Origin of the sequence: Roseateles sp. DAIF2, from assembly GCF_015624425.1 — a bacterium.
Taxonomy (GTDB): domain Bacteria; phylum Pseudomonadota; class Gammaproteobacteria; order Burkholderiales; family Burkholderiaceae_C; genus Kinneretia.
Genome location: NZ_CP049919.1, coordinates 5,642,612 through 5,697,509, shown reverse-complemented (window position 1 = coordinate 5,697,509; position 54,898 = coordinate 5,642,612). Strand labels below are relative to the sequence as shown.

General features: G+C 70.5%; 54 protein-coding genes (2 of these 54 cut by a window edge). 35 read left to right on the top strand and 19 right to left on the bottom strand.

Going from position 1 to position 54,898, the window contains the following annotated elements; all coding sequences use genetic code 11:
• From G8A07_RS26245 to G8A07_RS26215, 7 genes are all read left to right on the top strand, one after another.
• Positions 1 to 671, top strand: the 3' portion of a protein-coding gene (locus tag G8A07_RS26245; RefSeq protein WP_195794844.1) for a serine/threonine-protein kinase. 382 nt of this gene lie to the left of the window's left edge; the window shows 671 of its 1,053 coding nt (coding positions 383–1,053); the start codon falls outside the window, past its left edge; its stop codon occupies positions 669 to 671.
• Between the two features lie 35 nt (positions 672 to 706).
• The gene (locus G8A07_RS26240) at positions 707 to 1,498 is read left to right on the top strand and encodes a Stp1/IreP family PP2C-type Ser/Thr phosphatase (RefSeq protein WP_195794843.1); all 792 of its coding nucleotides are present in this window, start codon (positions 707 to 709) and stop codon (positions 1,496 to 1,498) included.
• Positions 1,499 to 1,590: 92 nt separating this feature from the next.
• Positions 1,591 to 2,247 carry an FHA domain-containing protein gene (locus tag G8A07_RS26235; RefSeq protein ID WP_195794842.1) on the top strand — a complete coding sequence of 219 codons (657 nt, stop codon included), beginning with the start codon at positions 1,591 to 1,593 and terminating at the stop codon, positions 2,245 to 2,247.
• Between the two features lie 174 nt (positions 2,248 to 2,421).
• Positions 2,422 to 3,201, top strand: a complete 780-nt coding sequence (locus G8A07_RS26230) for an MBL fold metallo-hydrolase (RefSeq protein WP_195794841.1) — start codon at positions 2,422 to 2,424, stop codon at positions 3,199 to 3,201.
• Positions 3,202 to 3,421: 220 nt separating this feature from the next.
• Entirely contained in the window at positions 3,422 to 3,883 is a 462-nt protein-coding gene (locus tag G8A07_RS26225) for a prepilin-type N-terminal cleavage/methylation domain-containing protein (protein ID WP_305798632.1), read from the top strand.
• A gap of 54 nt (positions 3,884 to 3,937) precedes the next feature.
• Positions 3,938 to 5,392, top strand: coding sequence for an O-antigen ligase (locus G8A07_RS26220; RefSeq protein WP_195794840.1), 1,455 nt, complete (start codon positions 3,938 to 3,940; stop codon positions 5,390 to 5,392).
• A 353-nt stretch (positions 5,393 to 5,745) separates the two neighbouring features.
• The gene (locus G8A07_RS26215) at positions 5,746 to 7,170 is read left to right on the top strand and encodes a PglL family O-oligosaccharyltransferase (RefSeq protein WP_249937150.1); all 1,425 of its coding nucleotides are present in this window, start codon (positions 5,746 to 5,748) and stop codon (positions 7,168 to 7,170) included.
• 13 nt (positions 7,171 to 7,183) lie between these two features.
• Here G8A07_RS26215 and moaC read toward each other — a convergent pair whose 3' ends face one another.
• A complete protein-coding gene (gene moaC / locus G8A07_RS26210; protein ID WP_195794838.1) occupies positions 7,184 to 7,666 on the bottom strand; it encodes a cyclic pyranopterin monophosphate synthase MoaC in 483 nt (160 codons plus the stop codon).
• 87 nt (positions 7,667 to 7,753) lie between these two features.
• On the opposite strand from moaC, the gene G8A07_RS26205 reads away from it, so the two are divergent.
• Complete coding sequence (locus G8A07_RS26205; protein ID WP_249937149.1) at positions 7,754 to 9,382, top strand: M48 family metalloprotease; 1,629 nt, start codon at positions 7,754 to 7,756, stop codon at positions 9,380 to 9,382.
• Here the strand turns inward: G8A07_RS26205 and G8A07_RS26200 are convergent.
• The 9 genes from G8A07_RS26200 to G8A07_RS26160 all read right to left on the bottom strand — a co-directional run bounded on the left by G8A07_RS26200 (position 9,351) and on the right by G8A07_RS26160 (position 19,298).
• A complete protein-coding gene (locus G8A07_RS26200) occupies positions 9,351 to 9,707 on the bottom strand; it encodes a phage holin family protein (protein ID WP_195797969.1) in 357 nt (118 codons plus the stop codon). The genes G8A07_RS26205 and G8A07_RS26200 overlap by 32 nt on opposite strands.
• A gap of 105 nt (positions 9,708 to 9,812) precedes the next feature.
• Positions 9,813 to 11,216, bottom strand: a complete 1,404-nt coding sequence (locus G8A07_RS26195; RefSeq protein WP_195794837.1) for a PLP-dependent aminotransferase family protein — start codon at positions 11,214 to 11,216, stop codon at positions 9,813 to 9,815.
• A complete protein-coding gene (locus G8A07_RS26190; RefSeq protein WP_195794836.1) occupies positions 11,197 to 12,879 on the bottom strand; it encodes an alkaline phosphatase in 1,683 nt (560 codons plus the stop codon). Before G8A07_RS26190 ends, G8A07_RS26195 begins: the two co-directional genes overlap by 20 nt.
• Positions 12,876 to 13,958 (bottom strand): ABC transporter ATP-binding protein, encoded by a 1,083-nt coding sequence (locus G8A07_RS26185; protein ID WP_195794835.1) that lies wholly within the window; start codon positions 13,956 to 13,958, stop codon positions 12,876 to 12,878. Before G8A07_RS26185 ends, G8A07_RS26190 begins: the two co-directional genes overlap by 4 nt.
• Positions 13,946 to 15,682: an iron ABC transporter permease gene (locus G8A07_RS26180; RefSeq protein ID WP_195794834.1), complete on the bottom strand. Its 1,737-nt coding sequence runs from the start codon at positions 15,680 to 15,682 to the stop codon at positions 13,946 to 13,948. The genes G8A07_RS26185 and G8A07_RS26180 overlap by 13 nt, the downstream gene beginning before the upstream one ends.
• Positions 15,683 to 15,692: 10 nt before the next feature.
• Complete coding sequence (locus G8A07_RS26175) at positions 15,693 to 16,700, bottom strand: ABC transporter substrate-binding protein (RefSeq protein WP_195794833.1); 1,008 nt, start codon at positions 16,698 to 16,700, stop codon at positions 15,693 to 15,695.
• Between the two features lie 35 nt (positions 16,701 to 16,735).
• The gene (locus G8A07_RS26170; protein WP_195794832.1) at positions 16,736 to 17,428 is read right to left on the bottom strand and encodes an HAD family hydrolase; all 693 of its coding nucleotides are present in this window, start codon (positions 17,426 to 17,428) and stop codon (positions 16,736 to 16,738) included.
• Positions 17,425 to 18,186 (bottom strand): 5'/3'-nucleotidase SurE, encoded by a 762-nt coding sequence (gene surE / locus G8A07_RS26165; protein WP_195794831.1) that lies wholly within the window; start codon positions 18,184 to 18,186, stop codon positions 17,425 to 17,427. Before surE ends, G8A07_RS26170 begins: the two co-directional genes overlap by 4 nt.
• An 8-nt stretch (positions 18,187 to 18,194) precedes the next feature.
• Positions 18,195 to 19,298, bottom strand: coding sequence for a porin (locus G8A07_RS26160; protein ID WP_195794830.1), 1,104 nt, complete (start codon positions 19,296 to 19,298; stop codon positions 18,195 to 18,197).
• A gap of 373 nt (positions 19,299 to 19,671) precedes the next feature.
• Between G8A07_RS26160 and G8A07_RS28220 the strand changes: the two genes are divergently transcribed.
• The 7 genes from G8A07_RS28220 (at position 19,672) to G8A07_RS26125 (ending at position 26,519) form a co-directional block, all read left to right on the top strand.
• Positions 19,672 to 20,355, top strand: coding sequence for an energy transducer TonB (locus tag G8A07_RS28220; protein WP_195794829.1), 684 nt, complete (start codon positions 19,672 to 19,674; stop codon positions 20,353 to 20,355).
• Positions 20,356 to 20,401: 46 nt separating this feature from the next.
• Positions 20,402 to 21,160, top strand: a complete 759-nt coding sequence (locus G8A07_RS26150) for a MotA/TolQ/ExbB proton channel family protein (RefSeq protein WP_195794828.1) — start codon at positions 20,402 to 20,404, stop codon at positions 21,158 to 21,160.
• 25 nt (positions 21,161 to 21,185) lie between these two features.
• A complete protein-coding gene (locus G8A07_RS26145) occupies positions 21,186 to 21,605 on the top strand; it encodes a biopolymer transporter ExbD (RefSeq protein WP_195794827.1) in 420 nt (139 codons plus the stop codon).
• Between the two features lie 125 nt (positions 21,606 to 21,730).
• Entirely contained in the window at positions 21,731 to 23,986 is a 2,256-nt protein-coding gene (locus G8A07_RS26140; protein ID WP_195794826.1) for a TonB-dependent siderophore receptor, read from the top strand.
• Between the two features lie 108 nt (positions 23,987 to 24,094).
• Complete coding sequence (locus tag G8A07_RS26135) at positions 24,095 to 24,778, top strand: Fe2+-dependent dioxygenase (protein ID WP_195794825.1); 684 nt, start codon at positions 24,095 to 24,097, stop codon at positions 24,776 to 24,778.
• A complete protein-coding gene (locus tag G8A07_RS26130; RefSeq protein ID WP_195794824.1) occupies positions 24,775 to 25,902 on the top strand; it encodes an alpha-hydroxy acid oxidase in 1,128 nt (375 codons plus the stop codon). Before G8A07_RS26135 ends, G8A07_RS26130 begins: the two co-directional genes overlap by 4 nt.
• A 197-nt stretch (positions 25,903 to 26,099) precedes the next feature.
• The gene (locus G8A07_RS26125) at positions 26,100 to 26,519 is read left to right on the top strand and encodes an SWIB/MDM2 domain-containing protein (protein WP_195794823.1); all 420 of its coding nucleotides are present in this window, start codon (positions 26,100 to 26,102) and stop codon (positions 26,517 to 26,519) included.
• Positions 26,520 to 26,591: 72 nt separating this feature from the next.
• Here the strand turns inward: G8A07_RS26125 and G8A07_RS26120 are convergent, their stop codons facing one another.
• Both G8A07_RS26120 and G8A07_RS26115 read right to left on the bottom strand, forming a co-directional pair.
• Positions 26,592 to 26,987, bottom strand: a complete 396-nt coding sequence (locus G8A07_RS26120; RefSeq protein ID WP_195794822.1) for a response regulator — start codon at positions 26,985 to 26,987, stop codon at positions 26,592 to 26,594.
• A gap of 22 nt (positions 26,988 to 27,009) precedes the next feature.
• On the bottom strand, positions 27,010 to 27,612 hold the full coding sequence (locus G8A07_RS26115; RefSeq protein WP_195794821.1) for a 2-hydroxychromene-2-carboxylate isomerase: 603 nt from the start codon (positions 27,610 to 27,612) through the stop codon (positions 27,010 to 27,012).
• A 194-nt stretch (positions 27,613 to 27,806) separates the two neighbouring features.
• On the opposite strand from G8A07_RS26115, the gene G8A07_RS26110 reads away from it, so the two are divergent.
• On the top strand, positions 27,807 to 28,619 hold the full coding sequence (locus G8A07_RS26110; protein WP_195794820.1) for an MHFG family PEP-CTERM protein: 813 nt from the start codon (positions 27,807 to 27,809) through the stop codon (positions 28,617 to 28,619).
• Here G8A07_RS26110 and uvrA read toward each other — a convergent pair.
• Positions 28,612 to 31,527: an excinuclease ABC subunit UvrA gene (gene uvrA / locus G8A07_RS26105; protein WP_195794819.1), complete on the bottom strand. Its 2,916-nt coding sequence runs from the start codon at positions 31,525 to 31,527 to the stop codon at positions 28,612 to 28,614. The two genes, G8A07_RS26110 and uvrA, sit on opposite strands and share 8 nt — an antisense overlap.
• Positions 31,528 to 31,678: 151 nt before the next feature.
• On the opposite strand from uvrA, the gene G8A07_RS26100 reads away from it, so the two are divergent.
• The 5 genes from G8A07_RS26100 to G8A07_RS26080 all read left to right on the top strand — a co-directional run bounded on the left by G8A07_RS26100 (position 31,679) and on the right by G8A07_RS26080 (position 35,517).
• Positions 31,679 to 31,846: a hypothetical protein gene (locus tag G8A07_RS26100; RefSeq protein WP_195794818.1), complete on the top strand. Its 168-nt coding sequence runs from the start codon at positions 31,679 to 31,681 to the stop codon at positions 31,844 to 31,846.
• A 103-nt stretch (positions 31,847 to 31,949) separates the two neighbouring features.
• Positions 31,950 to 33,890, top strand: a complete 1,941-nt coding sequence (locus G8A07_RS26095) for a PAS domain-containing sensor histidine kinase (RefSeq protein ID WP_195794817.1) — start codon at positions 31,950 to 31,952, stop codon at positions 33,888 to 33,890.
• Between the two features lie 307 nt (positions 33,891 to 34,197).
• Positions 34,198 to 34,434, top strand: coding sequence for a hypothetical protein (locus G8A07_RS26090; protein WP_195794816.1), 237 nt, complete (start codon positions 34,198 to 34,200; stop codon positions 34,432 to 34,434).
• A gap of 262 nt (positions 34,435 to 34,696) precedes the next feature.
• Positions 34,697 to 34,936: a hypothetical protein gene (locus tag G8A07_RS26085; RefSeq protein WP_195794815.1), complete on the top strand. Its 240-nt coding sequence runs from the start codon at positions 34,697 to 34,699 to the stop codon at positions 34,934 to 34,936.
• 269 nt (positions 34,937 to 35,205) lie between these two features.
• Positions 35,206 to 35,517, top strand: a complete 312-nt coding sequence (locus tag G8A07_RS26080; RefSeq protein ID WP_195794814.1) for a hypothetical protein — start codon at positions 35,206 to 35,208, stop codon at positions 35,515 to 35,517.
• A 1-nt stretch (position 35,518) separates the two neighbouring features.
• Here G8A07_RS26080 and G8A07_RS26075 read toward each other — a convergent pair whose 3' ends face one another.
• Both G8A07_RS26075 and recQ read right to left on the bottom strand, forming a co-directional pair.
• Positions 35,519 to 38,245 (bottom strand): TonB-dependent receptor, encoded by a 2,727-nt coding sequence (locus G8A07_RS26075; protein WP_195794813.1) that lies wholly within the window; start codon positions 38,243 to 38,245, stop codon positions 35,519 to 35,521.
• Between the two features lie 127 nt (positions 38,246 to 38,372).
• Positions 38,373 to 40,244: a DNA helicase RecQ gene (recQ, locus tag G8A07_RS26070; RefSeq protein ID WP_195794812.1), complete on the bottom strand. Its 1,872-nt coding sequence runs from the start codon at positions 40,242 to 40,244 to the stop codon at positions 38,373 to 38,375.
• A gap of 28 nt (positions 40,245 to 40,272) precedes the next feature.
• On the opposite strand from recQ, the gene G8A07_RS26065 reads away from it, so the two are divergent.
• Positions 40,273 to 40,770, top strand: a complete 498-nt coding sequence (locus G8A07_RS26065) for a cupin domain-containing protein (RefSeq protein WP_249937148.1) — start codon at positions 40,273 to 40,275, stop codon at positions 40,768 to 40,770.
• Here G8A07_RS26065 and G8A07_RS26060 read toward each other — a convergent pair.
• The 3 genes from G8A07_RS26060 to G8A07_RS28215 are packed head-to-tail and all read right to left on the bottom strand — an operon-like array spanning position 40,767 to position 43,377.
• On the bottom strand, positions 40,767 to 41,504 hold the full coding sequence (locus tag G8A07_RS26060) for a head GIN domain-containing protein (protein ID WP_195794810.1): 738 nt from the start codon (positions 41,502 to 41,504) through the stop codon (positions 40,767 to 40,769). The genes G8A07_RS26065 and G8A07_RS26060 overlap by 4 nt on opposite strands.
• A complete protein-coding gene (locus G8A07_RS26055) occupies positions 41,501 to 42,259 on the bottom strand; it encodes a LytTR family DNA-binding domain-containing protein (RefSeq protein WP_195794809.1) in 759 nt (252 codons plus the stop codon). Before G8A07_RS26055 ends, G8A07_RS26060 begins: the two co-directional genes overlap by 4 nt.
• A gap of 11 nt (positions 42,260 to 42,270) precedes the next feature.
• Positions 42,271 to 43,377, bottom strand: coding sequence for a sensor histidine kinase (locus G8A07_RS28215; protein WP_195794808.1), 1,107 nt, complete (start codon positions 43,375 to 43,377; stop codon positions 42,271 to 42,273).
• Positions 43,378 to 43,531: 154 nt separating this feature from the next.
• On the opposite strand from G8A07_RS28215, the gene ssb reads away from it, so the two are divergent.
• The 13 genes from ssb to G8A07_RS25985 all read left to right on the top strand — a co-directional run bounded on the left by ssb (position 43,532) and on the right by G8A07_RS25985 (position 54,594).
• Positions 43,532 to 44,080, top strand: coding sequence for a single-stranded DNA-binding protein (ssb, locus tag G8A07_RS26045; RefSeq protein ID WP_195794807.1), 549 nt, complete (start codon positions 43,532 to 43,534; stop codon positions 44,078 to 44,080).
• A 229-nt stretch (positions 44,081 to 44,309) separates the two neighbouring features.
• Positions 44,310 to 44,768 carry a type II secretion system major pseudopilin GspG gene (gene gspG / locus G8A07_RS26040; protein ID WP_195794806.1) on the top strand — a complete coding sequence of 153 codons (459 nt, stop codon included), beginning with the start codon at positions 44,310 to 44,312 and terminating at the stop codon, positions 44,766 to 44,768.
• A 37-nt stretch (positions 44,769 to 44,805) separates the two neighbouring features.
• A complete protein-coding gene (locus tag G8A07_RS26035) occupies positions 44,806 to 46,017 on the top strand; it encodes a type II secretion system F family protein (RefSeq protein ID WP_195794805.1) in 1,212 nt (403 codons plus the stop codon).
• Positions 46,014 to 46,190, top strand: coding sequence for a hypothetical protein (locus G8A07_RS26030; RefSeq protein WP_195794804.1), 177 nt, complete (start codon positions 46,014 to 46,016; stop codon positions 46,188 to 46,190). Before G8A07_RS26035 ends, G8A07_RS26030 begins: the two co-directional genes overlap by 4 nt.
• Entirely contained in the window at positions 46,187 to 47,728 is a 1,542-nt protein-coding gene (locus tag G8A07_RS26025; RefSeq protein ID WP_249937147.1) for a GspE/PulE family protein, read from the top strand. The genes G8A07_RS26030 and G8A07_RS26025 overlap by 4 nt, the downstream gene beginning before the upstream one ends.
• Positions 47,709 to 49,073, top strand: coding sequence for a hypothetical protein (locus G8A07_RS26020; protein WP_195794803.1), 1,365 nt, complete (start codon positions 47,709 to 47,711; stop codon positions 49,071 to 49,073). The genes G8A07_RS26025 and G8A07_RS26020 overlap by 20 nt, the downstream gene beginning before the upstream one ends.
• A complete protein-coding gene (locus G8A07_RS26015; RefSeq protein WP_195794802.1) occupies positions 49,070 to 49,675 on the top strand; it encodes a GspMb/PilO family protein in 606 nt (201 codons plus the stop codon). The genes G8A07_RS26020 and G8A07_RS26015 overlap by 4 nt, the downstream gene beginning before the upstream one ends.
• The gene (locus G8A07_RS26010) at positions 49,672 to 50,223 is read left to right on the top strand and encodes a hypothetical protein (RefSeq protein WP_195794801.1); all 552 of its coding nucleotides are present in this window, start codon (positions 49,672 to 49,674) and stop codon (positions 50,221 to 50,223) included. Before G8A07_RS26015 ends, G8A07_RS26010 begins: the two co-directional genes overlap by 4 nt.
• Positions 50,220 to 52,427, top strand: a complete 2,208-nt coding sequence (locus G8A07_RS26005) for a secretin N-terminal domain-containing protein (RefSeq protein WP_195794800.1) — start codon at positions 50,220 to 50,222, stop codon at positions 52,425 to 52,427. The genes G8A07_RS26010 and G8A07_RS26005 overlap by 4 nt, the downstream gene beginning before the upstream one ends.
• A gap of 71 nt (positions 52,428 to 52,498) precedes the next feature.
• Positions 52,499 to 52,990: a type II secretion system protein gene (locus G8A07_RS26000; RefSeq protein ID WP_305798631.1), complete on the top strand. Its 492-nt coding sequence runs from the start codon at positions 52,499 to 52,501 to the stop codon at positions 52,988 to 52,990.
• A complete protein-coding gene (locus G8A07_RS25995) occupies positions 52,990 to 53,385 on the top strand; it encodes a type IV pilin protein (RefSeq protein ID WP_195794799.1) in 396 nt (131 codons plus the stop codon). The genes G8A07_RS26000 and G8A07_RS25995 overlap by 1 nt, the downstream gene beginning before the upstream one ends.
• 162 nt (positions 53,386 to 53,547) lie before the next feature.
• Positions 53,548 to 54,084: a type II secretion system protein gene (locus tag G8A07_RS25990; protein ID WP_195794798.1), complete on the top strand. Its 537-nt coding sequence runs from the start codon at positions 53,548 to 53,550 to the stop codon at positions 54,082 to 54,084.
• Between the two features lie 60 nt (positions 54,085 to 54,144).
• The gene (locus G8A07_RS25985) at positions 54,145 to 54,594 is read left to right on the top strand and encodes a hypothetical protein (RefSeq protein WP_195794797.1); all 450 of its coding nucleotides are present in this window, start codon (positions 54,145 to 54,147) and stop codon (positions 54,592 to 54,594) included.
• Positions 54,595 to 54,660: 66 nt separating this feature from the next.
• On the opposite strand, the gene G8A07_RS25980 is transcribed toward G8A07_RS25985, so the two are convergent.
• Positions 54,661 to 54,898: the 3' end of a PEP-CTERM sorting domain-containing protein gene (locus tag G8A07_RS25980; protein ID WP_195794796.1), read on the bottom strand. Its footprint extends 317 nt past the window's final position; the window shows 238 of its 555 coding nt (coding positions 318–555); its start codon lies off the right edge, out of view; it ends in the stop codon at positions 54,661 to 54,663.

Here is a 54,898-nt window from a genome sequence, read left to right as displayed (position 1 = left end):
CGATGGAGTACGCACCGGGCCAGGACCTGAGCCATTACACCCGGCCCGGCACCCTGCTGCCGGTGCGCGAGGTGCTGGCCCTGGTGCTGCGGCTGGCGCGGGCGCTGGCCTATGCGCACCAGCAGGGCGTGGTGCATCGCGACATCAAGCCCAGCAATGTGATGCTGGACCGCGCCAGCGGCGCGCTGAAGATCATGGACTTCGGCATCGCGCGCATCGCCGACGGCAGCCGCACCCGCACGGGCCTGGTGCTGGGCACCCCGTCCTTCATGTCGCCCGAGCAGCTGGCCGGGCTGAAGGTCGACGGCCGCAGCGATCTCTATTCGCTGGGCGCGATGCTGTACCAGCTGCTGACGGGGCAGCTGCCGCACCAGTCCGATTCGATGGCGACCCTGATGTACCAGATCGCCAACCAGGCGCCGCCCGATGTGCGCCACCACCGTCCCGACCTGCCGGAGTCGCTGGCCCTGGTGCTGGCCCTGGCGCTGGAGAAGCGGCCGGAGCTGCGCTATGCCGACGGCGAGGCGCTGGCCCAGGACCTGGAGGCGGTGCTGGCCCAGCTCGGGCCGGCGGGGCAAGACCCGGCCCCGCCCGGTCAGGATTTCACGGCCGCCGACCCGTTCGCGCGCACCGAGCGCCTGGAGCGCGGTGAGCCGGGGCACAATCCCTGAGATATTTCCTTCCCTTTACTTCAACCCGCCCGCCCATGACCGTGGAGATCTTCAGCGCAACCGATGTTGGCCGCGCGCGCGACAACAACGAAGACTCGGTGGCGGTGGACGAGGCGGTGGGCCTGGCGGTGCTGGCCGACGGCATGGGCGGTTACAACGCCGGCGAGGTGGCCAGCCAGATGCTGACCAGCTTCATCAAGGCCGAGCTGGGCCGCTGGCTGAAGGAGGCCGGCGGCAAGGCGGCGCCGGCCGATGTGCGGCGCGCGATGGACATCTGCGTCGACAACGCCAACCGCGCGATCTTCAATGCCGCGAACACCAACCCGCGCTATGCCGGCATGGGCACGACCCTGGTGCTGGCGGTGTTCCTGGAGGGCGGGCTGCTGCTGGGCCATGTCGGCGACTCGCGCGCCTACCGTTTGCGCAACGGCCAGTTCACCCAGCTGACCCGCGACCATTCGCTGCTGCAGGAGCAGCTCGACGCCGGCCTGCTGACGCCCGAGGAGGCCGCCTTCTCGAACAACCGCAACCTGGTGACCCGCGCGGTCGGCGTCGAGGACACGGTGATGCTGGAGCTGCATCAGCACGAGGTGCAGCCGGGTGATCTGTTCCTGCTCTGCTCCGACGGGCTGTCCGATATGCTGGACGACGACGCCCTGGCGCAGTTGCTGATAAACCACCCTTCGCTGTCCGAAGCGGCCCAAGCCTTGATAAGCGGCGCCAATGACATGGGTGGCAAGGATAATATTGCGATTGTGCTGGCTCGCGCGGAGGGTCGCGCCAAGCCTGTCAGCCGGACCTGGTGGCCCTTCGGTAGACGATCGTAGGTAACGGCAACGCCGTCCTCTATCTTCTTCATCTACTTCCTTCGCGTCGCCGGGCCCGGCACGCCAACGAGACAATAGGACTGAGGTCAAGCATGGGCAAACTGGTGGTTTCGCTCGACGGAGTGGTGATCAAGGAGGTGCAGATCACCAAGGACAAGACCACGCTCGGGCGGCGGCCTTACAACGACATCGTGATCGACAACCTGGCGGTCAGCGGCGAGCACGCCGTGCTGCAGATGGTCGGCGCCGATGTGTTCATCGAGGACCTGAACTCCACCAACGGTACCTACATCAACGGCAAGGCCATCAAGAAGCAGCTGCTGGCCAACAACGATGTCGTCGAGGTGGGCAAGTACAAGATCAAGTTCCTGCTGGAAGACAGCATGGACTACGAGAAGACCATGATCCTGAAGCCGGGCGGCACGCCCAGCGGCTTCGGCCTGCCCTCGTCCTTCGGCGCCCTCGGTTCGCCGGCCAGCGCGGCGACCCCGGCCACGATCAAGGTGCTGACCGGTGCCGCCGCCGGCCGCGAGGTCAGCCTGACCAAGGTGGTCACGACGGTCGGCAAGCCCGGCGTGCAGGTGGCCTCGATCACCAAGCGGCCCAGCGGCTATGTGTTCGCCCATGTCGAGGGCGGCGCCCGGCCCAGCGTCAACGGCGTGCCGCTGACCGGCGAATCGATCGCGCTCAAGAGCGGCGATGTGATCGAGCTGGCCGGCACCCAGATGCAGTTCGTGCAGCAGCAGTAGTAGCCGGACGGGCCGGCGGGCGAGGGCGCTGCCGTGCAGCAAGTCACGCGCCGCGCGGCTTCTCCCTCGAACGGCTGAGAAACGCGAAAAAGGCGGCTTGCGCGCGCCGCTGGCATGCGTAAATTGGAGCCCCCCGTTCACCGAGCCCCGGGCTCGCCTGCTTCAACGCCGCGCATGAAAATAAGAGTCCTGGGCTGTTCCGGCGCGATCGCCGCCGGATACAAGACCACCGCTTTCCTGCTGGACGACGATGTGCTCATCGACGCCGGCACCGGCGTGGGCGACCTGGGCCTGGAGGCGCTGGCGCGTGTCGACCATATCCTGCTCAGCCATTCCCATCTGGACCATGTGCTGGGCATCCCGCTGCTGGCCGACTCGGTGCTGCGCCTGCGTGCCCAGGCCCAGCGCCCGCCGATCCAGGTCTTCGGCCTGGCGCCGACCCTGGAAGCGCTGCGCCAGCATGTGTTCAACGGCGTGATCTGGCCCGACTTCACCCGCCTGCCCAGCGCCGAACATCCGGTGCTGGCGCTGCGCCCCTTCGAGATCGGCCAGCGCCTGCAGCTGCCGGGCGGACGCGCGGTCGAGGTGCTGAGCGCCGAGCACACGGTGCCGGCCTGTGGCTTCGCGGTCGACGGCGGTGCGGCGGGCCACTGGGTCTACACCGGCGACACCGGCCCCAATCCGGCCCTGTGGCAGCGCCTGGCCCAGATCAAGGTGGCCCATCTGGTGATCGAAACCGCCTTCAGCGACGAGGAGCGCCAGCTGGCGCGCATCAGCCGCCACCTCTGCCCGGCCGCGCTCGGCAAGGAGCTGGCCCAGCTGGGCGGCAGCATCGACGTGCACATCACCCATATCAAGCCCGGCGAGGTCGATGCGGTGATGCAGGAAGTCGGCGCCCTGGCCACCCCGCACCGCATCGCCGCCCTGCAGGCGGGCCAGATCCTGTCGCTCTGAGCTTCTGCGCGGCTGACAAAAAAGGTCAGCCCCATGCCAGGCGACAAATCGCGCCGCTGGAGCCGACAAAAAACGTCACCTTCGATGGCCGCCTGCCGGGAAATCCGTGAACTGGGTCACATTTGGTGGGGTTGAAGAGGCTGGCACGGCCCCTGCATTCAGGGGGGATGTCTCTGTCCCACTCAACCCCTTTCTTCTTCTTTCGCAGGAGTTTTTCATCATGAGCATGAAGCGCAAAGTCCAACAAGGTTTCACCCTGATCGAACTGATGATCGTCGTGGCGATCATCGGCATCTTGGCTGCCGTGGCGATTCCGCAGTATCGCGACTACACCTCCAAGACAAAGGCGGCTTCGGCGCTGTCCAGCATTGATGCCTACAAGAAGGGCGTCGCTATCTGCGTCCAGGAGAAGGGCTATGCCGCTGGTGCTACGCCAGCCGACTGCGACCTCGGCATTAACGGCGTTCCTGCGAGCATGGCGACAGCCCTGGTTTCTTCCGTCGGCGTGGCTGATGGCAAGATCACCGCGAACATTGACGCGAACATCATGGGCAACACCAGCGCCGGTACCATCACGCTGACTCCGACGCTGACTGATTCCGCGATCACCTGGAAAATCGAATCGACGAACATGGCGAAGGCCGTTGAGGACGCGCTGAAGAAGAACAACTCGGGCACTTGAACGAGCGCCTGATCTGTAGAGCTCGTCTAGGTTAGGCGGGCGACTAAGGGGCCTTTGAGGCCCCTTTTCTTTATTCATCTTTTGTTTCTTTCTGCCTCCGCTGTGCGATATCTCCCGCCCGCCCTGCTGCTCTGCGCCGTTTGCTTGCTGGTTGGCTATGCGCCAGTGCTGCCCTGGGTGGACGGGCTGGCACATGATGCGGTGCGCCTCATGCAGCTGGCGTGCATGCCGCTGATGATTGGCGTCGCTTGGACCCAACGGGGTGTGGGGCGAGCGGGTGCCCTGATTGTGGTTCTAGTCCTCTTGGGGGGGGCATCGGCGCTCGGCAGCGAGCGACCGCCGGTGGCGGTTCGTGAGTGGTGCTTAACCCTGTCGTTGGCCATTGGGGCCTACAGCCTGGGCCACCTCCGGAGCTGGGGTACACCAAGTCGCGCCCAGGTGCTTGTGGGGCTGCTGCTAAGCGGCGTGGCTCTTTATGCGGGTCTGGAGCTGCTGTTGCTGGTGCTGGGTATCGTACTTGAGCACACGCTCGACTACTGGCGGGTGTTTGCCGGTTACGTGAATCCCCGCTTCCTCAACCATGTGCAGACACTCCTGATCCCGCTGCTGATCGGATTGCTGGGTTTGCCAGAGGTTCGCGGCTGGTGGCGGCGCTTGGCTTGGTTTTCCTTGGTCGCCAACGCATTTTTCCTGCTGCTGCTGCTGGGGCGCGCCACGGTATTGGCCTTGATCGTCAGCGCCTCGATAACCTTGCTGTTTTTCGGCCCATCGGGGCTCGCCTACGCCAGGCGTTTGGTGATCGCTTTCATCGCCGGAGCTGTGCTGTACCTGCTGCTGATCAAGCTGCTGCCCTGGGGTCTGGGTATGGATGAACTGCCGGTGTTCCGGGAGTTGGGCGAACGAGGCAGCGTCGAAGCTCGGCTCTACCTCTGGCGCATTGCCCTGGACATGGTGGCGGCGCATCCCTGGCTGGGGGTTGGGCCGATGCATTACGCGCACCAGTTCAACGGTGAGGCGGCGCATCCCCACAACATCTATCTGCAGATTGCCGCGGAATATGGCTTGCCGTTCCTGCTCGTACTTTCGGTGGTTTGTGTGCGTTGGCTTTGGCAAGTCACCCGGCAGCTTCGGCTCAACGAGCGCCGGAAACCCGATCCGCTGGCGCTGGCCTGCTATGTCGGGGTGGTCGGTGCCCTGGTGGACGGCGGTTTCTCGGGCAATTTCGTCATGCCCTTGCCGCAGCTGTGGATCGTGCTGACGGTCGCGCTGCTGCAGCAGCGCCTGCATGGCATGCAGGTCGAGGCCCCTGTTGAAGAAGAAAGAGTGAGTTCGGGCAAGCGCAGCAAGGTGATGTCGATCGGGTTGCTGCTGCTCCTGGCAATTCAGATCTATGTGATCACGGTTTCCTGGCGGGAGTTCTGGCAGCCGCCCGCGCGCATCACAGGCGCCATTGAGCCTGAAGAAGCCACGCACTACAGCCCCCGGTTCTGGCGCGACGGTTGGTTCTGAGTATCGGGCGGTGATGCCGCCCGGCCGCCATGCCATCATGCGGCCCCATGCACTGTTCTTCCTCTGCTCAACCGGGCCCGGCATGGCTGGGGGTGTTTCTCGCGACGGCATTGCCGCCGCTCCTGGCCTACAACCTCACCCCGTCCGCCACGCTGTTCAACCAGCTGCTCGCGATGGCCGCTTGGGGTACCTTGCTGCTGTTCCTGGCTCGACGCGTGCCGCTAGGTGTCGGCCGGGCGATGTCGATCGCCTTGTTGCTGCTTTTGCTTGCGGTCCTGGCCTCGCCTTCGTTCAATGCCTTGCCCTTACCCCTTGCCTTGCAAGGGATGGCATTGCTGAGCGCAAGCTGGGCGATGGTCCGATTTGGTCGCGGCGCGGGCGATGGCCACTCGCCGCTCTGGACGGGTTTCTGCTTCGGCCTCTTGCTGGCCGGCCTCGCCGGCCTGCTGATCGGATGCATCCAGGTCTTCGCCCCTCAATTTTCCGACGGCACCCTGATCGCCCGCTCCGGCATCCCCGGCCGCGCGGTCGGCAATCTGCGCCAGCCGAACCATCTGGCCAGCCTGCTGATGTGGTCCTGCGTCGCCGCGGTGTGGTTGTCGGCGGCGGGCAAGCTGCGTCGGCCCTGGATGCTGCCGGCGCTGTTGTTCGCGCTGGTGTTCGGTGTCGTGCTGAGCGCCTCGCGCACCGGCATGATCGGCGTGTTGCTGCTGGCGCTGTGGGGGCTGCTGGATCGCAAGCTGGCGCGGGCGCAGCGCTTCGCGTTGCTGGCCACGCCGCTGATGCTGGCCGCGAGCTGGGCGCTGCTGGCGGGTTGGGCGCACCTGGGCGAGCACACCTTCGGCGCGGAATCGCGGCTGGCCGAGGGGGCGGGCTCGCCATCGCGGCTGGCCATCCTGGCCAATGCCTGGACCCTGCTGAAGATGCATCCCTGGACCGGCGTCGGCTGGGGCGAGTTCAACCTGGCCTGGACGATGACGCCATTTCCGGACCGGCCGACGGCCTTCTTCGATCACACGCACAACATCGTGATGCAGCTGCTGGTCGAGCTGGGCTGGCCGCTCGGGCTGACGGTGCTAGGGCTGCTGCTGTGGTCGGTCTGGTCGGCCTTCCGGGCCAGTCAGCGCGCCAGCGGCGAGACCGCGCTGATGAAGCGCTGTGCCTTCATGATCGTGCTGATGATCGGCCTGCACAGCCTGCTGGAGTACCCGCTCTGGTATGCCTATTTCCTGCTGCCGACGGCCTTCGCGCTGGGCATCTGCCTGGGCGGTGACGCGAGCGCCGCGGCCGCCGCGCCGCGCCGCGGCTTCTTCACGCTGCCGGCCTGGCTGCTGCGTGGCGTTGGCGCGTTGCTGGTGGCGGGCAGCCTGTTCGCGGTCTGGGACTATCTGCATGTGGTCGACATCTATGTGCCGCCGGCCGATGCCGGGCCGCTGGAGCAGCGCATCGCGCGCGGCCAGCGCAGCGTGTTCTTCTCGACCCAGGCCGACTATGCGGCGGCCACCAGCCTGCCGCCCGGGCCGGCGGCGCTGGCCGCGGCCAAGCGCACGGCGCACAACCTGATCGATGTGCGCCTGATGATGGCCTGGGCCAAGTCGCTGGCCGCCACCGGCGATGTGGACCGCGCGCGCTATGTGGTGGCGCGGCTGCGCGAGTTTCGCAGCAAGCAGGCCGAGGACTGGCTGGCCGAATGCGAGGAGACGCGCGCGGCCGGCATGGCCGAGCCCTTCCAGTGCCAGCCGCCGTCGCGCGACTATTCCTATCGCGAGATGCGCTGACCGAGTGAGTCGGTCAGACGGCGGCGACCCAGTCGCCGCTCTTGCCGCCCTGCTTCTCCAGCACGCGGATGCGCTCCATCACCATGCCGCGGTCGGCGGCCTTGCACATGTCGTAGATGGTCAGCAGGCCGATCTGCACCGCGGTCAGCGCCTCCATCTCGACGCCGGTGCGGCCCAGGGTCTCGACCTGGGCGATGCAGTCGACGGCGGCGGCTGCGGCGTCGATCTCGAACTCGACGCTGACGCGCGTGATCGGCAGCGGGTGGCACAGCGGGATCAGCTCGGCGGTGCGCTTGGCCGCCTGGATCGCGGCGATGCGGGCCACGCCCAGCACATCACCCTTCTTGGCCGTGCCGGCGGTGATCAGCGCCAGGGTGGCGGCCTGCATGCGGATGCGGCCGGCCGCGCGCGCGACACGATGCGTCACATCTTTGCCCGCCACATCCACCATATGGGCCTGGCCCTGGGCGTCAAAATGAGTCAGCGGAGAGGTCATGGTCTTGGCAGCGGCAATAATCGGGCAACGAAAGCCCTGTCATCATAAGAGCCCTGACTTTGCGCCGCGTGATTCTGGAGATCGCCCTTGACTAGCCTGATGAACCGGCCGCGCCGCCTGGCGGTGGCCCTCGCGGCCGCCCTGTCGCTCGTGACCCCGCTGCATGCGCAGGTCAATCTGCCCGCGCTGGGCGATGCGGTCTCGCAGGATCTGGACGTCAATGACGAGCGCCGCTTCGGCGATCAGATCATGCGCCAGATCCGCATCGATCCGGACTATCTGGACGACCCGCTGCTGCTGGAATATGTGCAGGCGCTGTGGGCGCCGCTGGTGGCCTCGGGCAAGGCGCTGGGCCAGATCGGCGACGACACCGACGGGCGCTTCGCCTGGGAGACCTTCCTGGTGCGCGACCGCAGCGTCAACGCCTTCGCGCTGCCGGGCGGCTTCGTCGGCGTGCACCTGGGCCTGATCGCGATGACCGGCGCGCCGGACGAACTGGCCTCGGTGCTGGCGCATGAACTCTCGCATGTGACCCAGCGCCATATCGCGCGCCGCCTGGCCGGCGATTCGCGCAACAGCCTGCTGGCCACGGCCGGCCTGATCGCCGGCCTGCTGGCGGCCTCGCGCGCCGGCAACGGCAATGCGGTGCAGGCCGTCATCGTCGGCAGCCAGGCGGCCGCCGCCGCGGCCTCGCTGAGCTTCTCGCGCGACATGGAGCGCGAGGCCGACCGCGTCGGCTTCAATGTGATGACCCATGCCGGCTATGCGCCCTCGGGCATGGTCAGCATGTTCGAGCGCATGGAGCAGGCCTACCACCTGATGGACTCCGGCGCCTACCCGTATCTGCGCTCGCACCCGCTGACCAGCGAGCGCATCGGCGAGGCGCGCTCGCGCCTGGGCACCGCGGCCCTGGTGCGGCCCAGCGGCCTGGCCGAGCATGCGCTGATGGCGGCGCGCGCCCGCGTGTTGATGGACCAGCGCGCCGAGATCCTGGCCCAGCAGCAGGCGCAGGACGCCGGCACGCGCGGCAATGCCTACGAGCAGATCGGCGCGCGCTACGCCAGCGCGCTGGCCTCGATCAAGCTGCGCAACTGGCCGCGCGCCGAGACCGCGCTGCGCAGCGCCGAACAGCTGCTGGAACTGATCGGCAACGACGCGCGCGCGCGCCGTGCCCTGGTGCTGCTGCGAGCCGAGCTGGCGCTGGCGCAGGAGCAATCCGGCGCCGGCTTCGCGGCGCTGGCGCCGCTGGAGCAGGACCGCTCACGTCCGCTGCAGCTGTTGCGCGCCCAGCTGGCCCTGTACGACGCGCAGCCCGAGGTGGCGCGCCAGATGGCCGAGACCTTGCAGACCCGTGTCAGCCTGGTGCCCAGCGATGCGACGGCCTGGGGCCTGTTGGCGCAGCTGTGGCAAAAGCTGGGCCAGCCGCTGCGTGCGGTGCGGGCGCTGGGCGAGACGCGTGCCGCGGTCGGCGACCTGAACGGCGCGATCGACCGGCTGCGCTCCGGCCTGAACCAGTCGCGCGGTCGCGATGCCGACCAGATCGAGGCGGCGGTGATCGACGCGCGCCTGCGCAGCCTGGTCTACGAGCGCCGCCAGCTGCTGGCCGAGCTCTATCCGCGCGGCGCGCCGCCGGGGGCCGAACTGCCGCAGCTGCAGGGCCAGCCGCTGACGCCGCGCCTGTCGGTCAGTCCGCGTTCGGGAACAGACGCTCGATGACCACGTCGATCAGCATGCCGCACAGGCTGTAGATCAGCGAGCCGATCAGCGCCGCGCCAAAGCCGGTGACGGTCAGCCCGTCCAGGATCGAGGCCGCGGCCCAGAACATCAGCGCATTGATCACGAACAGGAACAGGCCCAGGCTCAGCACCGTGACCGGCAGGGTCAGCAGCACCAGCACCGGTCGCAGCAGGGTGTTCAGCAGGCCGAGGATCAGCGCCGCGATCAGCGCCGCGCCATAGCTCTTCACCACCACGCCCGGATAGAGCGCCGCCACCAGCAGCAGGGCGCCCGCCAACAAGAGCCAACGCGTCAGGATTTTCATCATGCGGGCAAGCATACAGGGCGCCGCCGTACCGACGAGGGGCCTTGGATCTCGGGTCTTTCCCTGGGGCGCCGTGGCTTGACCGGGCGCAAGGCCCGGCCGGGTTCAGGGGCCGTGGGCCAGCCAGTCCTGCCAGGCCGGCTGCTCGGTCTGGGCCACGTTGAGGCGGAACCAGGGCGTGTCGCCGCGCTCGGGCCGGAACACCCGGCCCGGCGCCAGCAGCAGGCCGGCCGCGCGCGCCCGCTCCGCCAGGGTCTCGGCCGAGGCATGGGCCGGGTGGCGCGCCCACAGGTACTTGCCGCAGCGCGGCTCGCTGTGCAGCACGAAGCCATGCGCCTCTAGCTGGCGGATCGCGGCCGCGGTGCAGTCCTGCAGGCGCTCGGTGATCAGGTCCAGATGCCGGCGGCAGGCCTTGTCGGTCAGCACCTGGTAGGCCAGGCGTTCGTTGAGCTGGGCGCTGGTGACGCTGGACAGCAGCTTGACATTGGCCAGCTCGGTGGCCAGCGCCGCATCGCAGGCCAGATAGCCCAGGCGCACCGGGCCCAGCATGGTCTTGGACAGCGCGCCGATGTAGATCACCCGCTCCAGATGGTCCAGCGTCGCCAGCCGGGTCTGCAGCGGGCTGGCCAGGTCGGCATAGAAGTCCATCTCCACCAGCCGGAACCCATGCTGGGCGGCCAACTGCAGCAGGCGGTGGGCGCTGGCCGGCAGCAGGCTGGAGCCGGTCGGGTTGTGCATCAGGCTCTGCACGAAGAAGAGCTTGGGGCGATGCTCGGCGGCCAGCCGGTCCAGCGCCTGCAGATCCGGCCCGTCGGCCAGGCGCGGCACGCCCAGCATCGTGATGCCCTGCAGCTGCAGATTGCCGAACAGGCTGCAGTAGCCCGGGTCCTCGACCAGCACCTGATCGCCGGGGCGCAGCAGCCGGCGTATCACCAGCTCCAGCGCATGGGTGGCGCCATGGGTCAGCACGATCTGCGGCGGCGGCACGCGCAGGCCCATCGCCGAGAGCCGCAGCTGCACCATCTCGCGCAGCGGCAGGTAGCCGAAGGGGTCGCCATAGTCGCCCAGCGCGGCGCGCGCATGGCTGGCCACCTGGCGCAGCGCCCGCCGCATCAGCGACTGGTCGTCCCAGTCGCGCGGCAGGCTGCCGCCGCCGAGGTTCAGCAGGCCGGCCTCGCTGCCGAGCTGCTGGCGGCTCAGCCACAGATGGTCGAAATGGGAGGTGGTGCGGCCCGGCGCACCGGTGCCGCGCGGCTCCAGCCGCGTCAGCAGCCGGCTGACATAGAAGCCCGAACCGGCCTGGGGCTGCAGATAGCCGAGCGCCGCCAGGCGCTCATAGGCCTCGGTGACGGTGAACTTGCTGACCGCCAGCTGCTGGGCCAGCGCCCGCACCGAGGGCAGCTTGGCGCCCGGGCGCAGCAGGCGCTGCTCGATCAGCGCGGCCAGGCCCTGGCGGATCTGCTCGACCAGGCTCAGCGCGCTGTGCGGGTCAAGCTGCAGCGTCAGCATCGTCGCGCCGCGGCAGCAGCTCTTGGCGGAACAGCGGCTGGGCGTCGCCGTCCAGCAGGGTCACGACCATCCGGCCCTGCGTGTCGATCTCGACCTCGCCGAAGAATTGATAGCCGGCCGCCGGGCTGGCGCCGCGCAGCGGGCTGGCGCGCGAGAACAGGGTCTGCAGCCCGAAGGTGCCGTCGGCGCTCAGCGGCCCGTAGCTGCCCGCATGCAGCGGGCCGGAGACGAACTCCCAGAAGGGCAGGAAGTCCTTGAACGCGGCCTGCTCGGGATCGTAGAAATGCGCGGCGGTGTAATGCACGTCGCCGCACAGCCAGACGATGTTGTGGATGCGCTCGCGTTTGATGAAGGACAGCAGCGCGGCCAGCTCGCGCTCGCGCCCCAGCGGCGCGCCGTCGTCACCGTTGGCCACGCCCTGCCAGCGGATGCGGCCCTGGGCATCCAGGCCGTCGGGCACGTTCAGGCCCAGCGGCATGCCCGCCACCACCACCTTCCACAGCGCGTCGGAGCCGGCCAGCGCCCGCTGCAGCCAGGCCAGCTGGGCCGGCCCCAGGAAATCGGCACCCTCGGTCTGCAGATTGTGGTCGTTGGGCCCGCGATGGCTGTGCATGTCCAGCATGAACAGCTCCAGCTGCGGGCCGTAGCGCAGGCTGCGGTACAGCGGTGCATCCGGCGCGGCGCGCTCCGGCGTCAGCGGCATGTGTTCGCCGAAGGCGCGGCGCGCGGTGGCGGCCAGCGTGCCCAGCCCGACCGTGTAGCGCGGGTCGGCCGCCAGGGCCAGGCCCGGCGACCAGTTGTTGACCACCTCGTGGTCGTCCCAGGTGACCAGCTGCGGCACCTCGGCGCAGAACGCCGCGTAGCCGGCATCCAGCCAGTTGTAGCGGTAATTGCCGCGGAAATCCTCCAGGCTCTGCGCCACGCGCGACTTGGCGCGGGTCACCAGGTTGCGCCAGGGCCGGCCGGCCTCGTCGACCAGCTCGGGCGCCAGCGGATGGTCGGCATAGATGCTGTCGCCGCAATGCACGAAGAAGTCGAGCCCGCGCCGGCGCAGGGTCTGGAACACCGGCAGGCCGCCGCGCTCCGGATTGATGCCCCAGCCCTGGCCACAGACATCGGCCGACCAGGCGAAGCGCAGCGCCGCGCTGTCGGCCGGGGCGGTCCGGAAGCGGCCCTCGTGCCGCCAGTCGCCGGCGCCGCCGTCGCTGCGCCGGGCCTGCAGCCGCAGGTGGATGAGCCGGCCCGGGGGCAGGTCTTGCAGCAGCAGCCGGCTGATGCAGTCGCCCGCGGCCAGGCTGTCCGGCATCGCCAGTTCCTGCGCCGCATCGAAGTCGGCGCCGCCGCTCCATTGCAGCGTCAGCCGCGCCGGCCAGGGGCTGCGCACCCAGATCAGGGCCTGGTGCTGGCCGACCTCGCCGATCTGCAGGCCGCAGACCCGGCTGTCGTCGACCCAGGTCGGCTCGGCCGTGCCGGCCGGCTGCGGCGCCCGGGCCGGCGTGCTGCGTTCCTCCAGCCAGCGCAGGCGCTGCTGCAGCTTGCCGCAGACCGTCTCCAGCCCGTGCAGCAGCTGGATCGGCAGCTGCAGCGGGCGCTGCGGCAGCTGGGCCTGCAGCCGCGAGGGCAGGCGTTCGGCGAGATGGCGGGGCAGGTCGAAGGGATTCATCGCGGGGTCTCGGGCAGGATCCAGGCGTCGCGGAGATGCAGGGGCAGGGCGTCGCCGACGCGCGCCCCATGGCCGGCGGGCAGGCGCAGCTGCAGGCTGGCGCCATCGGCCAGCTCGACCTCGGCCAGCGAGTCGTGGCCCTGGTAGAACAGGTATTGCAGGCGCGCCGGCAAGACCTGACCCTCGGCGCAGGGGCCGAGCCCGATCGCGGTCTGGGCGACGCTGATCATCACCTCGGCGCCGGCCGGCGGGCGGGCGCAGCGCGCCAGCAGCGCATGCCCGCCCACCTCGACGCGCAGCAGCCGCTCGCCGACGCGCTCGCGCACCCGTGCCGGCAGCAGATTGCCGCCGCCGACGAAGCGGGCCACCATCGCCGTGGCCGGTTCGCGCACCAGCTGCTCGGGCCGGGCCAGCTGCTGCAGCCGGCCCTGGGCCAGCACCGCGACGCGGTCGGCCAGGGCCAGCGCCTCCTCCTGGTTGTGGGTCACATAGACCATCGTGATGCCGCGCTCGCGCAGCCGCGCGATCTGGCGCAGCATGTCCCAGCGCAGCTCCAGGTCCAGGCTGGCCAGCGGCTCGTCGAACAGGATCACGCGCGGCGCGCCCACCATCGCGCGGGCCAGCGCGACGCGCTGCTTCTGCCCGCCCGACAGCTCGCCCGGATGGCGCTGCCCCAGCGACTGCAGCCCGACCTCGGCCAGCGCCCGCTCGACCCGCTCGCGCAGCTCGGTGGCGGCCGGCCGGCCCTGCTCGCGCAGCGGGAAGGCGACGTTGTCGAACACGCTCAGATGCGGCCACAGCGCATGGTTCTGGAACACCACCGAGATGCCGCGCCGCTCCGGCGGCCGGGTGAAGCCGGCGGTGCTCTGCGGCTCGCCGGCGATCTCGATGCGGCCGGCATCGATGTCCTCCAGCCCCGCGATCGCGCGCAGCAGGCTGGTCTTGCCCGAGCCCGAGGGGCCCAGCAGCGCGATGAACTCGCCATGCGCGACCGCCAGGCTGACGCCCTGCAGCGCCGCATGGGCCTGCGGCCCCTGGCCGTAACGCTTGTGGACATCGGTGATCGTCAGGCTCGCCATGGCAGCACTCCAGCGGGAAGGCGGCGGCCGCAGAGGCTGGCGAGCAGCATCAGGGCCAGGGTCAGGGCGATGCCGATCACGCCCAGGGCGGCAGCGGCGGCCGATTCGCCGCCCTGCTCCAGCCCGAACACCAGCACGCCCAGGGTTTCGGAACCGCTGGCCCACAGCAGGGCCGAAACGGTCAGCTCGTTCATCGCCAGCAGCAGGGTCAGCAGCGCGCCGGCGCTGACGGCGGGCGCCAGCAGCGGCAGCAGCACGCGCCAGAGACGGCGCAGGAAGCCGGCGCCGAACACCTCGGCCGCCTCCAGCAGTTCGCGCGGGATCTGCTGCAGGCCGCTGAGCACCGGGCGCAGCTGCAGGGTGAAGAAACGCGCCAGATAGGCCAGGAAGATGATCCAGACCGTGTTGTAGAGCGAGACGCCCAGCAGCGGCAGCGGCTTCAGGTAGAGCAGGATCATCGCCATCGCCAGCACCACGCCGGGAATCACGTAGGCGAACTCCAGCAGCCGCGTCAGCCCGGCGAGCAGGCGGTGGCGGCGGTACTCCAACTGGTAGGCCAGCAGCACCGAGGCCAGGGCCAGCACCAGCGCCGCGCCCAGCGACAGGCCCAGGCTGTTGCGCAGCGCGCGCAGGGTGGCCTCGTTGTCCCACAGCACGTAGCGGTAATGCTGCAGGCTCAGGCCGTCCCAGCTCAGCGGCACGCCCGGCGCCGGGCTCAGCGACTTGGCCAGCAGGGCCAGCAGCGGTGCTCCCAGCAGCAGCAGCGCCAGGCCCAGCAGCGGCAGCATGAGCCAAGGCTCGGCGCGGCCCAAGTTGTAGGGCGGGTGCGGCATGCGCCGGGACAGCACGCGGTAATGGCCGCGGCGCGCGTAGCGCTGCTGCAGCAACATGCCCGCCGCCGCCAGCGCCGCCACCAGCGCGGCCAGCGCCGTGGCGCGCGGGATCGCGGCGCTGCCGAAGCCCGCCAGCTCCTGATAGATCAGGGTCGGCAGCACCAGGTAGTCGCCCGGGATGCCCAGGAAGGCCGGGATGCCGAAATTGCCGATGCAGGAGACGAAGGCCAGCGCCGCGCCGGCCGCCAGCGCCGGGGTGATCAGCGGCCACAGCACCCGCGTGACCACGCGCCACGGCCCGGCGCCGCAGGTGCGCGCCGCCTCGATCACGTCGGGCGGCACGTTCAGCAGGCCGGCGCGCACCGTCAGGAAGACCAGCGGCGCATAGTGCACGCCCAGCAGGGCCATGATGCCCCAGCGGGTCTGCAGCGGATTGGCGGCGCCGGCCAGCTCGCTCCAGCCCAGCGCCAGCAACGCCTCGCGCAGCGGCAGCCACAGCTGCAGCCAGGCCAGCGCCACCACCTGGGGCGGCAGCATGGCCTGCAGCACGAAGGCGAACACCAGGCCCTGGCGCCAGCGCAGCCGCACCAGGCTCACCAGGGTGGCCAGCAGCAGGCCCAGCAGGGTGGCGATCAGGGTGCCGCCCAGGCCGACCTCCAGCGAATGCCGGGTGGCGCGCAGCACCGGCGCGCGCGCGTCCGGCGCCAGCAGCGCCAGCGCCGCCGGCCCGGCCTCGAGCAGAGCCAGCAGCAGCTGGCCCAGCGGCGCCAGCACGACCAGCGCGATGAAGGCCAGCAGCGCCAGCCGCGCCGGGCCCTCGGCGTCGCGCCGGCGCGCCCAGGCGAAGGTCGCGCCGGCCGTGCGGCCGGCGGCCAGCAGGCTCGTGCTCATCGTGCCGCCCTCAGCCGCCGAACAGCGCGGCGAAGCGCTTGCGGTCCGCCTCGGCATTGCCCAGCAGCCGCTCGGGGCTGACCGGCAGGAACTTCAGGCTGGCCGCGGCCGGGTAGGCGGGCGGCGGCTTGACGCCCGGCTGCAGCGGGAAGTAGCCCAGCGCACTGGCCTGCTGCTGGCCCGCGGGCGAGATCAGGAAGTTCACGAAGGCCTCGGCCGCCGGGACGTTCTTCGCGCTGTTCAGGATGGCGACCGGTTCGGTCACATAGGCCAGACCCTCGGCGGGCGCGACGAACTCGACCGGCGAGCCCTTGGCCTTGGCGTTCAGGGCCATGAAGTCGACCAGCACGCCGGCCATCTTCTCGCCCTGGGCCACCTGCTGCAGCACCGCGCCGTTGCCGCGCACCGCGCTGGCGCCGTTGGCCTTCAGCGCCTCGATGTATTTCCAGCCCAGGCCGGCCTGCTCGGCCCAGGCGCCGACCGCGATCGCGGCCGCGCCGGAATACAACGGGCTGGGCATCACGACCTGGTTCTTCAGCGCCGGGTTCAGCAGGTCCTGCCAGCCGCGCAGCTTGACCGGGGACTTGGCATGCTGCACCAGGCCGATCGTGATCAGCTTGGTGCCGACATAGGTGCGCTCGGCGTCGAAGAACTCGGCCGGCAGGCCGACGGTCTGCAGATTCCTCATGCGCGCCAGCCGGCCCTCGGACTTCAGGCTTTCCATGGTCACCGCGTCGGCGATCAGCAGCACGTCGGGGCGCGGCGCGCCGGCGGCGATCTCGGTGCGCAGGCGGTTCACCACCTCGGTGGTGCCGGAGCGGAATACCTGGACCTTGACGGCCGGATGGCGCTTGTTGAAGGCGGCGATCGTCTCCTTCATGTCGCGTTCGGGCTGCGAGGTGTAGAGCACCAGCTCGCCGCTCTGCGCCTGCGCGCCGATCGCGGCGGCCAGCAGGCCCAGCAGCAGGATGGCGCGGCGCGGCGCGGCCGGGAGGAAAGGGAGGAGGCGTGCGGTCATAGGGTTTTCCCGTGGCAGTGTGTGATGTTTGGATGTCAGACCGATGACAGCGGCGCGGGGGCAAGCAGCAGGTCCACCGCCGCGGCGAAGTCGGCAACCAGGTGCAGCCGCGGCGGCGCCGGCTCGGCCTGCAGGGCCAGCAGCTCCTCGCGCCGGCCGTACCCGCGCGTCAGGCAGATCACCGGGCAGCCGGCGGCCCGGGCGGCGCGCACGTCGTTGCCGGAGTCGCCGACCAGGGTCAGGTCTTGCGGCGCCAGGCCGAGGCGTGCGGCGGCCTGGCGGAGCATGGCCGGGTCGGGCTTGCGCGCGCCGGCGGTGTCGGCGCCGATCACCGCGACGAAGCGCTCGGCAATGCCCTGGGCGCGCAGCAGGGCCTCGGCCTGGGCCTGCAGCTTGTTGGTGGTGCAGACCAGCGGCAGGCCGGCCGCGGCCAGGCGCGCCAGCCCGGCGCGCACCTCCGGGTAGAGGGCGCTGCCGGCCGCGCGCTGCCGGTAATGCAGCTGGAAGCGCGCCACCAGCGCCGGCGCCTCGGCGGCCGGCCGGCCGGCCGCGGCCAGCCATTGCGCGATCAGGTGGGCGCTGCCCTGGCCGGTATGGGCCTGGACCCGGTCGCGCTCCCAGGCCGGCAGGGCCAGGTCTTGCGCCAGATCGGCCAGCGCGGCGCTGATCTCGCCCATCGTGTCGGCCAGCGTGCCGTCCAGGTCGAGCGCGGCGGCTTGGATCTTCATCGCGCCGGCTCGCTCAGCCAGGCGCGGGCCCGCTGCAGCGCCGCCAGGTCGCAACGCGAGGTGCTCAGCGGGGTCAGCGCGATCAGGCCGGCGGCCACGGCGGCGAAGTCGCTGCCCGGCTCGACCAGGCCGGGGCCGAAATCGCCCAGCCACAGGCCGGCCGCGCCGCGCGGCGCCAGCGCCGGCAGCGCGCCGGCGGGGGGGCGGCGCCGGCCCTGGTGGGCCAGGGCCAGGCCGCGCTGCGGGCCGGCCGGCAGGTTGATGTTCCACAGCGGCGCCTGCGCGAACAGGCCGCGGTCGAGCAGCGCCAGCACCGCGGCCGCGCCGGCCTCCAGCGCCGTCTCGCCGGCGGGGGCCGACAGCGCCAACGCCGGGCAGCCGAACAGCGCGGCCACGCTCGCGGCGCCGACGGTGCCGGAGTAGAGCAGGTCGTCGCCGAGGTTCTCGCCCTTGTTGATGCCCGACAGCACCAGCTCGGGCGGCCCGCCCAGCGCCGCCTCCAGGCCGGCGATGCCGCCGCTGAGGGCCAGGTAGACGGCGTCGGCCGGCGTGCCGGCGACCGCCCAGCTGGGCCGGTCCGCATCGACCGCGCGCACGCCGACCGGCCTCTCCAGGCTGATCGACTGCGCGGCGCCGCTGCAGTTGCGGTCCGGCGCGACGCAGGCCAGCCGGCCCAGCGGCGCGGCCGCCCGCGCCAGCGCGGCCAGGCCCGGCGCATGCAGGCCGTCATCGTTGACGATCAGGATCCGTCGTTGCATCGCGCGGCTCAGAAGCTGTGGCGCATGCCGACCATGACGGCCGAGGGATCGAAGCCCGGCGCGACATTGGCGGTCTTCAGCGCGCCGTTGGTCGCGGCATCCAGCAGCAGGTACTGGGCATTGGCCTCGTTGCTGCGCTTGGACAGGCCGGCATAGACCATGCTGCGCTTGCTCAGGCTGTACTGATAGCCGAGCGCGACGATGCTGGTGTCGGCCTTGGCCAGCACCTTGTCCTGCAGCTGGCCCCAGCCCAGCAGCACGCGGTGCGCGCCCTGGGTGTACATCAGGCTCAGCGCGGCGGAGCGCTGGTCCAGGCGCTCCAGCGCGCCCTTGCCGGTGCCGGCGTCGCGTTTGGCGCTGCCGCCCTGGGCGAACAGCTGCCAGTCGCCCAGCTTGTAGCTGGCGCCGAAGGCCTGCAGGGTTTCGGGTCGGGCCAAGGCGGACGGGGTGTTGGTGGCGCCGTTGTTGCGCAGCACCGCCCATTGCAGGTCCAGGCCGGAACCGCTCCAGGCCAGGCTGAGGCTGCCGATCGAGCCGGCGCTGCCGCGCACGCCCTCGCCCGAGCTTTCGCCCGGTGCCCACAGCGCCTGCAGCGCGAAGCCGTGCAGCTTGGGACTGATGTACCAGAGGCCGTTGTCGACCCGCACATACTGGCTGTTGTGGCGCGCGAACACATTGGAGCTGGGGTTGCCCAGCATCAGGCCGTCGAAGGCGTCGGTGGCGGCGGCGGCGCGCCACAGCGGGGTGGTCTGGCGGCCCAGCTCGACGCTGCCGAAGTCGCCCGATAGCGCGACGATGGAGCGCCGGCCCCAGGCGCGACCGCCCTGGGCGAATACGCCGGAGTCGGCCAGGAAGCCACCCTCCAGATTGGCCGAGGCCTTGAGCCCGCCACCCAGGTCCTCGGTGGCGCGCAGGCCGATGCGGCTGCCGGCGGCGCCGCCGCTGACCACGCTGGAGATGCGGCCGGCGCTGCTGTCATCGATGCGCAGACCCAGGTCGAGCAGGCCGTAGAGCTGCACCTGAGGGGCCTGGGCCTGGCTGGCCGGGGCGGCAAGGGCGGCGGCCAGGGCGAGGGCGAGCGGGCCTGGGCGGGAGGCGAGAGGGAAGGACATGGGGAAGGACTTTCGCGACGGTGGCGGAATGCCGGGCGGGGACCCGGCGCGGAACAGCCGCGATTAAAGAGAGGCCCGGCGCTCTTGAACCGGTGCAGTCGGTCCGCCAGCGCGCGGACAGTCCGCTCGGGCGCCCGGTGCAGTCGTCATCTGCTTGTCAAAAGCGGATCCGGGCGGCTGTTGCGTTGTTGCATCGCATCAAACCCCGCTTTGTTGGTCGCCAATAAGAATTGTTCGCATTAATGTTACGATTACCACCGCTGTGAACCCTGGTGCGTCTTTGCGCGCAAGTCCCGTGACTCAAGCCTCACTCACCGCCGATTCGAGCGGTTCCCTTCCCTCCGCCAGCCCCGTCGCGCCGAAGAGCCGCGCGGTGCTCAGCGCCCCCCCGCGGCCCGGCCAGACCGATGAGCTGGGGCCGGTGGCGCGTCGCGCGCTGACCGGTGGCGTGCTGGCGGCCCATGTGCTGGGTGGCTGGGCGCTGCTGCAGGTCGATGCGGTGCGCCAGGCCGTCGTCGAGGCCGCACCGATCATGGTCAGCCTGATCCAGGCGCCGGAGCCGCCGAAACCGACCCCGCCTCCGCCGCCCGCGCCGCAGCCGGTCAAGCCGCGTCCGGCGCCCGCGCCGGTGATCGCCGCCGCGCCGTCGCCCTCGCCGGCGCCACCGGTCTTCGTGACGCCCGCGCCCGATCCGGTGCCCGCGCCGGTGGCCGCCGTGCCCGCGCCGCCGGCCCCGCCCGCACCCGTGGCGCCGCCCGCACCGCCGGCACCCAAGCTGATCCCGCCCAGCGCCGTGCGCTACGTGGTCGAGCCCAAGATGACCGTGCCGCTGCTGTCGCGCCGCCTGGGCGAGCAGGGGCTGGTGCATTTGCGCATCGTGGTCGATGCCCGCGGCCTGCTGAAGGAGGCCACGATCCGGAAGTCCTCCGGCTTCGCCCGCATCGACCAGCAGGCGCTGCAGGACATCCGCAGCGCGCGCTTCGCTCCCTATACCGAAAACGGCCAGCCCATCGAATGGGAAACCACGGCCCTGCTGTCCTACGAGCTGGATCGCTGATCCTCCTCCGACGACTCCCGCGACTCCTCTTCTTTCTCTCTACATCATGGACGCTACCGCTGCAGCCGCCACCGCCAACTTCGGCTTTGGCCATTTCATCGCCCAGGCCGACGCCGTCGGCAAGTTCCTGTTCGGCGTGCTCGTCGTCATGTCGGTGGCCTCCTGGGCCCTGATCGTGGCCAAGGGCCTGACCCAGTACCTGCGCGGCAAGCGCAGCACCGCCTTCCTGGACTTCTTCTGGAACGCCCGCTCGCTGGATGCGGTGCAGGCCGAGCTGAGCACCCATGGCGCGCGCGACCCCTTCTCGCATCTGAGCGCCCATGCGCTGCACGCCCAGGCCCACCATGCGCGCCACGGCGCCGCGCGCCTGGCCGAGGCCGGCACCGCCAACGATTTCATCACCCGCACCATCAAGAAGGTGCTGGACGAAGAGACCACGCGTTTGGAATCCGGCCTGACCACCCTGGCCACGATCGGCGCCACCGCCCCCTTCGTCGGCCTGTTCGGCACGGTTTGGGGCGTCTACCACGCGCTGCTGGCGATCGGCATGAGTGGCTCCGGCACCCTGGACAAGGTGGCCGGCCCGGTCGGCGAGGCGCTGATCATGACCGGCGTCGGCCTGGCCGTCGCGATCCCCGCGGTGATGGCCTACAACGCCTTCACCCGCAGCAACCGCGTGCTGGCCGCGCGCCTGGATGCCTTCGCCTACGAACTGCACAGCTTCCTGACCCTGGGCGAGGCGCCCGGCGCCGCGGTGCAGCAGGGCCAGGGCAATGTGCGCACGCTGAAGCCGGCGAACGCCTGAGCCGCATCAGCAAGGAGCCCGAGCCATGGCATTCGCTTCCTTCGACAGCAAACGCGGCGGCGCGCCGGTGGCGGAGATCAATATGGTCCCGCTGATCGACGTGATGCTGGTGCTGCTGGTGATCTTCATCGTCACCGCCCCGCTGCTGACCCATGCGGTCAAGCTGGACCTGCCCAAGGTCAGTTCGCAGGCCAATGAGCTGAAGCCCGAGAAGGTCGAGTTCGCGATCGACGCGGCCGGCGACCGCTTCTGGAACGGCGAGGTCGTGACCCGCGCCGAGGCCCAGGCCCGCTTCGCGGCCGAGGGCCAGAAGCCGAACCAGCCCGAGGTGCATCTGCGCGCCGACCAGAACGTCGCCTACCGACTCGTCGCCGAAACCCTGGCCGACGCGTCCAAGGCCGGCCTGACCAAGGTCGGCTTCGTCAGCGAGCCCGAGCGGCCCTAGTTCTCCCGCTGTCCTACATCTAGGCGGCCAAGCCACCAGCCCCGCGCTGCAGCCAGGTCGTCCGGGCAGCGCCATGCCCGTCCGTTTCCTAGCCAGTTCAACACAAGCAAACAGGAGTCCTCCCCATGACCCGTCGTAAAACGCACAAGCCCGCCGTCCAGGCGCGGGCCGCCGCCACCCTGCTGCCCCTGGGCGCGCTCGCCGCCGGCTTCGGCCTGGCCTCGGCCGCGCTGGCCCAGACCGCCCCGGCCGCCGAGCCGGCCAAGACCGAGACCGCGCTGCCCGTGGTGCGCGCCAAGGCCAGCACCGAGCGCGCCGGCAAGGACGACTACCAGGCCACCGAGACCCGCATCGGCAAGGGCAAGCAGGAACTGCGCGACATTCCGCAGTCGGTGACCGTGGTGACCGAACGCCTGATTGATGACCGCAACCTCGACACCCTGAAGGATGCGCTGAAGAACACCGCCGGCATCTCCTTCCAGGCGGCCGAAGGCGGCGAGGAAGACATCCGCCTGCGCGGCTTCTCGCTGCAATCCACCGGCGACATCTTCATCGACGGCATGCGCGATCCGGCCTTCTATGAGCGCGACACCTTCAACTACGACCGCCTCGAAGTGCTGCGCGGCTCGGCCTCGATGCTGTTTGGCCGCGGCTCTACCGGCGGCGCGGTGAACCAGGTCAATAAGCTGCCGCTGCTGATCAACCAAGGCGAGGTGGCCGTCACCGGTGGCCAGGGCGGCTATTTCCGCGTGGTCGGCGATGCCAACATGAAGACCGGCGAGGATGCCGCCTTCCGCGTCTCGACGATGGTGACCGAGGCCGACAACCGCGGCAACAAGATCAGCAAGCAGGGCGTTGCGCCCAGCTTCCGCTGGGGCATCGGCACGGCCGACGAATTCCTGGTCAGCTTCTACTACCTGGACAACAACAACGGTGTGCACTACGGCATGCCTTGGCTGACCCCAGGCCCGACCAAGGGTGGCGACCGCCTGATCCACATCGACCCGAAGAACTACTACGGCGCCGCCAGCGACTACAGCAAGTCCAGCGTCGCCTACGGCACCATCGGTCATGTGCACCGCTTCCTGGATGGCGGCGAGCTGCGCACCCAGTTCCGCGCCGCGACCTACGATCGCGACCTGCGCGCCAGCGCGATCCGCTTTGCCGGTGCCGCGTCGCAACCGGACCGCAAGGCCGTCACTTCCGACACGATCAGCAATGCCACCGTGCTGACACGCGGCAGTCAGGCCAAGATCCAGGACATGGATACCCAGTACCTGCAGAGCGACTACAGCGGCAAGTTCGGCTGGTTCGGTCTGAAGCATGACGTGACCGCGGGCCTGGAGCTGGCGCATGAGGATTTCAAGAACTACGGCGTGCCCGCGCTGGCCAAGCCGACGACCACGATCGGCAACCCCAACGACGGTGGTTCGGCCAACGAGGCTGCGCGGCCCGTCACCTTGAATCGTACGTTCGACGCCAAGGGGCAGGCGGCCTATGTCCAGAACCTGCTGCAGCTGACCCCGCAGTGGAAGCTGCTGGGTGGCCTGCGCTGGGATCGCTTTGAGGGGACGTACCACAACATCGCGGTCAACCCGGGTAACAACATTTGCGGCGTGCCGGTTGCGGCCAAGGTCAGTCGCAGCGACTCGCTGTGGAGCAAGCGCGCGGGCGTGCTGTTCCAGCCTACGGCGGCACAGTCCTATCACTTCTCCTACGGCACCTCGTTCAATACTTCGGGCGATACCTATCAGTACGACGCCGGTACGGCCAATGTCGATCCCGAGTCCAGCCGCAACATCGAACTGGGTGGCAAGCTGGATTGGGCCGAAGGTCGCTATACGACCCGTTTCGCGTTGTTCCGCGCCACCAAGTACAACGAGCGCAACCGCGACTCCGAGACGGTCAATGCCTGCAACTACGTGCTGTCGGGCGAGCGTCATGCCTCCGGTCTGGAGTTCGACATTGCCGGCCGCATCACGCCCGAATGGGAGATCTTCGCTTCGTATGCCTACATCCCGAATGCCAAGGTGGACAAGGCCAGCGCTGCCGCCGCTGCCGGCGAGGCCGTCGGTTCGCGTCCCGGCCTGACCCCGCGCCACAGTGGCACGATCTGGACCACCTACAAGGTGACGCCGGCCCTGCGTCTGGGTCTGGGCCTGAACGCGCGCAGCGGTGACACGCCGCAGCTGGCGCCGGCCACGTGGGCGCCGAAGTTCATCACCGCCGACCTGATGGCCGAGTACACGGTGGACAAGCTGAGCTTCAAGGCCAACCTGACCAACATCAGCAACAAGCTGTATGCCGACATGCTCTATCGCGGCCACTACATCCCCGGCAAGGGGCGTGATCTGCAGATGACGGTCGCCTACAAGTTCTGATCCAGCGCACGAGCCGGCTCCGGCCGGCTCGCTAAACTTCTCTCCAAAGAGGCCTTTGTTGGCCCGGGGCGGTGCTCCGGGCCTTTTTTGCATGAGGATGCGCCGTCCATGCTGCTGAAGATCGAACAAGTCCTGACCCCCGAGGCGCTGGCCCGGGCGCAAGCGCTGTTGCGCGAGGCCGCGTGGGAGGATGGGCGCCAGACCGCCGGGTCGCAAGCCGCCCGGGTCAAGAACAACGAGCAGCTGAACCCGGCTGGTGCCGAGGCCCAGGCGCTGCAGCAGCTGGTGCTGCAGGCGCTGGAGCGGCATCCGATCTTCTTCTCCGCCGCGCTGCCCAAGCGCGTGCTGCCGCCGATGTTCAATCGCTACGGCGGCGGCGCCAATGCCTATGGCCCGCATGTCGACCAGGCGGTGCGCTACCTGCCGGGCGGTCAGCAGCGCGTGCGCACCGACATCTCCTGCACCCTGTTCCTGGCCGATCCCGCGGACTATTACGGCGGCGAGCTGGTGGTGCAGGACACCTTCGGTGAGCAGCGCGTCAAGCTGGCCGCCGGCGACATGATCCTCTACCCCGGCACCAGCGTGCACCAGGTCGCGCCGGTCACCCGCGGCGCCCGCCTCGCCAGCTTCTTCTGGATCGAGAGCATGGTGCGCAGCGACGAGCAGCGTCGCCTGCTGTTCGAGATGGACATGAGCCTGATGCGGCTGCGCGCCGAGCATGGCGAGTCCGAGGCGACGGTGCAGCTGACCGGCACTTATCACAACCTGCTGCGCATGTGGGCGGACACATGAGTACGACGCCCGGACTCATGCCGCTGCAGCAGATCCCGGCCGACGTCGTCAACCTGGCCGATTTCGAGCCGCATGCGCGCGCGCGCATGAGCGAGCAGGCCTTCGCCTATCTGAGCGGTGGCGCGGCCGATGAGCGAGTGCTGCAGGCCAACCGTGCGGCCTGGGATGCGCTGCGGCTGTGGCCGCGCGTGCTGCGCGACCTCTCGGGCGGGCATACCCGCATCAGCCTGCTGGGGCGCGAATGGCCGCAGCCGGTGCTGCTGGCGCCGATCGCCTATCAGCGCCTGGCCCATCCCGACGGCGAGCTGGCCAGCGCCTATGCCGCCGCGGCGCAGGGCGCCGGCCTGATTCTCAGCGCCCAGGCCAGCGTGCCGATGGAGCCGGTGGCGCGCGCGGTGCTGGACGAGCCGGGCCGCGGTCCGCTGTGGTTCCAGCTCTACTGGCGCGACGACCGCGTCTTCATGGCCGAGCTGCTGCGGCGCGTCGAGGCGGCCGGCTTCGAGGCCCTGGTGCTGACCGTCGATGCGCCGGTGCATGGCGCGCGCGATCGCGAGCGGCGCGCCGGCTTCAAGCTGCCGGACGATGTGCGCGCGGTCAATCTGGGCGGCTTGAAGAAACCGCTGAATCTGGCGCCCGGCCAGAGCGCGATGTTCGACGGCCTGATGCCGCGCGCGGCCACCTGGTCCACCCTGGACTGGCTGCGCGAGCACAGCCGCCTGCCGCTGCTGCTCAAGGGCGTGGCCCATCCGGACGATGCGCTCGAGGCGCAGCGCCGCGGTGTCGCGGGCCTGATCGTGTCGAACCATGGCGGCCGCACGCTCGATGCGCTGCCCGCCACCGCCGAGCTGCTGCCGGTGCTGCGCGCCGCGGTCGGCGCGGGTTTCCCATTGCTGGTCGACGGTGGCATCCGGCGCGGCACCGATGTGCTGAAGGCCCTGTGCCTGGGTGCCGATGCGGTGCTGCTGGGGCGGCCCTATGTGCACGCGCTGGCGGCGGCCGGTGCGCTCGGCGTGGCCCACGCGCTGCGTCTGCTGCGCGACGAACTCGAGATCGCGATGGCCCTCAGCGGCTGCAGGGAAACGCGCGAGGCGGGCCCGCAGATGCTGTGGCCATCGCGGATTTGATGCACGGCCGCGACAAAGAGCGCATCAATAGGGGCGATTTGGGGTCTTCCTCCCCTATGAAAGCCTTCTCAATGCGATAGGTGCGCAGTACCATTGCCTGCGCTAGGTGCCAGAGAGATTGAAGGCTGTGCAGCGATGTTGTACGCGACCTTCGCCCGGACCCGGCACATCAACAACCTTTGATGGAGAGAATCGAAATGGCAACTGCGAAGAAGGCCGCGCCCGCCAAGAAGGCGGCAGCTCCGGCCAAGAAGGCCGCTCCGGCCAAGAAGGCGGCAGCTCCGGCCAAGAAGGCCGCGCCGGCGAAGAAGGCAGCCCCCGCTAAGAAGGCTGCACCCGCCAAGAAGGCCGCCGCACCCGCCAAGAAGCGCACTCCCAACGCCGCCTTCATGAAGGCCATGACGCCCAGCGCCGCGCTGGCCGCCATCGTCGGCGCAGCCCCGCTGCCGCGCACCGACGTGACCAAGAAGGTGTGGGAGTACATCAAGAAGAACAAGCTGCAGGACGAGGTGCAGAAGCGCGTCATCATCGCCGACGCCAAGCTGAAGGAGATCTTCGGCAAGGCCAAGGCCGACATGTTCGAGATGACCAAGCTGATCAACAGCCACCTGAAGTGATGCATCGTGAAGCGGTGCGCTCCCAGCGCACCGCTTCAGTGCCAAGCCCGGCATCGCCGGGCTTTTTCTTTGCTAGCGCGGCGCGAAGTCCTGCAGTGCCTGCGCCAGCCGCAGCACGTCGATCGGCTTCAGCCAGTAGTCGCAAAAGCCCGCCGCGCGCGCGGCCTGCACCTGCTCGGGCAGTGCGTCGGCCGACAGCGCGACGCAGGGCGGGAGGGCATCTTGGCTTGTTTGCTCAGCGAGGCGCGCCAGCAGTTCCAGCCCGTTCATGTCGGGCAGGTTCATGTCGATCAGCAGCAGGTCGGGGCGGCGTTCGGCAACGGCCAGCAAGGCCTGGCCCCCGTCCTCGACGCAGTCCAGGGTCCAGCCCGGCGGCAGGCGGCGGAACACCTCTTCCATCAGCACGATGTTGAGGCGGTCGTCCTCCACGTAGAGGACATGGCGCGGGGTTTCGGTAGGTAGGGGCACGGTCACGACTTCTGCAAACCTCTCAGGCCTGCGGGCCCAGCAGGCGGCGGCGCAGGAAGTCGAGCCGGTCCTGGCCCCAGAAGATCTCGCCGTCCACCACATAGCTCGGCGCGCCGAACACGCCGGCCTCGATCGCCTGGCGGGTGTACTCGGCATAGCTGGGCCGCTGCGCCTCGATCTCGTGAAGCCGCGCGCTGGCCAGGCCCTGCTCGGTCAGCAGGGCGGCCAGCACTTCGGGGTCGGCGATATTGCGCTCCTCGGCCCAGACCGCGGCCATGATGGCGCCGGCGATCTTCAGCGCGGCGGCGCTGCCATCCTGCCGGTCCACCGCGATGATCAGGCGCGCCGCGGCATCGGCCGAGACGGGGAAGAAACGCGGCTGCGGGTTCAGCGGCAGGCCCAGCCATCTGCTGTAGCGCTGCAGCTCCAGCAGGCGGTAGGCCTGGCGCTGCGGCGCGCGCTTGGCCAGCGGCAGGCCGCCGGAGACCGGGAACACCTCGCCCAGATCGACCGGCCGCACCCGCACCGCGGCGCCGCTCTCGGCCAGCAGGGCGCACAGGCGCGCGTGGCCGAGATAGGTCCAGGGCGATTGCGGGGCGAGGTAGTAGTCGACAACGGTGCTCATGAGGTCTCCGAGGGGCGGCGTCAGTCTATCCGCGTGCGGTGTTGTGCGAATCGTGACCCATCCGTGACATATGCCCGCGCCCAACTCCCGTGCCTGGGGGGGGGCTGGCGCCCAGGATCTCGGTAGTGTCTTTCTACACTGGTGACCAGGCTCAACAAAAACCGAACGCAGGTCCTAGGAACAGGTCCATCCACATGTCCATGCTCGCCGCCATCGCCTTGGCCGCCTCCGGCGCCACCTTGCCCCAGTGCTCCTGGGATCGTCCAGGGGTCAATCCCTTCATGGGCGATGTGGTCGCGGCCGTGGACCGCTACAAGGACATCCCGGCCGCCACCCGCACCAAGCTCAAGGCGCGCATGCAACAGCGCAGCTACGACGAGATGGTGACGATCACGCGCGACGCGATCCAGGGCAAGGGCCGCTACGACACCTCGATCCGCGACATGCATTTTGGCCAGGGCAGCGTCTGCGGCAGCGTGACGCGCGCCGGCTGGACCGACAAGATGCAGGAGCGCGGCCTGGTCTATTGCGAGGACGGCCATTGCATCCTGGTGCCGACCGTCTGTCGCAATGTCAGCCGCATCACGCGCACCCAGGCGCCGCAGGCCAGCGCGCCGGCCGCCGCGGGCAATGTGGCCTCGGCCGCCCGCGAGGGCGAGGACCCGCAGGCCCTGCTGGAGATGGAGCCGACCGGCGCCGGTGTGGCCGGCGGCGGTGCGCCCTCGAGCGAGCCGACCTTCTCGCAGATCGCCGGCGTCACGCCGCCGAGCGGCAGCGTCCTGACGCCGACCACCAGCGTGCCGGGCGGTACGCCCGGGATCGGCGGCGGTGGCCTGGTGCCGCCGATGGGCGGCCTGGACGGCATCCCGCCGCTGCCGCCCGGCACGGTCGTGCCGCCGCCGGTGCCCGAGCCGGGCACCTGGGCCATGATGGTGCTGGGCCTGGGCGCGCTGGGCTGGGTGGCTCGCCGCCGCCAGGCCAAGAGCGCCGCTCCTACTGCTATTTAGTCAGCAGCGGCTTCAGATAGCGCCCGGTGTGGCTGCCCTCGAAGGCGGCCAGATCCTCCGGCGTGCCGGCCAGCAAGAGCTGACCCCCACCGGCGCCGCCCTCCGGGCCCATGTCGATCAGCCAGTCGGCGGTCTTGATCACGTCGAGGTTGTGCTCGATCACGACGATGGTGTTGCCCGCGTCGCGCAGCTGATGCAGCACCTTCAAGAGCAGCGCGATGTCGGCGAAATGCAGACCGGTGGTCGGCTCGTCCAGGATGTAGAGCGTGCGGCCGGTGTCGCGCTTGGAGAGCTCCAGCGCCAGCTTGACGCGCTGCGCCTCGCCGCCGGATAAGGTCGTCGCGCTCTGGCCCAGCTTCACATAGCCCAGGCCCACATCCAAGAGGGTTTGCAGCTTGCGCGAGATGTTGGGCACGGCGCTGAAGAAGGCGGCCGCGTCCTCGATCGTCAGGCCCAGCACCTGGGTGATGTTCTTGCCCTTGTAGAGCACCTCCAGGGTCTCGCGGTTGTAGCGCTTGCCATGGCAGACGTCGCAGGGCACATAGACGTCCGGCAGGAAATGCATCTCCACCTTCAGCACGCCGTCGCCCTGGCAGGCCTCGCAGCGGCCGCCGGCCACGTTGAAGCTGAAGCGGCCCGGGCCGTAGCCGCGCTCGCGCGCGGTCGGCATCTCGGCGAACAGCTCGCGGATCGGCGTGAACAGGCCGGTGTAGGTGGCCGGGTTGCTGCGCGGCGTGCGGCCGATCGGGCTCTGGTCCACGTTGATCACCTTGTCGAAGGCGTCCAGGCCCTCGATCTCGTCATGCGCGGCCGGGTCCAGATGGCTCTGGTAGAGCTTCTTCGAGACCGCGGCATAGAGCGTGTCGTTGACCAGGGTGCTCTTGCCTGAGCCGGAGACGCCGGTCACGCAGGTCAGCAGGCCCACCGGGATCTCGACCGTCACGCCCTTCAGGTTGTTGCCGCGCGCGTTGATGATCTTCAGGGTCTGCGGGTTCTCCATCGCGGCCAGGCTGTGGCGCTGGGCCGGCACCACGATCTTCTCGCGGCCCGACAGGTAGCGGCCGGTCAGCGAATCCGGGTTCGCCGCCACCTGCTCGGGCGTGCCCTGGGCGATGATCTGGCCGCCGTGCACGCCGGCGCCGGGGCCGAGGTCCAGCACATGGTCGGCGGCGCGGATCGCGTCCTCGTCATGCTCGACCACCAGCACCGAGTTGCCCAGGTCGCGCAGCCGGCGCAGGGTGGCGATCAGGCGGTCGTTGTCGCGCTGGTGCAGGCCGATGCTGGGCTCGTCCAGCACATACATCACGCCGGTCAGGCCGGAGCCGATCTGCGAGGCCAGGCGGATGCGCTGCGCCTCGCCGCCCGACAAGGTGTCGGCGCTGCGGTCCAGGCTCAGGTAGTTCAGGCCCACATCGTTCAGGAAGCGCAGGCGCGCGCCGATCTCGCGCACCACCTTGTCGCCGATCTCGGCCTTGGCGCCCTTGAGCTTCAGGCCTTCGAAATAGTCCAGCGCCTCGCGCAGGGTGGCATGCTCGACCTCGTAGATCGGCCGGCCCTTGAAGCCGTCCGGCGCATCGGCCGGCTGCAGCACCACATGGCGCGCCTCTCGGCGCAGGCGCGAGCCCTCGCAATGCGGGCAGGGCTTGGCGGCCTGGTAGCGCGCCAGATCCTCGCGCACCGCGGCGGAGTCGGTCTCCTTGAAGCGGCGCTGCAGATTGTTCAGGATGCCCTCGAAGGGGTGCGAGCGCTTGACCGTGCGCTTCTTGCCGCTGGCGGTCTCGCCTTGATAGCTGAACACCAGCTCCTGCTCGCCGGAGCCATAGAGCAACACCTGGCGCGCCTCGGCGGGCAGGGTCTCGAAGGGCGACTCGATGTCGAAGCCGTAATGCTTGGCCACCGCCTCCAGCATGCTGAAGGTATAGGGGTTGCGGCGGTCCCAGCCCTTCACCGCGCCGCTGGCCAGGCTCAGGGTCGGGAAGGCGACCACGCGGTCCGGATCGAACACCGTCACCTGGCCCAGGCCCTCGCAGCTGGGGCAGGCGCCCACCGGCGAGTTGAACGAGAACAGGCGCGGCTCCAGCTCCGGCAGCGAGTAGCTGCAGATCGGGCAGGCGAACTTGCTGGAGAAGATGGTCTCGGCGCCGGTGTCCAGGTTCAGCACCAGGGCGCGGCCCTCGGCCTGGCGCAGCGCGGCCTCGAAGCTCTCGGCCAGGCGTTGGCGCAGCGCATCGGCGCCGTCGTGGCGCAGCTTGATGCGGTCCACCACCACGTCGATGTCATGCTTCTCGGCCTTCTTCAGCACCGGGATGTCCGGCGCCTCGACCGTCACGCCGTCGACGCGGAAGCGCACATAGCCCTGCGCCTGCAGGTCCTGGAACAGCTCGACGAACTCGCCCTTGCGGTCGCGCACCACCGGCGCCAGCACCAGCAGGCGCGACTCGTCGGTCATCGCCAGCACCGCGTCCACCATCTGGCTGACGCTCTGCGCCTCCAGCGGCAGGTGGTGGTCGGGGCAGAAGGGCGTGCCGGCGCGGGCGTAGAGCAGGCGCAGGTAGTCGTGGATCTCGGTCACCGTGCCGACGGTCGAGCGCGGGTTGTGGCTGGTGGCCTTCTGCTCGATCGAGATCGCCGGCGACAGGCCCTCGATCACGTCCACGTCCGGCTTGTCCATCAGCTGCAGGAACTGGCGCGCGTAGGCCGACAGGCTCTCCACATAGCGCCGCTGGCCCTCCGCATACAGCGTGTCGAAGGCCAGGCTGGACTTGCCCGATCCGGACAGCCCGGTGATCACCACCAGCTGGTTGCGCGGCAGGTCCACATCGATGTTCTTCAGATTGTGGGTGCGCGCGCCCCGGACGCGGATCATCGGCGCGTCGGGCATGGGCTGGGCGGATTTGGGCTCGGACATGAGGACGGCGGGCGGGGGCAGAAAACCCGTCATCATAGGCCGCCGGGCCGGCGCACGCAGCGCCCTGCTGACAAGGCATGTCAGCACCGCGCGAGCTTCCCCTTTGAGGGGGCTTGCGGGGGCGCGCGCTTCGGGGATACTGCGGGGCATCATGAAGACCCGCCTCCTGCTCCTGCTGCTCGGCCTGGCCCTGATGGGCACCCTGCTGCTGGGCGCGACCAGCTTCGAGGTCGAGCCGACCCAGGCGCGGCAGGACGGCGAAACGCCGACGCGCGGTCTGGCGGCCCTGGCCCGGCTGGTGCTGGGTAACGCGTCCTAGGGACTTTCGAAGGACCGGCCCGCGGGGTCACAATGGGTCGCGTTTGAACCGGCCCGGCCCCTTCCTCCCCAAAGCGGCAGCCCGTTCGACAGGGAGCGACGCAATGGACAGCTTGCGCAACAAGCGGCTGGAGCAGGCGCTGCATGCGGCGGAAGCCAACTTCCGTTATCTGGCCGACAACCTGCCCGGCCTGATGTTCCAGTATGTGTTGTGGCCCGACGGCCAGGACGCCATCTACGAGATGAGCCCGCGCTGCCTGGAGCTGCTGGAGCTGGAGCCGGCCGAGGTGGAGCGCGATGTCGCGCGGCTGTGGGGCCTGGTGGCGCCCACCGACCGGGCGGCGCTGCGCGCCTCGCTGTTGCGCTCGGCGCGCGAGCTGACGCCCTGGCATGTGGAGTTCCGCCTCGTCACGCCCTCTGGCCGGCGCCTGTGGCTGCAGGGCGCGGGGCGGCCGCAGCCGCGCCAGGACGGCACGGTGCTGTGGCATGCGCTGCTGCTGGACATCAGTGCCGCGCGCCAGGCCGAGCAGGCGCTGCAGGACAGCGAGAGCCGCTTTCGTGCGCTGCTGGAGGGGGTCGAGAAGGTTTCGGTACAGGGTTATGACGCGCAGCGCCGCGTGATCTTCTGGAACGCGGCCAGCGAGCAGCTCTACGGTTTCAGCAAGGCCGAGGCGCTGGGCCGGCAGCTGGAGGAGCTGATCATCCCGCCGCCGATGCGCCCCTTTGTGATCGAGGCGACGCGCGAATGGCTGGCCTCGGGCAAGGTCTCGACGCCGGCCGAGGAGCTGGTGCTGCAGCACAAGAACGGCAGCCCGGTGCATGTGTTCTCCAGCCACACGATGCAGCGCAACAGCCATGGCGAGGCCGAGCTGTACTGCGTCGATATCGACCTCGGCGAGCGGGTGCAGGCCGAAGCGCGGCGCCAGGAGCTGGAGACCCAGCTGCGCGAGGCGCAGAAGCTCGAGGCCATGGGCCGTCTGGCCGGCGGCATCGCGCATGACTTCAACAACATCCTCGGCGCGGTGCTCGGCAATGTGGCGCTGGCGCTGGAGCAGCTGCCGGCCAGCCACCCGGCGTCCACCCATCTGGGCCTGATCCGCATCGGCGGCGAGCGCGCGCGCAGCCTGGTGCAGCAGATCCTGGCCTTCAGCCGCCGCCAGCCGCAGGAGCTGCGCGCGGTGCGCCTGCAGCCGCTGGTGCAGGAGAGCCTGGCCCTGCTGCGCGCGGCGACGCCGGCGGGCGTGCAGCTGGAGCTGAACCTGTGCGAGGAGCCGCTGTTCGTGCGCGCCGACGCGACCCAGATCCAGCAGGTGCTGATGAATCTGTGCACCAACGCCTGGCATGCGCTGGACGGCCGGCCCGGAACCGTCGAGGTCGGCCTGGCGGCCGAGCGCCTGGCCGGCGCCGCGCCGCGCGTGCATCTGTGGGTGCGCGACGACGGCAAGGGCATGGACCAGATCACCCGCAGCCATCTGTTCGAGCCCTTCTTCACCACCAAGCCGCAGGGCCAGGGCACCGGTCTCGGTCTGGCGGTGGCGCATGGCATCGTGCTGGCCCACCAGGGCGAGATCCAGGTCGACAGCACGCCGGGCCAGGGCAGCTGCTTCCATCTCTACCTGCCGCTGCTGGACTGGGACGGCCCGGCCACCGAGCCCGCGCCGCTGCTCGACCTGGAAGGGCGGGGCGAGGGCCAGCATATCGTCTATGTGGACGACGACGAGGTGATGCGCCTGACCGTGCAGGGGCTGCTGCTGCGCCAGGGCTACCGGGTCAGCCTGGCCGGCGACGCCGCGCAAGCCCTGACCCTGGTCGCGGCGGGCGACGTGGACCTGCTGGTCAGCGACTACAACATGCCCGGCACCACCGGCCTGGCCCTGGCGCGCGAGCTGCGTTCGCGCGCGCCGGCGCTGCCGGTGCTGATCAGCTCCGGCCATATCACCGAGGAGCTGCGCGCCCAGGCGCGCCTGCTGGGCCTGCCGGGCCTGCTGCAGAAGGAGAAGACGCTGGAGGATCTGGCGGGCCTGGTGCAGCGGGTGCTGGGCTGACAGGCTGTTGCAAACCTACTGCGGCGGCCATCTGCGTCGTTGCGCGGTGCTCGGAATCCTCACGTACAGGAAGTACGTTCCGGTTCCTGCGCTCCGGGCGCCCTAGCCGCTGGCCGTCCTCGCGACGGTTTTCAACAGCCTGTTCGCTCTGCCTTGTCGCCATACGGTCATCGCGCCGGATGACGGTTCGGTCGACCGTCCCTGCAGTTCGTCGCGCCCGCCTGGATCGCGCGGGCATGACTTCCGATACTGACTCCATCGACGCAGCAAAGGGCCGCGTCAAACCGCAAAAACAGGAGTCAACATCATGCAAACCACCATCACCACCGTCCGCAGCGCCTTCATCGCGATCACCGCCCTGGCCGCCGCCGGTCTGGCCCAGGCCGCGCCGCAGAAGGTCGTCGAGCAACTGCCGCGCGTCGTGGTCACCGGCAAGTCGGTGCAGACCGTCATCGTGCAGCTGCCGCGCGTCGTGATCGAAGGCCGCAGCTTGGCGAGCGGCACGCAGCTGGCCGCGGCCAAGCCCACCGCCCGCCGCGGCTGAACGGGAGCCTGGCGATGCCGTTCTTCATGTCCTTACCCGATCCGGCCGGCTCCTGAATGGAGCCGAGCCACGGCCGCATGCGTCTCGTCGACGCGTGCCGCGGTGACTCGGTTTCCTCTGCGGCGGGCCGCTTCATCGCGCCCGGCGGCAGTTCATGCGAGTCCGGCCGCAGCTCGTCGCGCAGCGCTGGCGGCTTGACGACCGGGGCCCGACACTGCCAGCACTGACAAAAGCCGATTCCCGCCTGGATGGAGTAGCGATCATGACGATGAGTGACAGCAGCAAGACCTTTTTGACCGCCGTGTTGGCCGTCGCCAGCGCCGTCGTGATGGCGCTGCTGCTGGCCGAGCGCGGCCAGCCGGAACAACGGCATACGGTGGTGCAGCTGGAACGCGTCGTGGTCGAGGGCCGCAGCACCGCCGCGAGTGCGGCCGCCGCCGCTCCCGCCGCGATGCGGGTGGCGGAGCTGCAGCGCGACGAGGCGCAGGTCCGCCGCCAGTAGCGAGAGGTGGCAAGCCGGCGCCAGGTCAGTCGCCTCTTCAAAGTGAAACCCGGCTCGAGCAGCCGGGTTTTTTCTTGCCTGTCGCAGCGCCGATCCGGTGCCGCGCCGTTTCAGGTCCATCGCGTCCAGGGACCGCTGACGCCGGCATCGGCGCAGTTCGTCGCAAGCGCATGGCGAAGGCCCGCGCCGCGGCCGACACTGACTTCATCGACAACGCAGATCCCTCTTCCTCCCCGAAGCCTGCGATCCACCTTCCCCAGGAGTCCACCATGAACCAGCCCCTGCAAGCCCCGACCCGTTCGATCCCGGCCGCCCTCGGCGCCTTCACGGCGACCCTGGCCCTGGTGATGCTGGTGAACGCCGGCGCCACGCCGCGCCAGCCGCTGATGGTGCTGGAGCGCGTCGTGATCACCGGCAAGAGCGCGCTGGGCGCCGAGCGCGTGGCGCAACAACTGCCGCGCGTGCTGATCGAGGGGCGCCGCAGCGTCGTGATGGCGGCCGCGCCGCGCCTGGATTCGCTGCAAGCCGACAGCAGCACCGTCGCCGCAGTCTGCGCCCAGCCGCAGACGGTGCTGTGCTGACCTACTTCAGAACCAGCCGCAGGCTCAGATAGGCATAGCGCCCGCGCGGGTCGGTGTAGCTCGGGTCGTAGCCCGACAGGAAGTGATAGGCCTGGTTCGAATAGGGCGGTGCCTTGTCGGCCAGGTTTTGCACGCCGGCGCGCAGGGTCAGCCCCTCGCCGAGCTCCCACCAGCCGCTCAGGTCCCAGATCGAATAGGCCTTGACGCGGTTGACCTGCACCACCGTGCCGCTGTTGGTGTCGATGGCCCGGTTCTGGTCCTCGTAGCCGCTGCTGTAGCTGTTCGACAGGGTCAGGCCATAGCGGTTCTGCTGCGGTGACCAGTCGACGCTGAGGCGATGGCGCCAGCGCTGCACCGCACCCTCGGTGACGAAGCGACCCAGATTGCTGACGAAGGGATCGCCGGGTGCGGTCTGCAGGCGCGACTTGGTGGTCAGCGTGCCGCGCAAGCGCAGCGCGAATTCGCCCACCGGGCTGCGCAGCTCGCGCAGATCGGCGCTCAGATCGAAGCCCTGGGCCTGCTGGGCGCCGCGGTTGTCCTTGCGCAGCTCGATGTAGTCGATCTCGTCATCCTCGTCGCGGTGCACCAGGTGGCCATACTTGGCCAGATTGCCCAGGATCACGTCGTCGCCGATATCGCCGATCAGATTGCTGCGGCGGATGTCCCAGAAGTCGAGGCCCAGCGCGGCATGCTTGTTGGGCTCGAACACCACGCCCAGGGTGCCCTGGCGGCTGCGCTCGGGCTTCAGGTTCGGGTTGCTGTAGCGGCGGGTGGTCCACTCGAAGGCGCAGTAGGCCAGATCGTTGTCGTTGTTGGCCATGCAGACCGGATCGGCCAGGGTGGAGGTGCTGCTTTCGCGCGGGGGGCGGTGCAGATCGTCCAGCGAGGGCGCGCGGAAGCCGCGGCCCAGCGAGGCGCGCAGCAACCACTGCGCGCTCGGCGTGTAGCGCAGGCCGATCTTGGGGCTGATCGCGCTGCCGACGCCCTGCGTATGCTCCTGCCGCACCGAGAGCTGGGCCTCGACCTGCTGGCTCAGCGGCGCGTTCAGCTCGGCGAACCAGGCCCGGACCCGTCGGCCGTTGGCGAACTCCAGGCCCTCGGCGGGGATCGGCTGGGGCAGCGGCGTCAGGAAGCTGACCCCGTCGTTGTTGATGTTGTCGCTCAGCAGCAGCTGGGAGAGGCGGTAGCTGATGCGCTCGCGGCGCAGCTCGCCGCCCAGGGCCAGCATCAGGTCGCCGCCGGCGAGCTGGCCGATGGCGCGGCTGAACTTGAAGTCGATGCCCTGCATCGTGCCGACGCCGCGGCGCGTCACGTCGTCCACCTGGATGCTGTCCAGATAGGCCAGCCCCGCGGCGGATGAGGGGCCGAAGGGATTGATCAGGCCCTGCTTGATGCCGTCGATCAGCTTGTCGTAGAGCAGATAGCCATGGGTGTTGCGATCGCTCATGGTGCTGCGGCTGCGGTTCAGCGCCAGGTCGTAATCCCAGCCGGCCCAGCTGCCGGTGGCGCCCAGCACCAGGCGCTGGCCGGTGCTGGTCAGGTCGCTGGTGCGGTTGCCGGCCTCCAGCAGGCGCATGCGCAGGTCGACCATCTCGTCGCCCGATTCCTCCAGCCGGGTGCCGCGCAGGCCCGGCACCACGGTGTAGGGAACGCTGGCCGTCACGCGGGCCGACGAGGCCACATACCAGCTGCGCGCACGCGCATGGGCGTACTCGGCATAAAGCTGGTGCTCGGGCGTGAGCTGGAACACGCCGCGCGCCAGCAGGCTGGACTTGTCGCTCTTGGGATAGAGCTCGGTGTCGCGCATGTAGTCGTAGGTGCAGCCCTGGTCGCCACCGATGCCCGACGGCAGGTAGAGCGAGGCCGGCGGGTTGCAGTCCGGCGCGGCGAAGTTGAACCGGGTGTTCTCCAGGGGCCGGCCGCCGATGCGCAGGCCCGCATCCGCCAGAAAGTCGCGCTGGCTGCGCGAGACCAGCACATTGGCCGGCGAGGTGAAGCTGGACAGCAGATGCGGCAGCCGCTCCGGCACCTTCAGGTCGGCGATGAACTTGCGCTGCGAGCTGCGCAGCGCATCGGTCTTCTGCAGGTCCAGCACGGTGAACACATTGAAACGATCGCGCGCCAGGTCGCCGAAGCCCGCGGTCAGGCCGGCCGTGCGCTTGCCGGCCCCCCCCTCCCTGGAGCCACCGCCATAGGCGTTCAGCTCCACGCCGCGGTAGTCCTTGCGCGTGATGAAGTTGATCACGCCGCCGATCGCGTCGCTGCCGTACAGCGAGGAGGCGCCGTCCAGCAGCACCTCGACGCGCTGGATCGCGGCGGCCGGGATGATGTTCAGGTCCACGCCGGCGTCGTCGCCCGGCGCGGCGAAGTTGGCCATGCGCCGGCCGTTCAGCAGCACCAGGGTCGACGAGGTGCCCAGCCCGCGCAGGCTGGCGGAGTTGAGGCCGCGCTGGTCGCGCCCGTCGGAGATGCTGGCGCCATCGGTCAGCCCGCCGGCATTGGCCGCCAGCTTGGCGACCAGCTCGGCCGCGGTGGTGATGCCGGCCTTGTCGATCTCGGCCCGGGTGATCACCTGCAGCGGCAGCGCGCCCTCGCTCTCCGGCCGCTTGATCGCCGAGCCGGTCACCTCCACCCGCTCCAGATTCGGCGCCGCCTGGGCCGCGCCGGCCAGGCCCAGCAGCAGGACGAGAGGGGCAAGGGAATGCGGCGGGCGGCGGGATGGATGCATGGACGGGCTTGCGCAGGGAGGAAAGGGGAGGGGCAACCGCCTGCAACGGGGCACCGCCCGGCGGGGTTGACACCTGACCCCCGCAGCCGCCTCGGTGTTTTCCCGCGGTCCCGCAGCTCTCCGCTTGTCAGGCCTCCAGCACCCGCAGGATCTCGCGGCCGTAGGCTTCCAGCTTCTTCGCGCCGACGCCGCTGATGCCGGACAGCTCGTCCAGGCTTTGCGGGTTGGCGCGCGCCATCTCGGCCAGGGTGACGTTCTGGAAGATCACATAGGCCGGCAGCCCATGCTCCTTGGCCACCTCGGAGCGCCAGGCCTTCAGCGCCTCGAAGCGCTGCTGGGCCTGGCCGTCCAGGTCCAGCGCCTCGGCGGCGGCGCGGCCGCTCTTGCCGGAGGCGCCACGCGTGGAACCCCTGGCGCCGCGCTTGGGCGCGCTGGCCGGCACGCGCAGCAGCAATTGCACCTCGCCCTTCAGCACCGCGCGCGCGGTCTCGGCCAGCGCCAGCGTGTGGTATTCGCCCTCGGTGAACACATGGCCCAGCGCGATCAGCTGGCGCAGCACCGCGCGCCACTGCTGCTCGCTCAGGTCGGCGCCAACGGCCCAGGTCGAGAGGCTCTGGTGGCCGTACTGGCCGACCTTGTCGGTCAGCTTGCCGCGCAGCACGTCGATCAGATGGCCGGCGCCGAAGCGCTGGCCGCCATTCTGGTGGAAGCGGTAGATGCAGCTGAGCATCTTGCGCGCCGCCTCGGTGCCGTCCCAGGTGGCGGGCGGGCTGATGCAGTTGTCGCAGTTGCCGCAGGGCTGGCTGGCCTCGCCGAAATAGCCCAAGAGGCGCTGGCGCCGGCAGTCGGTGGCCTCTGCCAGCGCCAAGAGCGCGTCCAGCTTGCCGCGCTGCACCTGCTTGAATTCCTCGTTCGACGGGCTGTCGTCGATCATGCGGCGCTGGTTGACGACGTCGGCCAGGCCATAGGTCATCCAGGCGTTGGCCGCCGCGCCGTCGCGGCCGCCGCGGCCGGTCTCCTGGTAGTAGCTCTCGATGTTCTTCGGCAGGTCCAGGTGGGCGACGAAGCGCACGTCCGGCTTGTCGATGCCCATGCCGAAGGCCACGGTGGCCACCATCACGATGCCGTCCTCGCGCAGGAAACGGTCCTGGTGGCGCTGGCGCACGCCGGTGTCCAGGCCGGCGTGGTAGGGCAGGGCCTTCAGGCCCTCGGCCTCCAGCCAAGCGGCGGTCTCCTCGACCTTCTTGCGGCTCTGGCAGTAGACGACGCCGGCGTCGTCCTCATGCTCGTCGCGGATGAAGCGCAAGAGCTGCTCGCGCGGCTTGCTGTCCTTCTCGACGATGGTGTAGCGGATATTGGGCCGATCAAAGCTGCTGATGAAGACGCGCGCCTCCTGCAGCCGCAGGCGCTCGATGATGTCGGCGCGGGTGATGTCGTCGGCGGTGGCGGTCAGCGCGACGCGCGGCACGTCCGGGAAGCGCTCGTGCAGCAGCGAGAGTTCCAGGTACTCGTTGCGGAAATCGTGGCCCCATTGGCTGACGCAATGCGCCTCGTCGATCGCGAACAGCGAGAGCAGGCCGCGCTCGTGCAGCGAGTCCAGCTGGGCCAGGAAGCGCGGGTTGGTGATGCGCTCGGGCGCGGCATACAGCATCACCAGCCGGCCGCTCATCATCTCGCGCTCGATGCGGCTGGCCTCCTCGCTGCTGAGGGTGGAATTCAGGAAGGCGGCATGCACGCCGGCTTCTTCGAGCGCGCCGACCTGGTCGTGCATCAGGGCGATCAGCGGACTGACCACCAGGGTCACGCCCCGGCCGCCGCGGTGCCGCGCGATCGCCGGCACCTGGTAGCACAGGCTCTTGCCGCCGCCGGTGGGCATCAGCACCAGCGCATCGCCGCCGCCGCTCACATGCTGGACGATGTCGGCCTGCGCGCCGCGAAACGCGCTGTAGCCGAAGACTTCTTGCAGGATGTGCTGGGGGGCGTGATGATCAATCTTCATGGAGCCCGCTATTGTCGAGGAGAACCGCTTGAGCCAAGAAACCCCGGCCGAGGCGCTGCGCCGCCGGCTGATCCGCAACTTCCACGAGGAGCCGCGCGAGCGCTTCCTGCGCCCGCCGCGCTACGACACCCAGATCGCCGGCCTGACCGACGGCACCGCCGCGCGCAAGCTCGGCGCCGGCATCGACACGGTGGCGCCGGGCCAGCAGAGCTGCCCCTACCACTTCCACCATGCGCAGGAGGAGATGTTCATCGTGCTCGCGGGCACGGGCACCCTGCGCGTCGCCGGCGAGCTGCTGCCGATCCGTGCCGGCGATGTGTTCAGCATCCCGCCCGGCCCGGAGTATCCGCACCATATCCTCAACACCTCGGACGCGCCGCTGACCTATCTGTCGATCAGCACCCAGGAGCGCCCCGAGATCTGCGAGTACCCCGACTCCGGCAAGATCGGCGCGTCCAGCCTGCCGGGTCGGCGGCTGATGCAGCGCCTGGAGAACTCGCTCGACTATTGGGATGGCGAACCCTAGTTCGCCGCCGGCGCATCGCCGCGCGCATTGATCGTCGCCATGCCGGACGAGGAGCGCGAGACCTGCGGGCGGCCCCAGTAGTCGACGGTGCCGACGCCGGAGACGTTGACGCGCAGGTTCTGCGTCACCCACAGCGCGGCGTTGCCGACGCCGCTGATCGTCACCGCGGCGGTGTCGGTGCGCAGCTGCTCGGCCATCAGCTTGCCCTTGCCGGAGACGCTCAGCGCCAGCGCGCGCACCTGGCCGCGCAGCTGGCCGTCGCCGGCGCCGGAGATGCCGAAGCGCAGGGTCTCGGCCTGCAGGTCGTCGAAGCGCACCAGGCCGGCGCCGGAGATGCCGATGGTCAGGCGCTCGGCGCGGAAGGGGCCCGGCGCATGCAGGTCGCTGGCGCCGGACAGCTCCAGCTGCTCCAGCTGCTTGACCGTCACCTCGATCTGCAGCCGCGCGCTGCGCCAGAACTTCCAGCCGCCGGTGGGTTGGATCTCCAGCCGGCCGCGGCGCAGCTCCAGCTCCACGCTCTTCTGCACCTCCTCGCCGCCGGCGATGAAGACCTCGTCGCGCTCGCCCTGCAGCAGGCGCACGTCGGCCGCGCCGCTGATCTCCAGGCGGGTGAAGGGCCCCGGGGCGTAGCTGCGGCCCGCCTGCTGTTGCGCTTCGGCCAGCGCGGGCAGGGCCAGGGTCAGCGCCAGCAAGGCGCCGCCGAACAGGGGACGGGGGGAGAGGCAGCGCTTCATATCGATTGCTCCCGCAGTTTCTTCGAGACCTCGCGGCTGGCGGTGAAGCGCGTGCCGTCCTGCATCTGCACCACCAGCTGCGAACTCTCGTCGGGCGTCATCGCCTCGACGAAGTCCAGGTTGACGATGCAGCTGCGCTGCAGCTTCAGGAAGCGCGCCGGGTCCAGGCGCTGCTCGAAGCTGGTGATCGGCAGGCGCACCAGGAACTGGCGGCCCTTGCTGGCGATCGCGGTGTACTTGGTGTCGGAGCGCAGGTATTCGATCGCCTCGATATTGAGCGGGAAGATCTTGCCCTGATCGCGTACCAGGATGCGGGTCAGCGGGGTCTCGGGCTCCTGCAGGCTGGCCTCCAGCGAGGGCGGCAGCGGCGTGCCCAGATTGGCCAGCGCATGCTCGACCGCCTCGACGAAGCGGTCCTGCGAGAAGGGCTTGAGCAGATAGTCCACCGCATGCAGCTCGAAGGCGGTCAGCGCATGCTCGTCGTAGGCGGTGGTGAAGATCACCGCGGGCCGGCGCTCCAGGCCGCCGGCGCCGGCCTCGCCGAGCGCGCGCAGCACCTGCAGGCCGGTCAGCCCGGGCATCTGGATGTCCATCAGCACCAGCTCGGGCTGCAGCGCGCGGATCTGCGCCAGCGCGCTCTCGCCATCGGCGCAGCAGGCTACCAGCTCCAGCTGCGGCAGCTCGCGCACCCAGTCGGCCAGCGCCTCGCAGGCCAGCGGCTCGTCCTCGGCGATCAGGGTACGTATCTTGGGCATGGTGCTGTTGTTCAGGTCTGAGGTATCCAGAGGTCGACGCGGAAGCCCGCGCCGGGGGCGGTATGGATCCGCAAGCGGGCCCGGCCCTCGTAGTCCAGCGCGAAGCGGCGCTGCAGGGCCGACAGGCCGATGCCGGGCTTGCCCTTGTGGCGAGCGGGTGGGGCGCTCAGGGTGGCGGGGTCGCAGCCCGGGCCGTCGTCCTGCACGGTCAGCGCCAGGCCCTCGTTGAGCGCATCGCGGCGCGCGGTGATGCTGATGCTGCCGCCCTGGGTGCGCGGCGCGATCGCATGCAGGATGCTGTTCTCGACCAGCGGCTGCAGGGTCAGCGGCGGGATCTCGTCGTCCAGGGTGGCGGGCTCGATCTGCCAGTCCACCGCCAGCCGCGCGCCCAGGCGCAGGGTCTCCAGCGCCAGGTAGTCGCGCACGAAGTCCACCTCCTCGGCCAGGCTGACGCGGGCATCGGCGCCGCGCTTGGTGTCCAGCACATAGCGCAGCATGCCGGCGAAGCGCAGCAGGGCCGATTCCGCCGCCTTCGGGTCCTTGCGGGTCAGCGCGATCAGGGTGTTCAGGGTGTTGAACAGGAAATGCGGATTCAGCTTGCCGCTGATCGCTGACAGCTCGGCCCGCGCCAGCGCCGACTCGGCCTGGGCCGTGGCCACCGCGGCGGCGCGGGCGCGCCGCGCGTTCAGCACCGCAGTGAAGCCGCTGGCCAGCGCGCTGTAGACGAACACGCCCCAGATGCCGCGCCACAGCACCGCCTGCAGGAAGATCGCCCGCGCATGCTCGGGGCCGAACAGCCACCAGGCCAGGCCGAACTCCAGCAGCTGCCAGGCGGCGGCGAACAGCAGCGCACCCAGGCCATGCCGCAGCAGCTGCAGCGCCGGGCCGCGCTCGCGACGCTCCAGCCGCCCCACCCAGAGCCAGACCAGCGGGCCCAAGAGCATCGGCGGCGTCAGGCTCAGGGTGGCCTGGTAGGCCGCCTCCCAGAGCTGCCAGACGCCGCGCTGCAGCTCGGCGCCGGCCATCGCATAAAGCATCCAGCACAGCAGGCACAGGCCGGCGTAGGCCAGCCAGAGGCGGCGGTTCGATTCGGGACGGGAGGGGGCCGGGGTGGACATGATGGGCGCCATCTTAGGTGCGGCATCCCGGCGGGCGCCGGCGGGGCGATCAAGTGCGGGATCCGGGCCGCCAGATGCGGCTGGGCGGTCGCTGGACGGGCGGCGGCATAATCGCGCTTTAGATATTTAATGAAACGCCAGCGGAGCGCGCATCATGGCCTCGGTCAATAAAGTCATTCTCATCGGCAATCTGGGTCGCGACCCGGAGCTGCGCTACAACCCCAGCGGCGTGGCCTTCTGCACCATCAGCCTGGCCACCACCCGCAACTGGAAGAACCGCGAAAGCGGCGAGCGCCAGGAAGAGACCGAATGGCACCGCGTGGTCTTCAACGACAAGCTGGCCGAGATCGTCGGCCAGTACTGCAAGAAGGGCCGCCCGCTCTACGTCGAGGGCCGCCTGCGCACCCGCAAATGGCAGGACAAGGAAGGCCGCGACACCTACACCACCGAAATCATCGCCGACCAGATGCAGCTGCTGGGCAGCCGCGACGGCGGTGACGAGATGGGCGGCGGCGGTGGCGGTTACGGCCAGCGCAGCAGCGGTGGCGGCGGTGGTGGCCGTGGCGGCGACATGGGCGGTGGCGATTTCGACGCCGCACCGGCCCCGCGCGCTGCGGCTCCCCGCGCGCCGGCCCCGCGCCCCGCACCGGCCCCGAAGCCGGCGACCGGCTTCGACGATATGGACGACGATATTCCGTTCTGACCCGCATCCGGTCCGGATCCGTCAGCAAAGCCCCCTGGCCCAGGCCTCGGGGCTTTTTTATTTGTCCGTCCCCAGGGGCTCGCCGGGAGTCCACGGAGAACTGTCATCTGCGCGCCCTAAAGTGGCCCTTTGCGCCACACCCCAAAGTGGGGGCTTCAGCGGAGGGCAACCCCCGATTGAAGCCGTCCCACCCGGATGGAACAGTGGCGGGTCCACTGCCGTCTCACCCATGTCCCTGCTGCCGTCGTCCCTCTCCACCGCCCGCTCTTGCACCCCGTCCCGCAGCCCCGCGCGCGGCTTCACCCTGCTGGAGCTGCTGGTCGTGATGGTCATCATCGGCCTGCTGGCCGGCTATGTGGGGCCGAAGTTCTTCGGCCAGATCGGCAAGTCGGAGGTCAAGGCGACCCGGGCGCAGATCGATGCGCTGGCCAAGGCGCTGGACCAGTACCGCCTCGACGTGGGCCGCTACCCGACGACCGAGCAGGGTCTGGCCGTGCTGGTCGCCAAGCCGGCCGACGAGCCGCGCTGGGCCGGCCCCTATCTGGCCAAGGCGGTGCCCAAGGATCCCTGGCACAACGACTACCAGTACCGCTCGCCCGGCGAGCATGGCGAGTACGACCTGCTGTCGCTGGGCCGCGACGGCCGCCCCGGCGGCGAGGGCGAGGACGCCGACCTGACCAGCTGGTGAGCCGGTCGGCCGCCGTCTTGTTGCTCTTCCCTCGCCCATGCCGCAGTACCTGATCCGCGTGTTCGACCCCGTGCTCGGGGCGGCCGCCTCGCGCCGCGTCGAGGCGCCGGACCGCCAGGGCGTCGCGCTGGCCGCCGGCGTCGCGCCCCAGCATCTGCTGGAGGTGCAGGAGCTGGGCGGCCCGGCCGGTCAAGCCGCCGCCGGCCGCGCACCGCGCCGCGGCGGCCGCTTCCCGCTGCAGCTGTTCAGCCAGGAGCTGGCGGTGCTGCTGGATGCCGGCATCGCGCTGCTGGAGGCGCTCAGCACCCTGCGCGAGAAGGAAACCCAGGCCTCGGTGCGCGAGGCGCTGGATGGCGTGGTGGAGGCGGTGCAGCAGGGCCAGCCACTGTCCAGCGCGATGCGCCGGCAGCCGCAGGCCTTCGACGAGCTGGTCTGCGCCATCGTCGCGGCCAACGAACGCACCGGCCAGCTGAGCGTTGCGCTGGCCCAGCATGCGCGCTATCTGGCCTGGGTCGAGAGCCTGCGCTCGCGCCTGGTGGCGGCCTGCGTCTACCCGGCGATGCTGCTGCTGGTGGGCTCGGCGGTGATCCTGTTCCTGCTGCTGTTCGTGCTGCCGCGCTTCGCCGGCATCCTGGACGGGCTGGGCGACCAACTGCCCTGGGCCTCGCGCGCGCTGATCGGCTTTGGCCGTACCGCCGGCGCCCATCCCTGGCTGGTGCTGGGCGGCATCGCCGCGCTGGCGGGGGCAGGTCTTGCGCTGTGGCGCCACCAGGGCCTGCGCCAGCGCCTGCAGGCCTCGCTCTGGACCCTGCCGGGTCTGGGCCCGCGGCTGCGCGTGCTGGCGCTGGCGCGGCTGTACCGCAGCCTGGCGATGCTGCTGGGCTCCGGCGTGCCGGCGCTGACCGCGCTGCGCATCGTGCAGGATGTGGTGGCCGCGCCCTGGCGCCCGGCGGTGGCCGCGGCCGCGGCCCAGGTGGCCGAGGGCGCGCGCTTTTCCGACGCGCTGGAGGCGCAGGATCTGGCCACGCCGGTGGCGCGACGCATGGTGCGGGTCGGCGAGCGCAGCGGCGAGCTCAGCGGCATGCTGGAGCGTGCCGCCGCCTTCCACGATGAGGAGGCGGTGCGCCTGACCGAACTGCTGACGCGCGCGATCAACCCGGCGCTGATGCTGATCATGGGCGTGCTGATCGGCGGGATCATCGTGCTGATGTACCTGCCGATCTTCCAGCTGGTGGAGCAAGTTCAATGAGCATCGAGGTCTGCCGCCGATCCAGGCAGCCCGAGCGCCGGGCCGCCCCAAGCCGGGCTGCATCCCCTCGGGGGATCGTGCCGCGTACCCGCGGCGCGAGGGGCTCCATGTCGGGCGGGACCATCGTGCTGATGTACCTGCCGATCTTCCAGCTGGTGGAGCAGGTCCAGTGAGCGCCACGGTCTATTCATTGACGGATGTGCTGCCGGCCGAGCAGGGCCCCTGGCAGCTGGACTTCGAGCGCTGGCCGCAGGCCCAGGCGCAGCGCTGGCGCGCGGTGCTGGCGGTCGGGCAGGGCGGCCGCGCGATGCTGCTGGCCGAGCGCGATGCCGATGCGCTGCTGCTGCAGAGCGTCGAGACCCGGCTGCAGCTGCCGGTGCGCTGGCTGCGCTGCGAGGCCGCGGCGGTCGAGCATTGGCTGGGCGCGGGCGAGGCGGATTTCCGCGCGCTGTCGGACGTGGACGAGGGCCTGGCCGAGGCCGGCGCCGGCGCGCAGCAGGCCGAGGAGCTGTCGGCGCTGCGCCTCTCGGAACAGGCCAGCCCGGTGGTGCGCCTGCTCAACGCGACGCTCTACGATGCGCTGCAGGACGGCGCCAGCGACGTGCATATTGAATGCACCGCGCGCGGCGCGACGATCCGCTTCCGCATCGACGGCGTGATGGCGCCGGTGCGCCAGGTCGAGGGCGCCCAGGTCGCCGAGCAGCTGGTCTCGCGCCTGAAGGTGATGGCCGAGCTGGACATCGGCGAGCGCCGCCTGCCGCAGGACGGCCGCTTCAAGCTGCGCGTGCAGGGCCGCGAGATCGACTTCCGCCTCTCGATCATGCCCAGCGTGTTCGGCGAGGACGCGGTGGTGCGGGTGCTGGACCGCGCGCGCATCGAACAGTCGCAGGGCTCGCTGACCCTGGATGCGCTGGGCTTCGGCGCCGAGGAGCGCGCCGCGATCCGCGCTCAGGCGCGCCAGCCGCACGGCATGCTGCTGGTCACCGGCCCGACCGGCTCGGGCAAGACCACCACGCTCTACGCGACGCTGGCCGAGATCCACACCGGCCAGGACAAGATCATCACGATCGAGGACCCGGTCGAGTACCAGCTGCCCGGCGTGGTGCAGATTCCGGTCAACGAGAAGAAGGGCCTGACCTTCTCGCGCGGCCTGCGCTCGATCCTGCGCCACGACCCGGACCGGGTGATGGTCGGCGAGATCCGCGACAGCGAGACCGCGCAGATCGCGGTGCAGGCGGCGCTGACCGGGCACCTGGTGTTCTCGACCGTGCATGCGAACAACGCGTTTGACGTGATCGGGCGCTTCATGCACATGGGCCTGGATCTCTACAACGTGGTGTCGGCGCTGAACGCGGTGCTGGCGCAGCGCCTGGTGCGCCTGGTGTGCACGCATTGCGCGCGGCCGCATCAGCCGGACGCCGCGACCCTGCTGCGCCATGGGCTGAAGCCCGACAGCGAGCATCGCTTCCTGCGCGGCGAGGGCTGCGGCCATTGCCGTGGCAGCGGCTACCGCGGCCGCCGCGCCGTGGCCGAACTGCTGAAGCTGGACGACGGCCTGCGCGACCTGATCGCGGCGCGCGCGCCGATGTCGCAGATCAAGGAGGCCGCGCGCGGCCGCGGCATGAAGCCGCTGCGGGTGATGACGCTGGAAGCGGTCTGCCGCGGCGAAACGACCTTCGAGGAGCTGGAACGTGTCACCCTCGACGAGTAATCAAACCGTCGCCCCCGGGGGGCAGGTCTTGCGCTGGCGCCAGGCCCTGCGGGCGCGGCTGGCCAAGCCGCGTCTGGCCTGGCTGGACGGGCGCGGGCTGGCGGCGATCGAGGCGGCGCCGGGCCAGGCGCTGGACCTGGTCGCCTCGGAGCGGTTGCTGCAGCATCTGGTCTGCGAGCCGGGCCTGCCGCTGGCCGACGAGGCGGCGCTGCAGGGCTATGCGCGCCAGCTGCTGAGTCATTACTTCGGCGCCGCGGCGCTGCGCTGGCCGCTGGCCGGCTGGCGCGCTGGCGGCGCGGCCGGGGCCAGCGCGCTGCATGGGCTGGACCTGGCGGCGCTGCGCGCCACCCTGGAGGAGCGCCAGGTCGCGCTGCGCGGCCTGCGGCCGGCCTGGGCCGCGCTGCTGCAGCGCCTGGCCGTCGACCAACCCGACTGGATCAAGGCACCGCAGGCGGCGCTGGCCTGGGTCGAGGGCGATCTGCTGACCTGGCTGCAGCTGCAGGCGGGCACGCCGCGCCAGCTGCGCCACCAGCGCCTGGCCGCGCCGACGGTCGAGGCGCTGCTGGCCACCCTGACCGAACTTCAGGCGCAGCCGGGCCTGCCGGTGCTGCTGCAGGGCTATGGGCTGGATGCGCCGCAGATGCCGGCCCTGCCGGGCGTGTGCCAACTGGGCGATCTGAACGGCGCGGCGGCTAAGCCGGCCTGGTTCGAGCGCCCGGCCGCGCCCACGGCGCTGGCACCGCGGCCTGACTTTGCGGCGCCGGCCGAACCGCCGCACCGCCTGGCCTGGCCGCTGGCCCTGTGCGGCCTGCTGGTGCTGGGCACCGCCGGCTGGAGCGCTTGGGAGACGCATCAACAAAAGAGCGTTGCGCAGGCGCGGGTCGAATCCTTGCAGGCGCAGCTGCAGCGCCGCCCCGCCGCGCCGCTGCCCTCAAGCGGCAGCAACAAGGGCGCGGACCGCGCCCAGGCCGCGCTGGCGGCGGAGAAGCTGCGCGCCGGTGCCGAGGTGCAGGGCCTGCTGCGCCATGCCTGGGGGCCGTTGCTGGCCAATGTGGAGCAGGCCGGGCTGGGCGACGACGGCGCCGTCATCAGCTGGCTGGGCATGGACTACAGCGCGGCGCGGCGCGAGCTGCGCCTGCAGGGCCTGGCGGCCGACCAGGCGCAGGCGCTGCAGCTGGTGGAGCGCCTGGCGCTCGCGCCGGGCTGGGGCGAGGTGGTGCTGTCGCGCTTCCAGTTGGCCGGCGAGGGCCTGAGCGGTCAGCGTTTCGACCTGGCCGCCAAGCTGGCGCCCGAGGCGCTGCGCGCCGACCTGGCGCGGGTCTCGCGCGCGAAGGTGCAGCCATGACGGCGACCCTCCAACAACATCCCCTCATCGAGCGGCTGCGTGCGCTGCCGCGGCACGCCGCCTGGCGCCGCCTCGGCTGGCCGGGCCTGGTGGGCCTGGCCGCGCTGCTGCTGGCCGGCCTGCTGGAGCTGGGCCTGGCGCGGCCCTGGGCCCAGCAGCAGGACGAGCTGGTGGCTCAGGCCGAACGCCTGCAGCGCCAGCTGCGCCTGCAGCGCGCCAGCGGGGCGCTGCAGCCCGCCGCGACGCCGGAGCAATGGCGCGCCGCGCTGCCCGGCGCCGAGGCGCGCCAGCAGCGCCTGGCCGATCTGCTGGAGGCGGCGCTGCGTGCCGGCCTCGCGACGCCGCGCACCGAGCACCGCCTGGCGGTCGATGCCAATGCGGGGCTGGAGCGCCTGCGCGTCAGCATGCCGGTGCAGGGCGGCTATGCGCAGCTGCGCGGCTTCGTCGAGACAGCGCTGCGGCAAGACCCGGCCCTGAGCCTGGACGGCCTGAAGCTGCGCCGCGCCGCGCCGAGCGGCGCCGAGCTGGAGGCCGAGCTGCAATGGTCGCTGCATGGGCGCAGTACTGTCGCGGCCGCGGCGCCGGCGGGAGAACGCCGATGAGCGCGCAGCCAGCAGCGGCAGGCCGGCTCGGTAAACGTCAGTACGCGCTCGCCGCGGGCCTGGCCGTGGCGGTGGCGGCCACGCTGTGGGCGGCCCAGCTGGAGGATCCGGCCGAGGCGGCAGGCGTCGCGCAGGCCGCGGTGCCGTCGAGCAAGCCGCGCGCCGCGCCGAGCCCCGTGGCCAGCGCGCCGGCCGCGCCGCCGGCCTGGGAGGCGGCCGCGCGCGAGCCCTGGCCCGAGGCCAGCGGCGCGCAGCTGGCGGCCTGGATGCCGCCGCCACCGCCGCCCGCGCCGGCGGCCCCGCCGCAGCAGGCGCAGCCGCCGGCCGCGCCGGTGGCGCCGCCCTTTCCCTATCAGCTGATCGGCCGTCTGGAGGAGGGCGGGCAACACCTGGCCCTGCTGACCGGCCCGAACCGCAGTCTGTCGGCCAAGGCCGGCGACGTGATCGACGGCCAATGGCGCGTCGATCGGGTCGAGCCGAGCGGCCTGGCCCTGACCTGGCTGCCGGCCCAGCAGGCACAGAACATCTCATTCAGACCGTCCTCATGATCACGAACCCGAAGACGCCCTCGCTCCCGCAGCGCTGCATCGCGACCCTGCTGATGGTCGCGCTGCTGGCCGGCTGCGCGAATCCGGCGCTGCGCCAGGCCGAGGAGCTGACGCGCAGCCAGCAGCTGGGCGAGGCCAACAACGTGCTGGAAACGGCGCTGCGCCAGAACCCGAGCGACCACAAGCTGCGCGCGGCCCAGCTGCGCACCCATGCGAGCCTGGTCAACCGCCTGCTGATCCAGATCGAGACCCAGCGCGCCGCCGGCCGTTGGGACGAGGCGCGCGCCGGCGTCGCGCAGCTGCGCGAGCTCGAGCCCAGCCATGCGCGGCTGCCGGCCTTCGAGATCGAGATCGAGCGCGGCCAGCGCCATGAGGGCCTGCTGACCCAGGCGCGCCAGGCGCTGCGCGAAGGCAAGACGGCGCGCGCGGAATCGATCGCGCGCGACATCACCGCCGAGTCGGCCGGCCATGGCGGTGCGCGTGCGCTGCTGGCCCAGATCGCGCAGGCGCGGCCGCTGGAGTTCGGCGCCAGCGGCGAGCTGGGCCCGGCCTTCCAGAAGCCGGTGACCCTGGAGTTCCGCGACGCGCCGCTGCGCCAGGTGTTCGAGGCGCTGGCGCGCAGCAGCAGCGTCAACTTCGTGTTCGACAAGGATGTGCGTTCCGACGCCAAGGTCACGGTGTTCCTGCGCCAGGTCTCGCTGGACGAGGCGATGCGCGTGATCCTGAGCACCCAGCAGCTGGACCGCAAGCTGCTCAACGACAGCTCGGTGCTGATCTTCCCGAACACCCAGGCCAAGCAGCGCGAGCACCAGGAGCTGATCACCCGCACCCTCTACCTGACCAATGCCGACGTGAAGTCGGCCCAGGCGATGGTGCGCACGATCGCCAAGGTGCGCGACATCCATATCGACGAGCGCCTGAACCTGATGGTGGTGCGCGACACGCCGGAGGTGATGCGCCTGGTCGAGAAGCTGATCGCCTCGATCGACCTGCCGGAGCCGGAGGTGATGCTGGAGGTCGAGGTGCTGGACGTGGCCTCCGACCAGGTCGAGGCGATCGGCATGAAGTGGCCGGAGCAGGTCAGCTATGGCGTGCCGGGCGTTGACGGCGCGATCGACATCCGCAACCGCGGCAACTTCCGCACCACGGTGGCCAACCCGGCGGTGAGCGCCACCCTGCGCGGCACCTCGGGCAACACCAGCCTGCTGGCGAATCCGAAGATCCGCGTGCGCAACCGCGACAAGGCCAAGGTGCATATCGGCCAGAAGCTGCCGGTGTTCACCACCACGACCAACTTCACCGGCGCCACCTCGGTGGCGGCCTCGGTGTCCTATCTGGACGTGGGCCTGAAGCTGGATGTCGAGCCGACCATCCAGCTCGACAACGATGTGGTGATCAAGGTGGGCCTGGAGGTCAGCAACATGATCCGCGAGGTCAAGGGGCCGGGCGGCACCACGGCCTATGAGATCGGCACCCGCCAGACCTCCACCTCGCTGCGCCTGAACGATGGCGAGACCCAGGTGCTGGCCGGCCTGATCAACGACGAGGACCGCAAGAGCGCGAACGGCGTGCCGGGCCTGTCCGGGCTGCCGGTGCTGGGCAAGCTGTTCGGCGTGCAGAGCGACACGCGCAACAAGACCGAGGTGGTGCTGCTGATCACGCCGCGCATCGTGCGCAACACGGCGGTGCCCGATGTCGGCCTGACCCGCCTGCCGGGCGGCACCGATGCCTCGCCGGGCGCCTTCAGCAGCCGGCTGCGCGACCAGGCGCGGGCCGGTGTGGGCCTGGCGGGTGCCGGTGCCGCATCGGCCAGGTCCGCCGCCACCGCGCAGGCCCCGGCGGCCGGCGCGGCGGCCGATGCCGAGGTGGTACTGAGGCTGGACGTGACGCCGCAGGTCGGCGCCGGCGGCACGGTCAGCGTGACCCTGCGCCACGACAGCGGCGTCTCGGTGCGCGGCGAGCTGGAGTTCGACGCCACCCGGCTGCAGCCGGCCCAGGCCGCGGCCGGCAATGCCGCGCCGGGGCGCATGCCCTTCGAGCTGACGCCGCGCGGCGAGCGCGTGGTGGTGCTGCGCGCGCTGCCGGCCGCGGCCGGCCAGGTGCTGTCGGTCAATGTCGGGGGCCTGAGCGCCGCCGGCCTGAACGGCGAGACGCCGCCGGTGCGGGTGGAGGGTTCGGGGATGGTGACGGTGGAGGTGAAGTGACCCACCCCCTACGGCCTTCGGCCGCCCCCTCAAGGGGGCGACACCAGCGGACCGGCAAAGCCGGATCCGCGGTGTCCGCTCGGTCATACGAGCGGCGCGGGGCCTGGGGCTTCACCCTGATCGAGATGCTGGTCGTGCTGGCGATGCTGGGCGTGCTGGCGGCGGCGGCGCGGCCGGTGCTGCTGATGTCGGTGCAGCGCAGCCAGGAGTTCCAGCTGCGCGAGGCGCTGCGCCAGATCCGCGGCGCGCTCGATGCCTACAAGCGCGCGGCCGAGGCCGGGCAGATCCAGCTGACGATCGAGGACAGCGGCTACCCGCGCGAGCTGGCCGATCTGGTGCGCGGCGTGGCCGATGCGAAATCGCCGAACGGCCGCAAGCTGTATTTCCTGCGCCGCCTGCCGCGTGACCCCTTTGCCGACCCGGCCCTGGAGCCGGCCGAGACCTGGGGCCTGCGCGCGGCCGACAGCCCGCCCGACGAGCCGCGCCCCGGCCGCGATGTGTTCGACGTCCGCTCGCTGTCGGAGCGGCGCGCGCTGGATGGCTCGCGCTACCGGGACTGGTGATGGCGAAGCCGCAAGTCATGCGCCCGCGAGGCTTCACCCTGATTGAGCTGATCGTCGTGATGGCGATCGTCGCGCTGCTGGCCGGCATCGCCGCGCCGCGCTATTTCAACAGCCTGGAGAAGTCCAAGGAGGCGGCGCTGCGCAGCTCGCTGTCCACCCTGCGCGATGCGATCGACCAGTTCGCCGCGGACCGCGGGCGCTATCCCGAGAATCTGGAGGAGTTGGCCAGCGCGCGCTATCTGCGCGAGGTGCCGGAGGACCCGGTGGCCGGGCGCCGCGATGCCTGGGTCGAGCTGCCGCCGCCGCCCGACGCCCAGCTCAAGGGCCAGCTCTACGACATCCGCAGCGGCGCGGCGGGGCGCGCCAGCGATGGGCGGTTGTATGCGGATTGGTGAGATGTGATGCCCCCCGCCCAGGAGTACCTGAGCGGCCCCCCGAGGGGGCGCAAGCCGCGGCGCGGGAGCCCGCACCTCGGCTTGCCGTGTCGTCCTTGGGGCGGCCCGGCGGACGACCGTCGTGCGAGCTCAGCGGGCTCGCGAGGCTTTACCTATCTGGGCATGTTGTTCTTCGTCGCGCTGACCGCCGCGGCGCTGGCGGCGCTGGGCCAGCGCTGGAGCATTGCGACCCAGCGCGAGCAGGAGCGCGAGCTGGAGTTCCGCGGCCAGCAGATCGCGCTGGCGATCGCCAGCTATCTGAAGGCCAGCGAGCGGCTGGGCATGGACCGCAAGGGTGCGGGCGCGCTGCCACGCAGCCTGGACGACCTGTTGCTCGACACGCGCGGCCCCAAGCCGCAGCACCATCTGCGCCGCGCCTATGTCGACCCCTTCACCGGCAAGGCGGACTGGGTGCTGGTGCCGGCGCCGCAGGATCCCGAGCGCTTTCATGGCGTGCACAGCCGCTCGGAGCGGGAGCTGCTGCGCAAGGTGTTCCCGGATGACGCCCCCATCGAGCGCGCCGAGGACTGGGTGTTCCTGGCCCAGGCCCAGGAGCAACAACGGATCGATGCGGGCGCGCAGGCAGGAGGAGGGAGCGGCGAGGCCGTGCCGGTGCAGCCGACGCCGACCCCGCCGCCCGGTACTCCGAAGACCGAATAGGCGTAGGAACGGCGCGGCGGACGCTATGCTTCCCGCCATGAATCCTGCAACGGAACCTTCATGGCGCATCGCTTCGACAAAAAAATGCTGGCGGGTCTGGCGCTCGGCCTGCTGTGCTGCGGCATGACGGCCGCTCAATCGATTCCGGCGGACCGCGCCGAGAACGCCATGCCCTCGAACCCCAGAGCGGGTCAGGTGTTGCCCGGGCCCGGCGGGACCGTCACGCTGGCGGCCGTCGAGGCCGCGGTGCGTGCCGACGCGGCCCGCGCCTGGCGGCTTGCCGCGCCGGAGGCGCTGCAGGTCGGTGTCGAGGAACTGAGCTGGGCCGATGGTTCGCTCGGCTGCGCGCGACCCGGCGTCGCGTACACCCAGGCGCTGGTGCCGGGCTGGCGTCTGATCGTTCGCCACCAGCACCGCGAGGCGGTCTATCACGCCAGCCAGCGCGGTCAATGGCTGCTGTGCCCGGGGGCGCCGGGGCCTCTGCCACCCGGGGGCGCAGCGGCCAGCTGAAGCCGCAAAAACAAAGGGCCGCATCATGCGGCCCTTGATTCATCGAGGCGCCGCGAGGCGCGTTCGTCAGGATTTGCGGCGACGCGTGGTGATGCCGACGCCCAGCAGGGCCAGGGCGGCCAGCGCAAAGCTGGAGGGCTCGGGGACATAAGTCACGGTCAGGCTGCCGCGGTCCCAGCGACCATCGGCTGCGCTGATGACATCGTCAAGGTACTCGAAGAACTCGAGCCTCACCTTGCCGCTCGAGCCAACATAGAAGTCGGTGCCCAATGCGATCAGGTCGGCCGATCCGCTGAAGCTGCCG

What these genes read in the sequence shown, in the direction of transcription:
- G8A07_RS26240 (WP_195794843.1), top strand. Translation starts at nt 707, where the DNA reads ATGACCGTGGAGATCTTCAGCGCAACCGATGTTGGCCGCGCGCGCGAC.
- G8A07_RS26235 (WP_195794842.1), top strand. Translation starts at nt 1,591, where the DNA reads ATGGGCAAACTGGTGGTTTCGCTCGACGGAGTGGTGATCAAGGAGGTG.
- G8A07_RS26230 (WP_195794841.1), top strand. Translation starts at nt 2,422, where the DNA reads ATGAAAATAAGAGTCCTGGGCTGTTCCGGCGCGATCGCCGCCGGATAC.
- G8A07_RS26225 (WP_305798632.1), top strand. Translation starts at nt 3,422, where the DNA reads ATGAGCATGAAGCGCAAAGTCCAACAAGGTTTCACCCTGATCGAACTG.
- G8A07_RS26215 (WP_249937150.1), top strand. Translation starts at nt 5,746, where the DNA reads ATGGTCCGATTTGGTCGCGGCGCGGGCGATGGCCACTCGCCGCTCTGG.
- moaC (WP_195794838.1), bottom strand. Translation starts at nt 7,666, where the DNA reads ATGACCTCTCCGCTGACTCATTTTGACGCCCAGGGCCAGGCCCATATG.
- G8A07_RS26200 (WP_195797969.1), bottom strand. Translation starts at nt 9,707, where the DNA reads ATGAAAATCCTGACGCGTTGGCTCTTGTTGGCGGGCGCCCTGCTGCTG.
- G8A07_RS26195 (WP_195794837.1), bottom strand. Translation starts at nt 11,216, where the DNA reads ATGCTGACGCTGCAGCTTGACCCGCACAGCGCGCTGAGCCTGGTCGAG.
- G8A07_RS26190 (WP_195794836.1), bottom strand. Translation starts at nt 12,879, where the DNA reads ATGAATCCCTTCGACCTGCCCCGCCATCTCGCCGAACGCCTGCCCTCG.
- G8A07_RS26185 (WP_195794835.1), bottom strand. Translation starts at nt 13,958, where the DNA reads ATGGCGAGCCTGACGATCACCGATGTCCACAAGCGTTACGGCCAGGGG.
- G8A07_RS26180 (WP_195794834.1), bottom strand. Translation starts at nt 15,682, where the DNA reads ATGAGCACGAGCCTGCTGGCCGCCGGCCGCACGGCCGGCGCGACCTTC.
- G8A07_RS26175 (WP_195794833.1), bottom strand. Translation starts at nt 16,700, where the DNA reads ATGACCGCACGCCTCCTCCCTTTCCTCCCGGCCGCGCCGCGCCGCGCC.
- G8A07_RS26170 (WP_195794832.1), bottom strand. Translation starts at nt 17,428, where the DNA reads ATGAAGATCCAAGCCGCCGCGCTCGACCTGGACGGCACGCTGGCCGAC.
- surE (WP_195794831.1), bottom strand. Translation starts at nt 18,186, where the DNA reads ATGCAACGACGGATCCTGATCGTCAACGATGACGGCCTGCATGCGCCG.
- G8A07_RS26160 (WP_195794830.1), bottom strand. Translation starts at nt 19,298, where the DNA reads ATGTCCTTCCCTCTCGCCTCCCGCCCAGGCCCGCTCGCCCTCGCCCTG.
- G8A07_RS26150 (WP_195794828.1), top strand. Translation starts at nt 20,402, where the DNA reads ATGGACGCTACCGCTGCAGCCGCCACCGCCAACTTCGGCTTTGGCCAT.
- G8A07_RS26145 (WP_195794827.1), top strand. Translation starts at nt 21,186, where the DNA reads ATGGCATTCGCTTCCTTCGACAGCAAACGCGGCGGCGCGCCGGTGGCG.
- G8A07_RS26140 (WP_195794826.1), top strand. Translation starts at nt 21,731, where the DNA reads ATGACCCGTCGTAAAACGCACAAGCCCGCCGTCCAGGCGCGGGCCGCC.
- G8A07_RS26135 (WP_195794825.1), top strand. Translation starts at nt 24,095, where the DNA reads ATGCTGCTGAAGATCGAACAAGTCCTGACCCCCGAGGCGCTGGCCCGG.
- G8A07_RS26130 (WP_195794824.1), top strand. Translation starts at nt 24,775, where the DNA reads ATGAGTACGACGCCCGGACTCATGCCGCTGCAGCAGATCCCGGCCGAC.
- G8A07_RS26125 (WP_195794823.1), top strand. Translation starts at nt 26,100, where the DNA reads ATGGCAACTGCGAAGAAGGCCGCGCCCGCCAAGAAGGCGGCAGCTCCG.
- G8A07_RS26115 (WP_195794821.1), bottom strand. Translation starts at nt 27,612, where the DNA reads ATGAGCACCGTTGTCGACTACTACCTCGCCCCGCAATCGCCCTGGACC.
- G8A07_RS26110 (WP_195794820.1), top strand. Translation starts at nt 27,807, where the DNA reads ATGTCCATGCTCGCCGCCATCGCCTTGGCCGCCTCCGGCGCCACCTTG.
- uvrA (WP_195794819.1), bottom strand. Translation starts at nt 31,527, where the DNA reads ATGTCCGAGCCCAAATCCGCCCAGCCCATGCCCGACGCGCCGATGATC.
- G8A07_RS26100 (WP_195794818.1), top strand. Translation starts at nt 31,679, where the DNA reads ATGAAGACCCGCCTCCTGCTCCTGCTGCTCGGCCTGGCCCTGATGGGC.
- G8A07_RS26095 (WP_195794817.1), top strand. Translation starts at nt 31,950, where the DNA reads ATGGACAGCTTGCGCAACAAGCGGCTGGAGCAGGCGCTGCATGCGGCG.
- G8A07_RS26090 (WP_195794816.1), top strand. Translation starts at nt 34,198, where the DNA reads ATGCAAACCACCATCACCACCGTCCGCAGCGCCTTCATCGCGATCACC.
- G8A07_RS26085 (WP_195794815.1), top strand. Translation starts at nt 34,697, where the DNA reads ATGACGATGAGTGACAGCAGCAAGACCTTTTTGACCGCCGTGTTGGCC.
- G8A07_RS26080 (WP_195794814.1), top strand. Translation starts at nt 35,206, where the DNA reads ATGAACCAGCCCCTGCAAGCCCCGACCCGTTCGATCCCGGCCGCCCTC.
- G8A07_RS26075 (WP_195794813.1), bottom strand. Translation starts at nt 38,245, where the DNA reads ATGCATCCATCCCGCCGCCCGCCGCATTCCCTTGCCCCTCTCGTCCTG.
- recQ (WP_195794812.1), bottom strand. Translation starts at nt 40,244, where the DNA reads ATGAAGATTGATCATCACGCCCCCCAGCACATCCTGCAAGAAGTCTTC.
- G8A07_RS26060 (WP_195794810.1), bottom strand. Translation starts at nt 41,504, where the DNA reads ATGAAGCGCTGCCTCTCCCCCCGTCCCCTGTTCGGCGGCGCCTTGCTG.
- G8A07_RS26055 (WP_195794809.1), bottom strand. Translation starts at nt 42,259, where the DNA reads ATGCCCAAGATACGTACCCTGATCGCCGAGGACGAGCCGCTGGCCTGC.
- G8A07_RS28215 (WP_195794808.1), bottom strand. Translation starts at nt 43,377, where the DNA reads ATGTCCACCCCGGCCCCCTCCCGTCCCGAATCGAACCGCCGCCTCTGG.
- ssb (WP_195794807.1), top strand. Translation starts at nt 43,532, where the DNA reads ATGGCCTCGGTCAATAAAGTCATTCTCATCGGCAATCTGGGTCGCGAC.
- gspG (WP_195794806.1), top strand. Translation starts at nt 44,310, where the DNA reads ATGTCCCTGCTGCCGTCGTCCCTCTCCACCGCCCGCTCTTGCACCCCG.
- G8A07_RS26035 (WP_195794805.1), top strand. Translation starts at nt 44,806, where the DNA reads ATGCCGCAGTACCTGATCCGCGTGTTCGACCCCGTGCTCGGGGCGGCC.
- G8A07_RS26030 (WP_195794804.1), top strand. Translation starts at nt 46,014, where the DNA reads ATGAGCATCGAGGTCTGCCGCCGATCCAGGCAGCCCGAGCGCCGGGCC.
- G8A07_RS26015 (WP_195794802.1), top strand. Translation starts at nt 49,070, where the DNA reads ATGACGGCGACCCTCCAACAACATCCCCTCATCGAGCGGCTGCGTGCG.
- G8A07_RS26010 (WP_195794801.1), top strand. Translation starts at nt 49,672, where the DNA reads ATGAGCGCGCAGCCAGCAGCGGCAGGCCGGCTCGGTAAACGTCAGTAC.
- G8A07_RS26005 (WP_195794800.1), top strand. Translation starts at nt 50,220, where the DNA reads ATGATCACGAACCCGAAGACGCCCTCGCTCCCGCAGCGCTGCATCGCG.
- G8A07_RS25995 (WP_195794799.1), top strand. Translation starts at nt 52,990, where the DNA reads ATGGCGAAGCCGCAAGTCATGCGCCCGCGAGGCTTCACCCTGATTGAG.
- G8A07_RS25990 (WP_195794798.1), top strand. Translation starts at nt 53,548, where the DNA reads ATGTTGTTCTTCGTCGCGCTGACCGCCGCGGCGCTGGCGGCGCTGGGC.
- G8A07_RS25985 (WP_195794797.1), top strand. Translation starts at nt 54,145, where the DNA reads ATGGCGCATCGCTTCGACAAAAAAATGCTGGCGGGTCTGGCGCTCGGC.